General features: G+C 51.4%; 49 protein-coding genes (1 of these 49 running past the window's edge). 24 read left to right on the top strand and 25 right to left on the bottom strand.

What is annotated here, in order from left to right; all coding sequences use genetic code 11:
- Positions 1-304: the 5' portion of a xylose isomerase gene (xylA, locus tag NNN64_RS02680; RefSeq protein WP_271440378.1), read on the bottom strand. Its footprint begins 1,019 nt before the window's first position; only the first 304 of its 1,323 coding nucleotides appear in the window; its start codon is at positions 302-304; its stop codon lies beyond the left edge, outside the window.
- A 359-nt stretch (positions 305-663) separates the two neighbouring features.
- Between xylA and xylR the strand changes: the two genes are divergently transcribed.
- Positions 664-1,842 (top strand): D-xylose utilization transcriptional activator XylR, encoded by a 1,179-nt coding sequence (gene xylR, locus NNN64_RS02675; RefSeq protein ID WP_048213671.1) that lies wholly within the window; start codon positions 664-666, stop codon positions 1,840-1,842.
- 90 nt (positions 1,843-1,932) lie between these two features.
- Here xylR and NNN64_RS02670 read toward each other — a convergent pair whose 3' ends face one another.
- Complete coding sequence (locus tag NNN64_RS02670) at positions 1,933-2,757, bottom strand: protein bax (protein WP_061066797.1); 825 nt, start codon at positions 2,755-2,757, stop codon at positions 1,933-1,935.
- Positions 2,758-3,073: 316 nt separating this feature from the next.
- Here NNN64_RS02670 and malS point away from each other — a divergent pair, with 316 nt between their 5' ends.
- A complete protein-coding gene (gene malS, locus NNN64_RS02665) occupies positions 3,074-5,104 on the top strand; it encodes an alpha-amylase (protein ID WP_271440377.1) in 2,031 nt (676 codons plus the stop codon).
- 176 nt (positions 5,105-5,280) lie between these two features.
- A complete protein-coding gene (gene avtA / locus NNN64_RS02660; protein ID WP_271440376.1) occupies positions 5,281-6,531 on the top strand; it encodes a valine--pyruvate transaminase in 1,251 nt (416 codons plus the stop codon).
- 36 nt (positions 6,532-6,567) lie between these two features.
- Here the strand turns inward: avtA and NNN64_RS02655 are convergent, their stop codons facing one another.
- Both NNN64_RS02655 and NNN64_RS02650 read right to left on the bottom strand, forming a co-directional pair.
- Positions 6,568-7,041, bottom strand: a complete 474-nt coding sequence (locus NNN64_RS02655; RefSeq protein WP_271440375.1) for a 4Fe-4S dicluster domain-containing protein — start codon at positions 7,039-7,041, stop codon at positions 6,568-6,570.
- 98 nt (positions 7,042-7,139) lie between these two features.
- Entirely contained in the window at positions 7,140-7,955 is an 816-nt protein-coding gene (locus NNN64_RS02650) for a helix-turn-helix domain-containing protein (RefSeq protein ID WP_271440374.1), read from the bottom strand.
- A 252-nt stretch (positions 7,956-8,207) separates the two neighbouring features.
- On the opposite strand from NNN64_RS02650, the gene NNN64_RS02645 reads away from it, so the two are divergent.
- On the top strand, positions 8,208-9,608 hold the full coding sequence (locus NNN64_RS02645) for an MFS transporter (protein ID WP_271440373.1): 1,401 nt from the start codon (positions 8,208-8,210) through the stop codon (positions 9,606-9,608).
- Between the two features lie 10 nt (positions 9,609-9,618).
- Positions 9,619-11,574, top strand: a complete 1,956-nt coding sequence (locus tag NNN64_RS02640) for a glycoside hydrolase family 127 protein (RefSeq protein WP_271440372.1) — start codon at positions 9,619-9,621, stop codon at positions 11,572-11,574.
- 100 nt (positions 11,575-11,674) lie between these two features.
- Here NNN64_RS02640 and NNN64_RS02635 read toward each other — a convergent pair whose 3' ends face one another.
- Positions 11,675-12,415: a MipA/OmpV family protein gene (locus NNN64_RS02635; RefSeq protein ID WP_271440371.1), complete on the bottom strand. Its 741-nt coding sequence runs from the start codon at positions 12,413-12,415 to the stop codon at positions 11,675-11,677.
- Between the two features lie 121 nt (positions 12,416-12,536).
- Between NNN64_RS02635 and NNN64_RS02630 the strand changes: the two genes are divergently transcribed.
- Entirely contained in the window at positions 12,537-13,487 is a 951-nt protein-coding gene (locus NNN64_RS02630) for a LysR family transcriptional regulator (protein ID WP_271440370.1), read from the top strand.
- Positions 13,488-13,503: 16 nt separating this feature from the next.
- Here NNN64_RS02630 and NNN64_RS02625 read toward each other — a convergent pair whose 3' ends face one another.
- The 9 genes from NNN64_RS02625 to NNN64_RS02585 all read right to left on the bottom strand — a co-directional run bounded on the left by NNN64_RS02625 (position 13,504) and on the right by NNN64_RS02585 (position 23,690).
- A complete protein-coding gene (locus NNN64_RS02625) occupies positions 13,504-14,640 on the bottom strand; it encodes an HlyD family secretion protein (RefSeq protein WP_271440369.1) in 1,137 nt (378 codons plus the stop codon).
- A gap of 5 nt (positions 14,641-14,645) precedes the next feature.
- Complete coding sequence (locus NNN64_RS02620) at positions 14,646-14,969, bottom strand: DUF3302 domain-containing protein (protein WP_103769449.1); 324 nt, start codon at positions 14,967-14,969, stop codon at positions 14,646-14,648.
- Between the two features lie 210 nt (positions 14,970-15,179).
- A complete protein-coding gene (gene aldB / locus NNN64_RS02615) occupies positions 15,180-16,718 on the bottom strand; it encodes an aldehyde dehydrogenase AldB (protein ID WP_271440368.1) in 1,539 nt (512 codons plus the stop codon).
- 92 nt (positions 16,719-16,810) lie between these two features.
- On the bottom strand, positions 16,811-17,962 hold the full coding sequence (gene yiaY / locus NNN64_RS02610; RefSeq protein WP_271440367.1) for an L-threonine dehydrogenase: 1,152 nt from the start codon (positions 17,960-17,962) through the stop codon (positions 16,811-16,813).
- Between the two features lie 185 nt (positions 17,963-18,147).
- Positions 18,148-19,995, bottom strand: a complete 1,848-nt coding sequence (gene selB / locus NNN64_RS02605; protein ID WP_271440366.1) for a selenocysteine-specific translation elongation factor — start codon at positions 19,993-19,995, stop codon at positions 18,148-18,150.
- Positions 19,992-21,383: an L-seryl-tRNA(Sec) selenium transferase gene (gene selA, locus NNN64_RS02600; protein WP_271440365.1), complete on the bottom strand. Its 1,392-nt coding sequence runs from the start codon at positions 21,381-21,383 to the stop codon at positions 19,992-19,994. The genes selB and selA overlap by 4 nt, the downstream gene beginning before the upstream one ends.
- A 98-nt stretch (positions 21,384-21,481) precedes the next feature.
- A complete protein-coding gene (locus tag NNN64_RS02595) occupies positions 21,482-22,090 on the bottom strand; it encodes a glutathione S-transferase (protein WP_271440364.1) in 609 nt (202 codons plus the stop codon).
- Positions 22,091-22,188: 98 nt separating this feature from the next.
- Positions 22,189-23,325: an HlyD family secretion protein gene (locus NNN64_RS02590; protein ID WP_137382079.1), complete on the bottom strand. Its 1,137-nt coding sequence runs from the start codon at positions 23,323-23,325 to the stop codon at positions 22,189-22,191.
- Between the two features lie 2 nt (positions 23,326-23,327).
- Entirely contained in the window at positions 23,328-23,690 is a 363-nt protein-coding gene (locus NNN64_RS02585; protein ID WP_271440363.1) for a DUF3302 domain-containing protein, read from the bottom strand.
- Between the two features lie 530 nt (positions 23,691-24,220).
- Here NNN64_RS02585 and mtlA point away from each other — a divergent pair.
- From mtlA to mtlR, 3 genes are all read left to right on the top strand, one after another.
- A complete protein-coding gene (gene mtlA / locus NNN64_RS02580) occupies positions 24,221-26,134 on the top strand; it encodes a PTS mannitol transporter subunit IICBA (protein WP_202037423.1) in 1,914 nt (637 codons plus the stop codon).
- A 138-nt stretch (positions 26,135-26,272) separates the two neighbouring features.
- On the top strand, positions 26,273-27,421 hold the full coding sequence (gene mtlD / locus NNN64_RS02575; protein WP_271440362.1) for a mannitol-1-phosphate 5-dehydrogenase: 1,149 nt from the start codon (positions 26,273-26,275) through the stop codon (positions 27,419-27,421).
- Positions 27,418-28,008, top strand: a complete 591-nt coding sequence (gene mtlR, locus NNN64_RS02570) for a mannitol operon repressor MtlR (RefSeq protein WP_271440361.1) — start codon at positions 27,418-27,420, stop codon at positions 28,006-28,008. Before mtlD ends, mtlR begins: the two co-directional genes overlap by 4 nt.
- Positions 28,009-28,019: 11 nt before the next feature.
- Here the strand turns inward: mtlR and NNN64_RS02565 are convergent, their stop codons facing one another.
- Positions 28,020-28,226, bottom strand: a complete 207-nt coding sequence (locus tag NNN64_RS02565) for a hypothetical protein (protein ID WP_271440360.1) — start codon at positions 28,224-28,226, stop codon at positions 28,020-28,022.
- 292 nt (positions 28,227-28,518) lie between these two features.
- Between NNN64_RS02565 and NNN64_RS02560 the strand changes: the two genes are divergently transcribed.
- The 8 genes from NNN64_RS02560 to trmL all read left to right on the top strand — a co-directional run bounded on the left by NNN64_RS02560 (position 28,519) and on the right by trmL (position 40,415).
- Positions 28,519-28,881, top strand: a complete 363-nt coding sequence (locus NNN64_RS02560; protein ID WP_271440359.1) for a YibL family ribosome-associated protein — start codon at positions 28,519-28,521, stop codon at positions 28,879-28,881.
- 484 nt (positions 28,882-29,365) lie between these two features.
- Positions 29,366-30,007, top strand: a complete 642-nt coding sequence (locus tag NNN64_RS02555; RefSeq protein WP_271440358.1) for a DUF3251 domain-containing protein — start codon at positions 29,366-29,368, stop codon at positions 30,005-30,007.
- Between the two features lie 43 nt (positions 30,008-30,050).
- A complete protein-coding gene (locus tag NNN64_RS02550) occupies positions 30,051-34,451 on the top strand; it encodes a YadA-like family protein (RefSeq protein ID WP_271440357.1) in 4,401 nt (1,466 codons plus the stop codon).
- Between the two features lie 289 nt (positions 34,452-34,740).
- Positions 34,741-36,396: an L-lactate permease gene (gene lldP / locus NNN64_RS02545; RefSeq protein WP_271440356.1), complete on the top strand. Its 1,656-nt coding sequence runs from the start codon at positions 34,741-34,743 to the stop codon at positions 36,394-36,396.
- Positions 36,393-37,169 (top strand): transcriptional regulator LldR, encoded by a 777-nt coding sequence (gene lldR, locus NNN64_RS02540; protein ID WP_271440355.1) that lies wholly within the window; start codon positions 36,393-36,395, stop codon positions 37,167-37,169. Before lldP ends, lldR begins: the two co-directional genes overlap by 4 nt.
- On the top strand, positions 37,166-38,356 hold the full coding sequence (lldD, locus tag NNN64_RS02535; protein ID WP_271440354.1) for an FMN-dependent L-lactate dehydrogenase LldD: 1,191 nt from the start codon (positions 37,166-37,168) through the stop codon (positions 38,354-38,356). The genes lldR and lldD overlap by 4 nt, the downstream gene beginning before the upstream one ends.
- A 198-nt stretch (positions 38,357-38,554) precedes the next feature.
- Positions 38,555-39,895 carry an MFS transporter gene (locus NNN64_RS02530; protein WP_271440353.1) on the top strand — a complete coding sequence of 447 codons (1,341 nt, stop codon included), beginning with the start codon at positions 38,555-38,557 and terminating at the stop codon, positions 39,893-39,895.
- A gap of 46 nt (positions 39,896-39,941) precedes the next feature.
- The gene (gene trmL / locus NNN64_RS02525) at positions 39,942-40,415 is read left to right on the top strand and encodes a tRNA (uridine(34)/cytosine(34)/5-carboxymethylaminomethyluridine(34)-2'-O)-methyltransferase TrmL (protein WP_003827329.1); all 474 of its coding nucleotides are present in this window, start codon (positions 39,942-39,944) and stop codon (positions 40,413-40,415) included.
- Positions 40,416-40,500: 85 nt separating this feature from the next.
- Here the strand turns inward: trmL and cysE are convergent, their stop codons facing one another.
- The 5 genes from cysE to NNN64_RS02500 form a co-directional block, all read right to left on the bottom strand.
- Positions 40,501-41,322 carry a serine O-acetyltransferase gene (gene cysE / locus NNN64_RS02520; RefSeq protein ID WP_003024160.1) on the bottom strand — a complete coding sequence of 274 codons (822 nt, stop codon included), beginning with the start codon at positions 41,320-41,322 and terminating at the stop codon, positions 40,501-40,503.
- 78 nt (positions 41,323-41,400) lie between these two features.
- Entirely contained in the window at positions 41,401-42,420 is a 1,020-nt protein-coding gene (gene gpsA, locus NNN64_RS02515) for an NAD(P)H-dependent glycerol-3-phosphate dehydrogenase (protein ID WP_271440352.1), read from the bottom strand.
- Entirely contained in the window at positions 42,420-42,887 is a 468-nt protein-coding gene (gene secB, locus NNN64_RS02510) for a protein-export chaperone SecB (RefSeq protein ID WP_003024155.1), read from the bottom strand. Before secB ends, gpsA begins: the two co-directional genes overlap by 1 nt.
- 45 nt (positions 42,888-42,932) lie before the next feature.
- Positions 42,933-43,184: a glutaredoxin 3 gene (grxC, locus tag NNN64_RS02505; RefSeq protein ID WP_003024152.1), complete on the bottom strand. Its 252-nt coding sequence runs from the start codon at positions 43,182-43,184 to the stop codon at positions 42,933-42,935.
- A 52-nt stretch (positions 43,185-43,236) separates the two neighbouring features.
- Entirely contained in the window at positions 43,237-43,668 is a 432-nt protein-coding gene (locus NNN64_RS02500; protein WP_005120473.1) for a rhodanese-like domain-containing protein, read from the bottom strand.
- A gap of 249 nt (positions 43,669-43,917) precedes the next feature.
- Here NNN64_RS02500 and gpmM point away from each other — a divergent pair, with 249 nt between their 5' ends.
- From gpmM to NNN64_RS02485, 3 genes are read left to right on the top strand one after another with little or no spacing between them, the layout of a single operon-like run.
- Positions 43,918-45,462, top strand: a complete 1,545-nt coding sequence (gpmM, locus tag NNN64_RS02495; protein WP_137382093.1) for a 2,3-bisphosphoglycerate-independent phosphoglycerate mutase — start codon at positions 43,918-43,920, stop codon at positions 45,460-45,462.
- 33 nt (positions 45,463-45,495) lie between these two features.
- Positions 45,496-46,755: a murein hydrolase activator EnvC gene (envC, locus tag NNN64_RS02490; protein ID WP_271440444.1), complete on the top strand. Its 1,260-nt coding sequence runs from the start codon at positions 45,496-45,498 to the stop codon at positions 46,753-46,755.
- 3 nt (positions 46,756-46,758) lie between these two features.
- Positions 46,759-47,730 carry a divergent polysaccharide deacetylase family protein gene (locus NNN64_RS02485; RefSeq protein ID WP_271440351.1) on the top strand — a complete coding sequence of 324 codons (972 nt, stop codon included), beginning with the start codon at positions 46,759-46,761 and terminating at the stop codon, positions 47,728-47,730.
- Here NNN64_RS02485 and NNN64_RS02480 read toward each other — a convergent pair.
- The gene (locus NNN64_RS02480; RefSeq protein WP_271440350.1) at positions 47,717-48,751 is read right to left on the bottom strand and encodes a glycosyltransferase; all 1,035 of its coding nucleotides are present in this window, start codon (positions 48,749-48,751) and stop codon (positions 47,717-47,719) included. The genes NNN64_RS02485 and NNN64_RS02480 overlap by 14 nt on opposite strands.
- 247 nt (positions 48,752-48,998) lie before the next feature.
- Here NNN64_RS02480 and rfaY point away from each other — a divergent pair, with 247 nt between their 5' ends.
- On the top strand, positions 48,999-49,685 hold the full coding sequence (gene rfaY / locus NNN64_RS02475; protein ID WP_271440349.1) for a lipopolysaccharide core heptose(II) kinase RfaY: 687 nt from the start codon (positions 48,999-49,001) through the stop codon (positions 49,683-49,685).
- A 67-nt stretch (positions 49,686-49,752) separates the two neighbouring features.
- Here the strand turns inward: rfaY and tdh are convergent, their stop codons facing one another.
- From tdh to NNN64_RS02460, 3 genes are all read right to left on the bottom strand, one after another.
- Positions 49,753-50,778, bottom strand: coding sequence for an L-threonine 3-dehydrogenase (tdh, locus tag NNN64_RS02470; RefSeq protein ID WP_005120462.1), 1,026 nt, complete (start codon positions 50,776-50,778; stop codon positions 49,753-49,755).
- Between the two features lie 9 nt (positions 50,779-50,787).
- A complete protein-coding gene (kbl, locus tag NNN64_RS02465; RefSeq protein ID WP_271440348.1) occupies positions 50,788-51,984 on the bottom strand; it encodes a glycine C-acetyltransferase in 1,197 nt (398 codons plus the stop codon).
- A gap of 153 nt (positions 51,985-52,137) precedes the next feature.
- The gene (locus NNN64_RS02460) at positions 52,138-53,289 is read right to left on the bottom strand and encodes a glycosyltransferase (protein WP_271440347.1); all 1,152 of its coding nucleotides are present in this window, start codon (positions 53,287-53,289) and stop codon (positions 52,138-52,140) included.
- A 303-nt stretch (positions 53,290-53,592) separates the two neighbouring features.
- Between NNN64_RS02460 and rfaD the strand changes: the two genes are divergently transcribed.
- From rfaD to rfaC, 3 genes are all read left to right on the top strand, one after another.
- Positions 53,593-54,573, top strand: coding sequence for an ADP-glyceromanno-heptose 6-epimerase (rfaD, locus tag NNN64_RS02455; RefSeq protein WP_048227317.1), 981 nt, complete (start codon positions 53,593-53,595; stop codon positions 54,571-54,573).
- Positions 54,574-54,652: 79 nt separating this feature from the next.
- Positions 54,653-55,699, top strand: coding sequence for an ADP-heptose--LPS heptosyltransferase RfaF (gene rfaF, locus NNN64_RS02450; protein WP_271440346.1), 1,047 nt, complete (start codon positions 54,653-54,655; stop codon positions 55,697-55,699).
- 3 nt (positions 55,700-55,702) lie between these two features.
- Positions 55,703-56,662 carry a lipopolysaccharide heptosyltransferase RfaC gene (gene rfaC, locus NNN64_RS02445; protein WP_271440345.1) on the top strand — a complete coding sequence of 320 codons (960 nt, stop codon included), beginning with the start codon at positions 55,703-55,705 and terminating at the stop codon, positions 56,660-56,662.
- A gap of 128 nt (positions 56,663-56,790) precedes the next feature.
- Here the strand turns inward: rfaC and NNN64_RS02440 are convergent, their stop codons facing one another.
- Entirely contained in the window at positions 56,791-57,561 is a 771-nt protein-coding gene (locus NNN64_RS02440; RefSeq protein ID WP_271440344.1) for a glycosyltransferase family 25 protein, read from the bottom strand.
- Between the last annotated feature and the right edge of the window lie 110 nt (positions 57,562-57,671).

Genomic DNA, 57,671 nt, shown 5'->3' with positions numbered 1-57,671 from the left:
CATGGAAGCAGTAATAAGGCACATTCAGCTTATGGAAAAACTCAAAGGCCACATCCGCTTTACGTTTTGCCAGCGCCAATGCTTCACCCGGCTGTTGCCACGGACGGTCGAAGGCCCCCATACCGAACATATCCGCGCCGTTCCAGCAGAAAGTGTGCCAGTAGCAGGCGGCAAAGCGCAGATGATCTTCCATGCGCTTGCCCAGCACGATTTCATTAGGGTTGTAATGGCGAAATGCGAGTGGGTTAGTGGATTTTGTACCTTCAAAACGAACGCGATCGAGTTGGTCAAAATAAGCCTGCATAATAAGCTCCATAATCAGGTAATACGGCAAGTAAACTGCGATACAGTCATACTGGAATTTCCTGATTTATTGCTCAATTACGTTATTTCACACCGCCATTAAGAGAATACCCAAATGTGCGCTGGCTCCCAAAAATTCACACTGAATAAGCAATTAAAAAAGCGATCGCGATCGGCTCTTCATCAATAAACAAAAAACCATAATACGCAGATAAGAAATGACAATTGTCTTCCTGGTCGGGGTGTGTGAATTTTGCGTAGCGTTACGCAAATAAGAAATTTGTCACGCTTCATCAAGTAGTCGCACCTGCGGTTTTGGTAGTATCGACAGGCCACGTTAACCTTTCAGGATAGGCTCTTATGTTTGATAAACGACACCGCATCACCCTATTATTTAATGCTAATAAAGCCTATGACCGCCAGGTGGTAGAGGGCGTAGGTGAATATTTACAGGCATCGCAATCTGAGTGGGATATATTCATTGAGGAAGATTTCCGTGCCCGTATTGATAATATCAAAGACTGGTTAGGCGACGGTGTTATTGCTGATTATGACGATGATGACATTGCGCAATTACTTGCCGATGTCGATGTTCCCATCATCGGTGTCGGTGGTTCCTACCATCTTGAAAGCGATTATCCACCCGTCCATTACATTGCGACTGATAACCATGCACTGGTGGAAAGCGCTTTTTTGCATCTAAAAGAAAAAGGGGTCAACCGATTCGCATTTTATGGTCTGCCCTCTTCCAGCGGCAAGCGCTGGGCTGCCGAGCGTGAATATGCCTTTTGCCAGTTGGTCGCCAAAGAGAAGTACCGTGGCGTTGTTTATCAGGGGCTGGAAACCGCACCAGAAAACTGGCAACACGCGCAAAATCGACTGGCGGACTGGCTGCAAACTTTACCCCCGCAAACCGGTATTATCGCCGTGACCGACGCGCGTGCGCGGCATGTTCTGCAGGCCTGCGAGCATTTGCATATCCCGGTGCCGGAAAAACTGTGTGTTATTGGGATCGATAACGAAGAACTCACCCGTTACCTGTCCCGGGTCGCACTGTCCTCCGTTGCTCAGGGCGCACGACAGATGGGCTATCAGGCGGCAAAACTTCTGCACCGCTTACTGGCGAATGAAGAACTGCCGCTGCAACGCATTCTGGTGCCTCCGGTACGCGTCGTGAATCGTCGTTCAACCGACTATCGCTCATTGACCGATCCCGCCGTCATTCAGGCAATGCACTTTATCCGCAACCATGCCTGTAAAGGCATCAAAGTCGAACAAGTGCTGGATGCAGTTGGGATTTCACGTTCGAATCTCGAGAAGCGCTTTAAAGACGAGGTCGGGGAGACCATCCACGCCGTGATTCATGCCGAAAAACTGGAAAAAGCGCGTAGCCTGTTGATCTCCACGACGCTCGCGATAAACGAAATTTCACAAATGTGCGGCTACCCGTCGTTGCAGTATTTCTATTCCGTTTTCAAGAAAGAGTATGACACGACGCCAAAAGAGTACCGTGACATGAACAGTGAGGTGTTGCTGTAAGGGGAATTGTGCCGGATGGCGGCTTCGCCTTATCCGGCCCACAGAGCGACTCACAGGCCTGATAAGCGTCGCGCCATCAGGCCTGTGGAATTACATATGCGCGGCGATTAAACGCTGGTTATCTTGGTACATCGCGAACAGATAGTTATTGTAACTCTGTCCTTTGGTGGAGTACCCCTTCAGCTTATGGATCATCGCGGTCGCTGTCACTTCCTGATCGGCTTTACGCAACTGCGCGCGCGATTTACGGAAGGAAGAGTATGCCGGGTGCGTGTTCAGGTTAATGACATATGCATTCACCGACTCTTTTACCGATTCAAACTGTGAATAGCCTTTCACCTTACCGGGTGCATTGTTGCAGCGGCCTTTGACACATTTCATGCCAAACAGGTTGTTATTGCTACGCGCCAGTTTCGATGTGCCCCAACCGCTTTCAGCCGCAGCCATAGTCGCCACCATACTGGTAGGAATGATGTCTACGCGCTCAAGCAACGTATTCCATGGAATTTTACGCGTGTTACCAGACCAGCTCACCTTGTAGCGTTTCGCGATGTCTTTCATACGCGTACGCTCAGTCGGTGACCAGCGATTCTGGTACTGCTTTGAGATCAGCCAGTTACGGTCCGCCGTAATGGCAGCATTTTGACTGGTAATATAAGGCATAACCGTCCGGAGAAACGCTTTTTTCCTTGGTGTTCCGGAAGGGTATTTTCGCAAATCAGGAAGTGAACTACTCTTTGCACTATTGCGAGAATACTCTTGTTTACTGCTTACCTGTGTATTACTTGCCTTGATTACCTGGGGCTTATGACTCGTTGTCGCCGTGTGTGTCTTTGCCAGCACCTCACCCGAAAATGCAATGGTGAGTAACATAAGAATCATTGCCCCATATCGTCGAATGGGAGTCAATATCATTAGGTCTCCTGGTCGGATTTAAACATTCCAACACCTTATATTTTTCACAAAAATGAGAGATGAATCTCAAATCATATCAAAAATAGCCGTCAAGAGCACCCAAAGGAATAGTCCAATTCTGAAACTATGTCACGTACAAACCGTTTCGGGTGCGGTTAATTCGAAGAAAATGTGGAGGTTATCGCAAAATTAGGTCGTTTTTTGCGCGCGATCGCTCACCCTCGTCTCTCATCCGGGCAAAATCGACGCTAAGGATGAGTTTCCGCTCTGATTTCACTGGCAAACTGGCGTAAATCGCAGCATCAAGGACAGCATTATGAAACTTGCCGCCGTTGCGCTGGTATTACTGCCCGGCATTGCCATCGCCTCATCATGGACTTCTCAGGGATTCCCGACTTTCGAAGCGGAAGGTACGGGTAAATTTGTCAGCCATGCAGCGTTGACGAAGGGTACTCGCCCTTTGACCCTGAATTTTGACCAACAGTGCTGGCAGCCTACAGATGCCATTAAACTCAATCAGATGCTGTCGCTAAAACCCTGTGAAGGCACACCGCCACAGTGGCGTTTATTTAAAGACGGCGATTACACATTGGAAGTCGATACCCGCTCCGGTACACCGACGCTAATGCTGTCAGTAAAAAATGAGGCGGACCCCATCACCGCCCAGATCCGCCAGTGTCCAAAATGGGATGGCTCGCCACTGACGCTGGATGTGAGCCAGACCTTCCCGGAAGGCACCGTGGTACGTGATTACTATAGCCAGCAAACGGCAACGGTGAAAAACGGAACCATTACCCTACAACCCGACGCGGCCGGTAATGGACTTTTACTGTTAGAACGGGCGGAAACAGATGCACCTGCCGCTTTCGACTGGCACAACGCCACGGTGTACTTCGTACTGACAGACCGCTTTGAAAACGGTGATCCAACTAATGATCACAGCTATGGACGTCGCAATGACGGTATGCAGGAAATTGGTACCTTTCACGGGGGAGATTTACGCGGGCTGACCAACAAACTCGACTACCTGCAACATCTGGGCATCAACGCCTTGTGGATCAGCGCACCGTTTGAACAAATCCACGGCTGGGTTGGCGGTGGTACTAAAGGCGATTTTCCCCACTACGCCTATCACGGTTACTACACCCAGGACTGGACCACGCTCGACGCCAATATGGGTAACGAGGCCGACCTGCGCGCGCTGGTTGACGGCGCGCATCAACGCGGCATCCGCATTCTGTTCGATATTGTCATGAACCATACCGGTTACGCCACGCTGGCTGATATGCAGGAGTACCAGTTTGGGGCGTTGTACTTGTCAGGTGAGGAACTGAAAAAAACGCTCGGTGAACGTTGGACGGACTGGAAACCCGTGTCCGGGCAGAGCTGGCACAGCTTTAATGATTACATCAACTTCAGTGATAAAGCCGCGTGGGAAAAATGGTGGGGGGAAAAGTGGATCCGCACTGACATTGGCGACTACGACAATCCAGGTTTTGACGACCTGACCATGTCGCTGGCTTTCCTGCCCGATCTGAAAACGGAGTCCACTACGCCTTCGGGTTTGCCGAATTTTTATCAACACAAGCCGGATACCCACGCCAAAGCCATCCCTGGTTATACGCCACGAGATTATCTGACTCACTGGCTCAGCCAGTGGGTGCGTGACTACGGCATTGACGGTTTTCGGGTCGATACCGCTAAACATGTCGAGCTTCCGGCCTGGCAACAGCTAAAAGCGCAGGCCAGCTCAGCGTTGGCCGAATGGAAGAAAGCTAATCCAGACAAAGCGCTGGATGATAACCCCTTCTGGATGACCGGTGAGGCCTGGGGACATGGCGTCATGCAAAGCGATTATTACCGCCACGGTTTCGATGCGATGATCAATTTTGACTATCAGGAGCAGGCGGCCAGGGCCGTCGATTGTCTGGCGAATATCGATCTCACCTGGCAACAGATGGCCGATAAATTGCAGAATTTCAACGTGCTAAGCTATCTCTCATCACACGACACCCGGCTGTTCCGTGAAGGTGGAGACAAAGCCGCCGAGTTGTTATTGCTGGCACCTGGCGCGGTACAACTTTTTTACGGTGACGAGTCGGCACGCCCCTTCGGCCCAACCGGCTCAGACCCGTTACAAGGTACGCGCTCGCAGATGAACTGGCAGGACGTTAGCGGGAAATCGGCCGCCAGCGTCGCACACTGGCAGCGAATTAGCCAGTTCAGGGCCCGGCATCCCGCAATCGGAGCGGGTAAACAAACCACGCTTTCATTAAAGCAAGGATACGGATTTATCCGCGAACACGGCGACGATAAGGTCATGGTCGTGTGGGCCGGACAACGCTGATCCCAACAGGCTTCTCGTGCTCAACGGCGCGGGAAGCCAGATTCAATATAAAAAACTATCCAGAAAAAAATCTGCAGCACAAAACATCAATTCGGCTCTGTAGGCCTGATTTGCACCCCGCCATAGGTAGCGCTATGGTTAGCCACTTTAATACTGAGTTCGACAGACCACCTGCTATGACATTCTCACTTTTTGGCGACAAATTTACCCGCCATTCAGGCATCACACGCCTGATGGAGGACCTCAACGACGGCTTACGCACCCCAGGCGCTATCATGCTCGGTGGCGGTAATCCGGCACAAATCCCAGAGATGCAAAATTACTTCCAGTCTCTGCTGGCAGAGATGCTGGAAAACGGCAAAGCCACTGATGCGCTTTGTAATTATGACGGTCCACAAGGTAAAACCGAGCTACTGTCTGAGCTGGCGAAACTACTACGTGAGAAGCTGGGTTGGGATATCGAACCACAAAATATTGCACTGACAAATGGCAGTCAGAGCGCGTTTTTCTACTTATTCAACCTCTTCGCCGGACGTCGCGCCGATGGAACCACCCGAAAAGTGTTGTTCCCATTAGCACCGGAATACATTGGTTATGCCGATTCAGGGCTCGAAGAAGACCTTTTCGTTTCAGCACGCCCAAACATCGAACTGTTACCGGAAGGCCAGTTTAAGTATCACGTTGACTTTGAACACCTGCATATCGGCGAAGAGACAGGCATGATTTGCGTGTCACGTCCGACGAACCCGACCGGCAATGTGATCACCGATGAAGAGCTGATGAAGCTGGACCGGCTGGCCAATCAGCATGGAATTCCGCTGGTTATCGATAACGCCTATGGTGTCCCATTCCCAGGCATCATTTTTAGCGAAGCGCGTCCGCTGTGGAACCCAAACATTGTACTGTGCATGAGCCTTTCCAAGCTGGGGCTACCGGGCTCTCGCTGCGGCATCATTATTGCTAATGAAAAAATCATCACCGCCATCACCAATATGAACGGCATTATCAGCCTTGCGCCTGGCGGAATGGGTCCGGCAATCATGTGCGAAATGATCAAGCGCAACGACCTTCTGCGTCTGTCTGAGACGGTTATCAAACCGTTTTATTACCAGCGCGTTCAGGAAACAATTGCGATTCTTCGCCGCTATTTATCTGAAGATCGCTGCCTGATTCATAAACCCGAAGGGGCGATTTTCCTGTGGTTATGGTTCAAGGATTTACCGATTTCCACCGAGCTGTTATATCAGCGTCTGAAAGCGCGCGGTGTCCTGATGGTGCCTGGCGACTATTTCTTCCCAGGGCTGGATAAACCCTGGCCGCATACGCATCAGTGCATGCGGATGAATTACGTACCGGACCCGGAAAAAATCGAGGCTGGCGTGAAGATTCTGGCTGAAGAGATAGAACGCGCCTGGCTTGAAGGCTGACGAAAACCCCGATCTCTGTGCAGGTCGGGACTCGCTTTACAGCGGTTGTGACCGCAGACGCTGCCGCTGAATACTAACAGCATCAATGCACTGCAACGCGCTGGTCGGGCAGGCTTCTACACACGCCGGCCCCGTCTCGCGATGCCAGCACAGATCGCATTTAATCGCCTGCACCCGTGACGTGTGCGCGACGACATTCATCGCCCCAAACGGGCAGGCCAGCATACAGCTTTTACAACCAATGCAACGCGCCTGTTCAACGAAGATATGTCCATGTTCACGGCGAATAGCGTACGTGGGACAGACGTTAGCGCAGGGCGCATCCTCGCATTGATGGCAGGCAACTGCAGTGGTAAACGCATCATCTTTGATAACCCGGATCCGCGGGGCAAATGCTCCAGAGGAGACGGCCGCACAATCCTGGTTTTCCTGATGCGCGACGACACAGGCAACTTCACAGGTACGACACCCAATACACTTCGCCGCATCCGCCATAATAAACGCGTTCATTGCCCCCTCCATCTGCATGAAAATCACAGAGTGCCAGAGAGCCCGGTTATGCTGCCTTGATCGGACAAGGGAAACGGTTAAATTTTGTCAGGCTTCGGTTACGCCGAATTAATATGCTCCTTACAATAGCGGCGCTTCCACGCCGCCGGTGTCAGGCTGGTGTGCTTACGAAAGATTTTGCGAAAATAACCGACGTCATTAAATCCGCATTTCATCGCCACTTCAGTTAACGACAGTGAATCGCTAATGAGCAGCTTTTCTGCTGCTCTCACCCGTTGACGATGCAGCGCCTCGGTTAATGTCAGTTGAAAAGCACCACGAAATACACGCCCCAGATAGTCCGCATTACAATGTAGCTCTTTTGCCAGCGCTGAAGCCGAAATCGGCAGATGAAACTGAGTATGTATAATTTGCTGGGCCTTCCATGCCAGCGCATTACCAGGGCTATCAGCGGGCTGTTCGCTGGCAGCGGCGGATATTTGCTGCAGAATCAACAGCAAGAGCAGCTCTAATGCGATACTGCGATGTATATTTTCTTGCTCACGTAAGAACTGGCGAAACAGCGAAATAATATACTGCGGCTCACTCACCCGGGTATGCTGAGGAATTGTGAGTAGCGGTTCAGGTATGGCTGCGTCGGTTTCTGCCGCCACCTCAAAGTGCAGCCAGTAAAACTTCAGGTCGGCTGGAAATTGCCCCACGCCGATATGTAATCGTTGCGGCCATAACAGCAAACTTTCACCGGCATTCACGCGAAAAAGATCATTACCCTCGCGAATCGTTAATGTCCCTTTTTCAACAAAAATTATTTCCCAGGATTGCAATTGCCGTGCCGGATGACTACCGACACCACGGGAAATAAATAAGCCACCATTTTGCACTTTAATCGGAAGAGACATGGATAATTCGAGCATAACTATTCAAACCTCTGCTTATTACATTATCTAACGTGCTCTTTACCTTTGATTATTCACGATAAAATCATGTTCTGCCGGATCAAAATCACATTTTCATAATGAAGTCGGAATTGTCATCTTTTTATACTTTTCCCTTCCCTTGTTGCGCTAAACATTTCGTGCAGAATAAATAACGTACTTTGCAAATTACCACTAAAAAACCCGCAATGTAGCGGGATACTTTCTGAACATCATCTCCAGGAGTTATTTATGACTTCGGCTCCGATTACGACAAGCGATTTAGCGCAACGTGCGCAAGACGACAAATTATCTCTGCGTGAAAAGATAGGTTATGGATTAGGCGATGCGGGTGGAACGGTAATTACCTGCCTGATCATGAACTTCCTCACCTTTTTCTACACCGACGTGTTCGGTTTAACGCCCGCACTGGTCGGTACACTGTTTATCGCTTTGCGTGTATTTGATGCCATTTCCGACCCCATTATGGGCATACTCGCCGACCGCACACAAAGCCGTTGGGGGCGCTTTCGCCCATGGCAACTGTGGATCGCAGTTCCCATTGGCATCATTGGTGTACTGACCTTTACCGTCCCGGACGCCAGTATGGGCGTAAAAATCGCGTGGGCGTTTGGCACCTATCTGCTGCTTTCCGTCGGCTACACCGCCATCAACGTGCCGTATTGCGCGCTGATCAACACCATGACAACCCGTCACAGTGAGGTCATCGGCTGTCAGTCCTGGCGCTTTGTGCTGTGCGGTGTAGCTGGATTCCTTGTCTCCGTAGGTCTGCCGTGGATGGTCGATGCTCTCGGTCAGGGCAATGCCGCGCAGGGTTATCAGTTCGGCGTTGGCATACTGTGTGCTATCGCGGTGGTAATGTTTCTGTGCTGTTTCTTCTGGGTGCGCGAGCGTGTGCCGCTGGCGATGATGGGGAAATTTACCCTGCGCGAACATATCGGCGGGCTACGTAAAAATGACCAGCTATTGCTGATGCTGGTGATGTCATTCCTGCTGATCAACGTTTTCAATATTCGCGGCGGCGGGTACATGTACTTCATTACCTACGTGCTGAAAGGCAGTACCGCTTACACGTCGCTGTTTTTCACCATGGTCACCTTCGCGTCCATCCTTGGCTCGGTGATTGTCAGTCCGCTAACCCGTCGCATCGATACCGTCAAACTCTATTACTACACCAACCTGGTACTGGCCGCGCTGGCGGTAATGATGTGGTTCCTGCCAACCGGCCCGGCCTATCAGACATTGTGGCTGGCGGTGATCCTCGGCAACGGCATTATTCTGGGCTTCACACTTCCGTTGCACTTCTCACTGATGGCTTTTGCCGACGATTACGGCGAGTGGAAAACCGGCGTTCGTTCATCAGGCATGAACTTCGCCTTCAACCTGTTTTTCATCAAACTGGCCTGGGCTTCCAGCGCGGGGATCATCAGCTTGTTGTTTATTTTTGTCGCCTACCAGCCAGGTGCCGGCAACCAAACTGTCAGTTCATTGCAAGGTATTACTGCCATGGAGACGCTGCTGCCGGCACTGTTCCACCTTCTGCTGGCACTCTCTGTCCGCATCTGCAAACTCAATAACCCGATGATGTCGCGTATTTCCACCGATCTGCGTCAGCGTCATGTACAGCCTTAAGGAGCACGAAATGAACGTACTGGAAGTCGACCTGCATAAGCTCACGGTCAGCGATCCGTTCCTCGGACAATATCAGCAGCTGGTGCGTGATGTGGTGATCCCCTACCAGTGGGATGCACTCAATGACCGCATCGCCGAAGCCGATCCCAGCCATGCGATAGAAAACTTCCGTATTGCGGCCGGGCAACAAGAGGGCGAATTTTACGGCATGGTTTTCCAGGATAGCGACGTCGCGAAATGGCTGGAGGCTGTCGCCTGGTCACTGTGCCAAAAACCGGATGCCGAGCTGGAAAAGACCGCCGATCAGGTGATTGAACTGGTGGCTGCGGCACAGTGTGAAGATGGCTATCTCAATACTTACTTTACGGTAAAAGCACCGGAATCACGTTGGACAAACCTGGCTGAATGCCATGAGCTGTACTGCGCAGGCCATATGATTGAAGCAGGTGTCGCCTTCTTCCAGGCCACGGGAAAACGTCGCCTGTTAGACGTCGTTTGCCGCCTGGCTGATCATATCGACAGCGTTTTTGGGCCAGGTGAAAACCAGCTTCACGGCTACCCGGGTCATCCGGAAATTGAACTGGCACTCATGCGATTGTACGAAGTTACCCAGCAACCACGCTATATGACGTTGGTAAACTACTTTGTTGAGCAGCGCGGCACACAGCCTCATTTCTACGACGAAGAGTACGAAAAACGCGGAAAAACCTCTTACTGGCACACCTACGGCCCGGCGTGGATGGTGAAAGATAAGCCCTACAGCCAGGCACACCAACCGATTTCAGAACAGCAAACAGCCATCGGCCATGCCGTGCGCTTTGTCTATCTGATGACTGGCGTTGCGCATCTGGCGCGTTTAAGCCAGGACGAGAGCAAACGTCAGGATTGTCTGCGTCTGTGGAACAATATGGCCCAGCGCCAGCTGTATATTACGGGTGGAATCGGCTCTCAGAGCAGCGGTGAAGCATTTAGCAGCGATTACGATCTACCCAACGATTCCGTATATGCAGAAAGCTGCGCCTCAATCGGATTGATGATGTTCGCCCGCCGGATGCTGGAGATGGAGGCCGACAGCCAGTATGCCGATGTCATGGAGCGTGCATTGTACAACACCGTACTCGGTGGCATGGCGCTGGACGGCAAGCATTTTTTCTACGTTAACCCGCTGGAAGTGCATCCTAAATCGTTAAAATTCAATCATATTTATGATCACGTTAAACCTGTTCGTCAGCGCTGGTTCGGTTGCGCCTGCTGTCCACCGAATATCGCCCGCGTCTTAACCTCAATTGGTCATTACCTCTACACACCACGTCAGGACGCGCTGTATATCAATATGTATGTGGGCAATAGCATGGAGGTTCCCGTTGAGAACGGGACGCTCAAATTACGCATTAGTGGCAACTATCCGTGGCATGAGCAGGTAAAAATCACCATTGATTCAGTCCAGCCGGTGTATCACACCCTGGCGTTACGCCTGCCAGACTGGTGCTCCGCACCACAGGTCACACTGAATGGTCTGCCGGTTGAACAGGATATTCGCAAAGGGTATCTGCACATCAGTCGCACCTGGCAGGAGGGCGATACGCTCAGCCTGACGCTTCCTATGCCAGTGCGTCGGGTGTACGGGAACCCACTTGTTCGCCATGTTGCGGGTAAAGTTGCCGTTCAACGTGGACCGCTGGTGTATTGCCTGGAGCAAGCCGACAATGGTGAAGAGTTACATAACCTGTGGCTGCCGAAAGAGAGTGAATTCAGGGTATTTGAGGGTAAGGGATTGTTCAGCCATAAAATGCTGATTCAAGCTGAAGGCGTGAAACACAGCGCGAACGATGCGACGCAACAGTCCTTGTGGCACTACGATGTCTCCCCCTCTTCCCGCAAGGCGCAGACATTAACATTTATTCCGTGGTTTAGCTGGGCAAACCGTGGTGAAGGTGAAATGCGTATCTGGGTAAACGAGCAGTAGCTGAAAGCGTGCCGGATGACGACGCTTCGCGTCTTATCCGGCCTACAACACCCATCCAGGTAGGCCTGATAAGCGAAGCGCCATCAGGCACGTATTTAAATCAGAAACGCCATGTCAGACCGGACATCAAGGTGAAGCTGTCGTCGCGATCAACCATTGGGCTATTCTTAATATCATCCGGTAGCACGCTATAGTTGGCGCTTGCCAGCAACGTCAGATTAGTGGTTAACGCATATTTTGCCGACAGCCCGACATAGGGCGTCCAGCTATCGCCTGGGGAATAACTTGATAACCCGCTACGGCGGGATTCATTGCCAGATATACCGTAGTAATATTCGTTGAAGTTTTCGTCATAGTAGAGCACGCCAATCGCAGGCGTCAGCGTCAGCTTACCCATTGGCATTTGGCGGAACAGCGACAATTCCCCGACCCAACCATTGCTGTTGTCCAGAACATCTGCCGCCGCGGAGACTTTCACGCTGCCCCATTTCTCATGGTGATACCACGCGGCGCCCGCCATAGCGGTCGCATCGCGCTTATCCAGCTTTTTCATCGCATGATCGTCGTTATCACCTGGATCAAACTCAAGCGGCATGTATGAGGCAGTAAGACTAAATTCATTACTTTTACTCTTCGACAAAATATAGCCTAACGTTGTTTGCCTAAAATAAAATGATTCACTTTCATAACTGACAAGCGGTACTGCGTGAACATTATCATTATATCCACGATAAGGAGACTCATTATATACAGCGCCACCGCCAATAGAAAATTCCGCGGCTGTCGCACTCGCCATAAAAGAAAAGGCAAATAGCGCCACAATATTGCGTTTAATTAACATGCCAACATTCCATTTTAAAATAAGCTACAAAGCGCGTGCATAATAATGCTTACAATTTCATCGGTGCAACATCCATATTTATATAGTAATATATAAAAAATTATATATATCGGGCTTGGCGATGAATAAATTACAACTCAAACACCGGGAACTGAAGATTATTTCGGTCATTGCTGCCAGTGAAAACATCAGTCACGCTGCCACAGTTCTCGGCATTGCACAGGCCAATGTCAGCAAATATCTTGCTGATTTTGAATCAAAAGTAGGGCTAAAGGTGTTTGACCGAACCACCCGGCAGCTGACCCTCACGCCGTTTGGTACTGCGCTGCTCCCTTACATCAATGACATGTTAGATCGAAACGATCAGTTGAATAATTTCATTGCTGATTATAAGCATGAAAAACGTGGCAAAGTAACGGTATATGCACCAACCGGAATTATTGCTTACTTATCACAACATGTTATTGCTAAAATCCATGATATTGGTGGTATTAGCCTTTCTCTAAAAACATGTAATCTGGAACGGAACGCATTTTATGAAGGCGTAGAGTTTCCCGATGACTGTGACGTTTTAATCACTTATGCGCATCCCAAAGACGAATCATTGGTCGCCAGTTTTATTACTAAATATGCAGTAACGGCCTTTGCCAGCCCGGAATATATTAGCACTCATCCTATAAGTGGCCCTGAAGATCTTGAACAGCACTCTTGTATTCTGATTGATTCCATGATGATCGACGATGCCAATATTTGGCGATTTACCTCCACCGGTGGCAAAGAGATGCACGACTACCGCGTGACGGGAAATTACGTCTGCGACAACACGCAATCTGCACTGGCGCTGGCTCGAAACCATCTGGGCATTGTTTTTGCGCCGAATACGAGCGTGCAAAAGGATGTTCAGGCCGGGCTGCTGGTTCCGTGTTTCTCTGAACAACATGAATGGTGGCTGGATTTGGTCGCGATCTTCCGCAAGCGTGAATATCAGCCCTGGCGAGTGCAGTTTATTCTTGATGAGATGTTGGCAGAGATACGCCAGCAGCTTACTCAGGCGCTACGACAGCCTGAGTAGGCCAAATAGCCGGCGTCTAGTGGTCGAGATACAGGTAGTGCACCCAGCTGGTCATCCGCAGCAAGACCTTGCGCATGACCGACACATGTTCGAAGTGGTCAGAATAAACGGCGACCTGGGCGTAAATCCCATCAGGTAACGCGCTCACATCCGCATTTTCATTCAATTCGATTGTGGCAATCACCCCTTCTGAACCAGGCGTAGAATTCAACGATTGCAACGCCCCATTCGACTGATACGTTCCTCCCGGAACGGCTGGGCTAATAGCCGCCAGCTTACCGCTAAACACTTTACCCGGTAGTGCATTAAACACCACTTCGGCTTCATCGCCGGGTTCCAGTCGCAGCAACGAATTTTGGCGGAATTGGGCGATAATTTGCCGTTTTTGATCCGGAATAAACACCATTACCGGGCGCATCGGCAGCGCTGCGGCATAGGTTCCCGGCCGCATCAATACCTGCGTAACGTAACCATCACTGGGTGCGCGAACCACGGTCTGATCCAGGTTAAACTCCGCTTCAGCCAGCTGTGCTTTCAGGCTGGCAATTTGCGAATTTTCACCCTGCACCAGGCTGTCTAACTGACTCTGGATTTGCTGTTGTTCTGCAACGGAGGATTTCACCGCGGCTTCCTGCGCCAGATAGTTTTGTCGCGCCGCATCAATATCGCGTTCAGAGAAAGGATTCACCTTCGCCTGACTCCCCTGCGCATAGCGTTGGTAATCTTTCGCCAGCTTGTCACGTGTGGCTTTTGCCCGCTGCGTGTTGGCTTGCATTTCATCCAGCTGCGCAGCAAGAGCCTGCTCTTTATGCTGGGCCGTGACAATGTCGGCTTTCAGGCGGTCAACCCGCGCCTGATAACGCCCCGGATTCAGTTTAAACAGAACGTCGCCTTTTTTGATCAGCGTGTTCTTCTTATCCGTGACTTCCGTTACCACTCCCGTCACTTGCGGCACGACGGGAATAGAAATTACCGCCTTTTGCGCTTTAAATGTATACGGGTGGTTATAATTCATCAGTAATATAAGACCGCACACAATAAATATGCCACCCAATGCTGCGGTGGGTACTGTCCATTTATTTACAGGAATTTTAAAAATTTTAAATATTGACCATGCGCACGCGACATAGGTTAGAACAATCAGTAAATCCATCGATATTACTCCGCCGGAGAGGTCTTCGCCTCACCCAGTTTCTTTTCCAGATCGGCAACCCTTGCCTGAAGCTGGATCAGGGAAGAATCCGCGCTCTGCATGCCCCACCCGCGTTCCGGACGATAAAGCGTTGCCCAGATCCATAAAAAGGGCCAAATAACATGTAAGGTAAACAAACTAACCCAGCCCGCGACGTGTATTGCGTCAGCATGTGGATGGTTACGTTTCTTTGCAATGAGATAGGGAATATCATGCAGAATAATAATCCCGTAAAAAATGACCAGGAATACAAAAATAAGCACTCCTAATGCAAAATAATCAAGGAACATATTTGCCTCAGGGATTTAAATTAAATAATCGGCTGCTGTTTGATTTAAACAATAGCGTTGATAATAGTAGTGGAATGACCAGATTAGATGCAATGGTGTTATTTATATAACGATATATGGGTTTCTATATATACCCGTCGTCTTTCGAGCGGCAGGACATAACTTGATGCCCGGTACGCTAAACGCGCCCGGGCAGTAAGTGGCGGGATATTAGAACAGTCCTAGCGGTTTATCCGAGTAGCTCACCAACAGGCACTTGGTTTGCTGATAATGCTCGAGCATCATTTTGTGTGTCTCGCGCCCGATGCCCGACTGCTTATAGCCGCCGAACGCGGCGTGGGCCGGGTAAGCGTGGTAACAGTTGGTCCAGACACGGCCTGCCTGAATACCGCGTCCCATCTTGTATGCCAGATTACCGTTGCGACTCCAGACACCGGCGCCTAGCCCATATTGCGTGTCATTGGCGATTTCCAGCGCCTCATCCATGGTTTTAAAGGTGGTGACCGCCAGTACCGGGCCAAAGATCTCCTCCTGGAAAACACGCATGTTGTTCTTACCGAACAGAATGGTCGGTTCGAGGTAGTAGCCTTCTTTTAGCTCACCCTCCAGCTGCTTACGCCGTCCGCCGGTCAGCACATCCGCCCCTTCTTTCTTACCAATATCGATGTAATTCAGAATGGTTTCCAGTTGACCATGGGAAACCTGCGCCCCCATTTGTGTGACGCTGTCCAGCGGGTTGCCGCTGCGGATACTCTCTACGCGACGAATCGCTCTTTCCATGAAACGTTCGTAAATGGATTCCTGTACCAATGCGCGGCTTGGGCAGGTACATACCTCACCCTGGTTAAATGCAAATAGCGCAAAGCCTTCCAGCGCCTTGTCGAAGAACGCATCTTCTTCATCCATCACATCAGCGAAGAAGATATTTGGCGACTTACCGCCCAGTTCCAGCGTCACCGGGATGATGTTTTGCGTTGCGTACTGCATGATCTGCTGCCCGACTTCCGTCGAACCGGTAAATGCCACTTTCGCAATGCGTTTTGACGTCGCCAGATACTCCCCGATTTCCCCACCCGCGCCGTTCACCACATTCACCACGCCAGGCGGTAGCAGGTCACCCACCACTTCCATCAGCAGCAGCACAGAAAGCGGTGTCAGACGCGCAGGTTTGAGCACTACGCAGTTCCCCGCCGCCAGCGCAGGCGCCATCTTCCAGCTCGCCATCAGCAGTGGGAAGTTCCACGGAATAATTTGTCCTACCACGCCAAGAGGTTCGTGGAAGTGATACGCCACAGTGTCGCTATCAACTTCACTAATTCCCCCTTCCTGTGCGCGGATACAGGAGGCGAAGTAGCGGAAATGGTCAATGGCCAGCGGCACGTCAGCGGCGCTGGTTTCGCGAATAGGTTTGCCGTTATCCCAGGTTTCTGCGGTGGCCAACAGCTCCAGGTTTTGCTCCATACGGTCGGCAATTTTGAACAGAATCGCCGCCCTGTCCTGCACCGAGGTATGCGCCCACTGCTCTTTAACTTTGTGCGCAGCATCCAGTGCCAGGTCGATATCCTTTTTGCCGGAAGAGGCCACTTCGCACAGTAATTGCCCGGTGACTGGCGTCAGATTTTGGTAATACTCACCGTCCACCGGTGCGACCCAGTTGCCGCCGATAAAGTTATCGTATCGGGCCTTTAACTTCAGAGGGTAACCATACTCGCCGGGATAAATACGCGTTGAAGGGGGGTTATTGGTCATGACCGTCTCCTTGCTGTAGGGGTACTACAAGGGTAGACGGGGCTGGCGAATAATTCGCCAGCCTTTTACTGCTTTACGACAGGTATCACGAATTACATCGCAGCGCGATAAATCGCCATGATTTCGTCATGGGTCGCCTGGATCGGGTTAGTAAAGCCACAGGCATCTTTCAGGGCATTGGTAGCCAGAACAGCAAAGTCTTCTTCCTTAACGTTCAGCTCACGCAAACCTGCCGGAATATTCACTTTCTGCGCCAGTTCACGGATTGCCGCGATGCAGGCTTCGGCTCCTTGCGCTTCGTTCAATCCAGCCACGTCGACGCCCATTGCCGCAGCGCAATCGCGCAGACGAGCCGCGGCAACCTTGCTATTGAACACCTGAACGTGCGGCAGCAGTACTGCGTTGCAGACACCGTGTGGCAGGTCGTAGAAACCACCTAACTGATGCGCCATCGCGTGAACGTAACCAAGAGAGGCGTTGTTGAATGCCATACCCGCGAGGAACTGCGCATAAGCCATCGCTTCACGCGCCTGAGCATTGGCACCATCATCCACGGCGATCGTCAGGTTCTCTGCAATCATCGTCACAGCTTTAAGCGCACATGCATCGGTGATCGGTGTTGCCGCAATGGAGACATACGCTTCAATCGCGTGAGTCAGCGCATCCATACCGGTTGCCGCAGTCAGGGACTTCGGCATACCGACCATCAGCGAGGAATCATTGACGGACAGCAGCGGCGTAACGTGCTTATCCACAATCGCCATTTTGATATGGCGTACTTCGTCGGTAATGATGCAAAAACGGGTCATTTCAGATGCCGTTCCTGCCGTCGTGTTAATGGCAATCATCGGCAACTGTGGTTTTGCAGAACGGTCAACGCCTTCGTAATCACTAATATCGCCGCCGTTAGCCGCCACCAGCGCAATCCCCTTCGCACAATCGTGTGGGGAACCGCCGCCGAGGGAAATGACGCTATCACAGGCATTTTCTTTCAGCATTTGCAGACCAGCGGCAACGTTGCTGGTTGTCGGATTAGGATGCGTACCATCATAAATTACGCTGAAAATATCACGTTCCTGCAGCGCTTTTTGAATTTCACTCGCCATGCCTAATTTCGCCAGCATGGCATCCGTGACAATTAACGTACGACGAAATCCATATTCCGCCATTGTATTCATTGCATCTTTTAATGAACCAGCGCCAATTACATTCACGGAAGGAATAAAAAATGTTGAAGCAGCCATTGTACGATCCTTAATTACTCAAAAGAGGCAGGAAGCATACGAGTGATAATCCCAACAAAATATGATCGTGATTGTTATTTTAATAACATCAGAGATTAAAAAGCACATTAGGTTCATAATCCAATGTGCTTATTTAAATCAATATTTATTTTGTATTAATTCATTCTATTCCTGAATTAATTGTTTCATTCCTTTTCAGGAAACAGTAATGCATCGCGTAATAAATGATCATTTCCCCGACGACGAGTAAAGCCGATACGGTCAAAATATTCCAGAATCTGGATAGCCAGTTTGCGTCCGACATTGAGCCTGTCGCGGAAATCGGCAGCGCAGGTCGACCCTCTCTCCTGATCCAGTTCGCGGATCAGATTCGCGAAGGCCACAATCCGATCGTTACGGTAATAACGATCTTTGACGATCGCCGTAATAATGCCCTGTTGCGCCGCCTGCCGTAGCGCCAGACGCATCGCCTGCTCGTCCGTAGCCGTGGTTTTCGCCAGATCGCGCACCCACCACGGCTCATCACCAAACAGAGGCTCTACTTTTTGCCAGATAGCCAACTGCTCATCGCTGAAACCGGCCTTATGATCCGGCAAATGCAGCCAGCCATGATGGCTATGAATAGCACCGCTATCGCGCATCTTTTCAATCAGCAGCAGGACCAGCGCTTCATCTTCCATCGGCAGGGCCATACGACGCAGACGTTCACGTCCGGGTCCTGGCTCATCACGATGTTGCTCATGGTAGGTCGCCAGCGTATCCAGAATCTTACGTTGCCAGCGTGCAGCAACGGGCGCATTCAACAGACTATACCCGGCGCGAATAAATCCATGTTGCTCAATCAACGGACGCATGCCGTCGCCATTGAGCTGGCGTGCCCACGCGAAATCGGGAATGTTCACCGCGCCGCGCGTCAGATGCAATGCCAGCGCTTCACCGTCATTCTGCGCACTTTCCAGCGCCGACAGCCACTGTAAATACTCCGGCTTACGCTTCCCACGACGCGGCGGATTCAGCGTCACGACACGTGCGCCTGCCAGCGTCGTACGGGCAGAAATATCACGCAGCACCAGCCTGTCGTTATCGGCCAGCCACAGCGGTGTATCAAACACCAGTTCCGCCAGCGTCCCTTCGAGCAGTGAGATGCGCCCGGTCACATGGCTGGCTGCGTGGTGGATATGTAGCGGCTGCCACTGCATCAGGGGGGCCGAGTGTTCTAAAGAGACAATGACGCGTGAGAAGGCCTCCGGCGGCGCATCAGCAAGCAGCCAGTCGCCACGGTTAATCTCTTCTTTTTGCGCATCACCGGCAATGTTCAGCGCAATTCGCTGCCCGGCATGAGCGTGTTCGGTCGGCTGGTTTTGCGCATGCAGGCTACGTACGCGCATCGGTTTGTTAACCCCGGTCAGCCACAACGCATCCCCGACGTTCACTTCTCCGCTGTGCGCTGTTCCCGTTACGACCAGACCTGCGCCTTTTACCGTGAAAGCGCGGTCAATTGCCAGGCGGAAGGTGTGATCGCGGGCCAGCTCACGCGGCGTCAACTGCAGCAAGTGGTCACGCAGCGCTTCGATACCACGGCCTTCATTGGCGGCAGTCACGAACAGTATCGCATCGGCAAAACCATAGTTACCCAGCGTGGTTTGCACCTCGGCACGTACTTCGTCAATGCGTGCTTCATCGACGCGATCGGCTTTTGTGAGCGCCACGGTAAGTTGTGGGCTGCCTGTCAGTTGCAGGATTTGCAAGTGTTCACGCGTTTGCGCCATCACGCCATCATCACAGGCCACCACCAGCAGCGCGTGGTCGATACCACCGACACCCGCCAGCATGTTGGACAGAAACTTTTCGTGGCCAGGGACATCGATAAATCCCAGTACCTGCCCATCCGGCTGCGGCCAGTAGGCATAGCCGAGGTCGATAGTCATGCCGCGCTTTTTTTCTTCCGGCAGTCGATCGGCATTCACGCCGGTAATCGCCTGTAATAACGTTGTTTTTCCGTGGTCAACGTGTCCGGCGGTTGCAATAATCATTTCAGCATCATCTCCATAAACCGGGTCTCGTCTTCAAGGCAGCGCAGATCCAGCCACAAGCGACCATCATAAATTCGCCCAATGACCGGCACGGGCAGCAGACGCCAGCGGGCGGCCAGCGCTTCGAGGCGGCTTCCACGCCCGTCATGCGGGGTAAAGGTTAGTGCCGCGCTCGGCAGCCTATCTACCGGTAATGAGCCGCTGCCAATCTGCGACAGGCAAGGCATGACATTCAACGCAAACTCGGCACCATAATGTTCTGTCAGTTGTGCCTGTAATCGTAGCGCCTGCTCGTGGATCGCCTCTTTCGTGCGGGTGAGCTGGCGTAGCGTTGGCAATTTCTCCGCCAGCGCTTCTGGGTGCAGATAGAGCCGCAGCGTTGCTTCCAGCGCTGCCAGCGTCATTTTATCAGCCCGTAACGCACGTTTCAGTGGGTGTCGTTGTAAGCGGGCGATCATCTCTTTTTTACCCACAATAATGCCAGCCTGCGGCCCGCCCAACAGCTTGTCACCAGAGAAACTCACCAGGCTCACACCTGCGGCAATGAGCTGCTGCGGCATCGGTTCCTGCGGCAAACCATACTGACTGAGATCGACCAGCGAGCCGCTACCCAGATCCGCCACGACCGGCACATCCAGCTCCTGACCAATGGCGGCTAGCTCAGCTTCATCCACCGCTTTTGTAAAGCCTTCAATGCTGTAATTACTGGTATGCACCTTCATCAGCAGGCCCGTATTTTCATTAACCGCCTGACGATAATCACTGGCATGGGTACGGTTGGTGGTGCCAACCTCGCGCAGGATACATCCAGCCTGAGACATCACATCGGGAATACGAAACGCGCCGCCAATTTCTACCAGCTCGCCGCGTGATACCACCACGTCTTTGCCCGCTGCGGTGGCCGCCAGCATCAGCAGAACCGCAGCGGCATTATTATTGACGATACAGGCATCTTCCGCGCCGGTCAGACGGCAGAGTAAATCCGCCAACGCACGGTCGCGATGCCCACGCCCGGCGTCATCCAGGCTGTATTCCAACGTCACCGGCGTACGCATCGCCTGCACCACCGCAGCAATCGCTTCTTCGGCCTGCGACGCGCGACCAAGGTTGGTGTGCAGCACAGTCCCCGTCAGATTCATCACCGGGCGCAGCGCGCTTTGCGACTCTCGTTCCAGCCGGGCGCTGGCCTCTTGCGCCCAGTCTTCGCTCCATGCTGGAAGCGCCTGCGTGTCGCGAATCGCCTCTCTGGCTTCATCGAGCATATGACGCAGCAGGTCCACCACGCGGGTATGACCGTGGGACTCACGTAAGACCTGGAAGGCGCTATCGCGCAGTAAACGATCGATAGCAGGAAGCTGGCTGTAGAGTGAACGCATGTCGGTTGTCATGAAAGGGCCTGGCTGTTGGTGGCCCTCTCCACCGTGGAGAGGGATATCGATATGCAGAGGATTGTACCGTGACTTTACTCAGGCGGACATAATACGCATCAAGCCTTTGGCGGTTCTGTGCGGGCGAAGCTTTCTCGTTGAAAGAGTGTTTCCACCAGTTTGACCAGACGTGGTCGGTCAACACACCAGCCAGGTGCAACCCGACGAAAATTGAGATAGCCCACGGCACAGGCAATCGCAATCGTTGCCAGATTAACCGTATCCGTTTTCAGCGTACCGTCCGCCAGATAACCTTCCAGCACATCCAGGCTGCGGGTAATTTTTTCGCGCTGGCGTAGCAATTCAGTTTCTGACTGCTGCGCAGCGGGGCGCGCCTGCTCACGTACCGACACCAACCCGGCATCCATGATACCGTCCGCCAGTGCTTCCAGTTGACGTACTTTCAGTGCCGCCAACGGCTCACGCGGAAGCATCGCGGGTGCAATATCCAACAGCTCTATATATTCAGCAATGATCGGTGAATTAAACCAGTACTCTCCCTCATCGGTGACCAGTGCGGGCACTTTGCCTAACGGGTTATATCGCGCCACGCCGTTTTCCGCGTTATAGGGGAGTTCATTAACGAATTCGAAGGTGATGCCCTTTTCCAGCAACAGAATAGAAATTTTACGCACAAAAGGGCTGGTATAGCTGCCAATGAGTTTCATGCCGTGTCCTTTTTGCCAACAAAAAAGCGATGTCCAACGACTATCTGGACACCGCTTAGTATGGCTCAGGCCACGACAAATGGCAGGTGATGCTGGTCTCAATGATCTAAATAAAGATAATGCATCCAACTGGTCATACGCAGCAGCACTTTACGCATCACCGAGACATGGGCGAAATGGTCGGAATAGACCGCCACCTGTGCGTAGATCCCATCAGGTAAAGCATCTACATCAGCATTTGGTTCCAGTTCAATCGTCGCCAGTACACCATCCGTTCCCGGAACAACGGTTAAGGACTGCAATGCCCCCTGCGCTTGATAAGACCCTCCCGGCACAACCGGCAGGATGCTGGTCAGCTTACCGGTGAATACCTGACCCGGCAGCGCGTTAAACACCACCTCCGCTTCATCACCCGGCTCCAGACGGAGCAGAGAGTTCTGGCGGAACTGCGCCACAATCTGCCGTTTCTGTTCAGGTATAAATACCATTACGGGTCGCAGCGGTAGCGCAGCAGCATAGGTCCCTGGACGGATGAGTAACTGCGTCACGTAACCGTTGCTGGGCGCCCGCACCACGGTCTGATCCAGATTGTATTTCGCCTCTGTCAGTTGCGCGCGCAGGCTAACAACCTGTGATTGCTCACCGTTGACCATGCTGTCTAACTGGCTTTGAATTTGCGATTGTTCAGCGACCGACGCTTTGACCAACGCATCCTGTGCCAGGTAGTTCTGGCGTGCATTATCGATATCGCTTTCAGAGAATGGATTGACTCGCGCCTGGCTGCCTTTCAGGTAGCGCTGATAATCTTTGTACAGACGGTCACGTTCGGCTGATACACGCGTGGTATTGGCCTGCGCCTCTGACAATTGCGCTTTTAAGGTCTCAATATTATGCGTTGCCGTCACCAGATCGGCCTGTAGCCTGTCGACCCGCGCCTGGTAACGTACCGGATCGAGCTTAAAAAGCACTTCGCCTTTTTTAATCAGTTGGTTATTTTTATCGGTTACCTCACTCACAATCCCCGTGACCTGCGGGGTAATAGGAATTGAAATAACGGCTTTTTGCGCGGTAAACGTATAGGGGTGGTTATAATTCATTAATAAGATGAGCCCCGCCACAATAAACACCCCGCCTAATGCGGCAGTCGCCAGTGTCCATTGGTTTACCGGAATACGGAATATCTTGAAGATGGCCCAGGCAAACGCCACGTAGGTCAGAACAATCAACAAATCCATGATTAAATCTCCGGGAAAGTGGAGTCATCAGTTTTTTTCTCCCCAGCCAGCCTTTGTTCCAACTGGGTAATGCGCGCTGCCAGCGCGGCAATTTCAGAGTCTTGTTCCTTTCCGGTCGGCGCGACATGTGACTGCATCCCCCAGCCCTTTTCAGGCTGGTAGAGCGTGGCCCAGATCCACAGAAACGGCCAGATAACATGCAGCGTAAACAGACTTACCCACCCAGCGGTATGAATGGCTTCCGCATGCGGGTGGTTACGCTTTTTAGCCATGTTGTAGGGAATGTCATGGATGGCAATGATTCCGTAAAACAGAACCAGAAAAACGAAGATCAGCACGCCTAATGCGAAATAATTTAGAAACATACCTGCCTCGAATTCACGCTAATTAGAGTTTTTTTGTGCCGGCAGCCGTATGCTTCCTGGCTGATATTTTGAACATAACTGGAGATCGGGGTTTTCGCCATACCACAAAATAAATATTTTTTCTGGTGAGAAATTGCTCTCTTGTGCGAAAAAAAGTGCCAGGGTAGAAGCTGTTGAAGATCACATCCAGGGAATCTGCAATGAAAATACTTTGCGATCTACTTCACAAAAATCCAACAAACAGTGAATTACAAAACGTGAACCAATTCACATTTAATCGCCATTTTTAGCAAATTACTGGGTGCCGATGTTTTTTTGTACCGACATTTTGTGATTGAAATCACATTAACTAGCGCCACACACCCTATATTTACGTGACGCAAGTCACACAAAAGGCCATCGACTGGACAGTTGAACGATTCAGTGCCAGATTTCGCAGTATCTACAGGGTCCGGCTACCTCCTGCCGCTACATTAACAAACCTCGGGCTTTCAGCCTGCGCGATAGCAAACATAAGAAGGGGTGTTTTTATGTCATCCGATATTAAGATCAAGGTGCAAAGCTTTGGTCGATTCCTCAGCAACATGGTGATGCCAAATATCGGCGCGTTTATCGCGTGGGGTATTATCACCGCATTATTCATTCCGACAGGGTGGTTGCCGAACGAAACGCTGGCGAAGCTGGTCGGCCCGATGATCACCTATCTGCTGCCACTGCTGATCGGTTATACCGGTGGTAAGCTGGTAGGCGGCGAACGCGGCGGCGTAGTGGGTGCGATTACCACCATGGGCGTGATCGTCGGTGCTGATATGCCGATGTTCCTCGGTGCGATGATTGCAGGCCCGCTGGGCGGTTGGGCAATCAAACATTTCGACGGCTGGGTAGACGGTAAGATCAAATCCGGTTTTGAGATGCTGGTGAATAACTTCTCCGCTGGCATCATCGGTATGATCCTCGCCATTCTGGCCTTCCTCGGTATTGGCCCATTGGTTGAAGCCCTGTCCAAAATTCTGGCGGCCGGCGTTAACTTTATGGTTGTCCATGACATGCTGCCGCTGGCGTCTATCTTCGTTGAACCGGCGAAAATCCTGTTCCTCAACAACGCCATCAACCACGGTATTTTCTCACCGCTGGGCATTCAGCAGTCCCATGAGATGGGTAAATCCATCTTCTTCCTGATTGAAGCAAACCCAGGCCCGGGTATGGGTGTTCTGCTGGCGTACATGTTCTTCGGTCGCGGTAGCGCTAAACAGTCTGCGGGCGGTGCGGCTATCATCCACTTCCTGGGTGGTATTCACGAAATTTACTTCCCATACGTGCTGATGAACCCACGCCTGATCCTGGCCGTTATCCTCGGCGGTATGACTGGTGTATTCACCCTGACAATCCTGAACGGTGGTCTGGTGTCTCCGGCTTCTCCGGGTTCAATCCTGGCCGTGCTGGCAATGACGCCGAAAGGGGCTTACTTCGCTAACATCGCGGCAATCTGTGCGGCAATGGCGGTCTCTTTTGTGGTCTCGGCGATTCTGCTGAAAACCAGCAAAGTGAAAGAAGAAGATGATATTGATGCGGCAACCCGTCGTATGCAGGACATGAAAGCAGAATCTAAAGGCGCTTCTCCGCTGTCTGCTGGCGATGTCACCAACGACCTGAGCCACGTGCGTAAAATCATCGTCGCCTGTGACGCTGGTATGGGTTCCAGTGCCATGGGTGCAGGCGTACTGCGTAAGAAAGTACAGGATGCTGGTCTGTCGCAGATTTCCGTTACCAACAGCGCAATTAACAATCTGCCGCCGGATGTGGATCTGGTTATTACTCACCGTGATCTGACCGAACGTGCGATGCGCCAGGTTCCGCAGGCTCAGCACATTTCGCTGACCAACTTCCTCGACAGCGGCCTTTACACCAGCCTGACTGAGCGTCTGGTTGCGGCGCAACGCCACAACGTCAACGAAGAAAAAGTACGCGATCACCTGAAAGACAGCTTTGATGAAGGTGATAACAACCTGTTCAAACTGGGTGCGGAGAATATCTTCCTTGGCCGTAAAGCCACCAACAAAGAAGAAGCCATTCTGTTTGCTGGTGAGCAACTGGTGAAAGGCGGCTACGTTGAGCCGGAATACGTCCAGGCAATGCTGGACCGCGAAAAACTGACCTCTACCTACCTGGGTGAGTCCATTGCGGTACCGCACGGCACCATCGAAGCGAAAGATCGCGTGCTGAAAACGGGTATCGTATTCTGCCAGTACCCGGAAGGTGTGCGCTTCGGTGAAGAAGAAGATGATATTGCCCGCCTGGTCATTGGTATCGCTGCGCGTAACAATGAGCATATCCAGGTGATCACCAGCCTGACCAACGCGCTGGATGATGAATCTGTCATCGAACGGCTGGCACATACCACCAGCGTGGATGAAGTTCTGGAACTGCTGGCAGGTCGTAAGTAAGCGTTATTGCCCGGTGGCGCTCACGCTTACCGGGCCTACAAAATCCTCTCCGCAAAGGAGAGGGTTAGGTTGAGGGGAAATCTATGCGGTCCCTCACCCCAGCCCTCTTGGGTAAAAACATTAATGAAGGTTAATACTATGAAAGCATTACATTTTGGCGCAGGTAATATCGGTCGTGGCTTTATCGGCAAACTGCTGGCTGACGCGGGGATACAACTCACCTTTGCGGATGTAAATCAGGTAGTCCTTGATGCCCTGAATGCCCGTCATAGCTATCAGGTTCATGTAGTAGGTGAAAACGAGCAGGTCGATACTGTTTCAGGCGTCAACGCCGTTAGCAGCATCGGTGATGATGTCGTCGACCTGATTGCCCACGTTGATTTAATCACCACGGCTGTGGGTCCGGTTGTGCTTGAGCGTATCGCACCGGCCATCGCCAAAGGGCTGGGCAAACGCAAAGCTCAGGGCATCACCACTCCGCTGAATATCATCGCCTGTGAAAACATGGTGCGCGGAACCACACAGTTGAAAGGCCACGTGATGAACGCACTGGCAGATGAAGACAAAGCCTGGGTTGAAGAACATGTTGGCTTTGTCGATTCCGCCGTGGATCGCATCGTGCCGCCATCTGCTTCTGCGACCCACGATCCGCTGGAAGTGACCGTGGAAACCTTCAGTGAGTGGATTGTCGACAAAACGCAGTTCAAAGGCGTGCTGCCGAACATCCCAGGAATGGAATTAACTGATAACCTGATGGCATTTGTCGAACGTAAACTCTTCACGCTGAACACCGGGCATGCTATAACCGCGTACCTCGGAAAATTGACCGGTCATCAGACCATCCGTGACGCGATTCTCGACGAGAAAATCCGCGCAGTGGTAAAAGGTGCAATGGAAGAGAGCGGCGCGGTACTGATCAAACGCTATGGCTTTGATGCAGCAAAACATGCGGCATACATTCAGAAAATCCTCGGTCGTTTTGAAAACCCGTACCTGAAAGATGACGTTGAGCGCGTGGGCCGTCAGCCGCTGCGTAAACTGAGCGCAGGCGACCGTCTGATTAAACCCCTGCTGGGCACGCTGGAGTATGGTCTGCCGCACGTTAATCTGGTGCAGGGTATTGCCGCTGCGATGCATTACCGCAGTGCAGAAGATCCGCAGGCGCAGGAACTGGCTGCACTGATTGACGAAAAAGGCCCACAGGCCGCTCTGGCGCAAGTGTCCGGACTGGATGCCAACAGTGATGTGGTTGCGGAGGCGGTTAACGCATATAACGCAACCAAATGATACAGAATACGGCGCAGGTCATCCTGCGCCGACATGACAGATTGTCAGATATGCAGGCAATAATGGAACAAACACAGGCCTTTGAAAATCGTGTGCTTGAGCGTCTGAATGCTGGCAAAACCGTACGCAGCTTCCTCATCACCGCCGTAGAATTACTCACCGAGGCGGTGAATATCCTGGTGCTTCAGGTATTTCGCAAAGACGACTATGCGGTGAAATATGCCGTAGAACCGTTACTCGACGGCGATGGCCCGCTGGGCGATCTTTCAGTGCGTCTGAAGCTCATCTACGGCCTGGGCGTACTCAGTCGTCCGGAATATGAAGATGCGGAACTGTTGATGGCACTGCGTGAAGAGTTAAATCACGACGGCAATGAATATGCGTTCACCGATGACGAAATTCTTGGGCCATTTGGTGAGCTGCACTGCGTGACGGCGCTCCCGCCACCCCCGCAGTTTGATACCTCAGACTCGGGTCTGCACGCCATGCAAATCCAGCGTTACCAGCAAATGGTACGCTCCACGATGGTGCTTTCCCTGACCGAGCTGATTTCTAAAATCAGCTTAAAAAAAGCCTTTCAAAAATAAAGCGGAGCGCTTTACTTCCCTTCCTGCTGTGGCCGGTACAGCTGTCGATAGTACGCCAGGCGTTGCAGATACAGCTCGGCATTCTCTTGCGGCACTTCAGAAGGGACAACGTTGCGCGGCGGTGTTTTATTCAAATACTCGCGGAAAGCCTGGCTTGAAGCCATAAAATCGATAGTTTTATCAATAAGAATAGAAACGTTCTCACCTATTTTCGCCATGATGACCAATCCTCCATGTATTCTCCGCGTACGGCCTACGCGGTCGATGATTTAAGTTTAGGATCAGGTGGGCGATTATATTGAGGAAAACGTGCTTCACTATAAACCCGCAAATAAAAAGCACCGCCACCGATCTTATCGCTTAAAATTCCATATTAATCAAAACACTAGCATTATCATTAGCGGAGTAATACTTGCGGTATTTGATTATTTATCTTCGATTAGTTGTGAATAATCCCGCTCTGCGCGCATACTATAGGATATTCATCCTATTTTTATCAGAAGCTATCCTATGAAAGAAGTCGAAAAAAACGAAATTAAACGTCTCAGCGATCGTCTGGACGCTATCCGCCACCAGCAGGCTGACCTGTCTCTGGTTGAAGCCGCCGACAAATATGCCGAGCTGGAAAAAGAGAAAGAAACGCTGGAAGCAGAGATTGCGCGTCTGCGTGAAGTGCATGGTAAGAAGCTGAGCAAAGAAGCACAAAAGCTCTCTAAGCTCCCCTTCCGTCGCGCCATCACCAAAAAAGAACAAGCAGACATGGGTAAGCTGAAGAAAAGCGTGCGCGGCCTGATTGTTGTCCACCCGATGACCGAACTAGGCCGTGAAATGGGCCTGAAAGAGATGACGGGCTTCGCGAAGAGCGAGTTCTAATCGCTCACGCAACGTTGGATTTTCCGTACCCCTACGCAACAAGTGGGGGTACGGCATGCTCGGGCTAAAATCCGAATTTTTCCTAAAATATAATCACACCTTCCATATATAAATTTATTTCAATCGTGTTGCTCTACGTTATAGACCAACAGAACGAGCCGCAATATTCAGTTACATTCATACAATGAATTTTTTCCTCTCTGTCTCTTCCCTCTTCCGCAGAACATAATTGACCAACAAAATTAAATAATATTATCATCCGCAAACACCCGCACCCGACATATACGTATTGTGATTAGTTCTCAGTAAAATATCACCGTTTAAAATTCATTATTAGCATCAGCGACCAGTTGATTACATAACGGTGATGAATATTTTTATTGTTCTCATCACCTATATATCGGCCAGAGGTAAACATATATTTTCGCCATATGAATAGATGAGCAAGTCGTTATTTTTACATCATATAAATAAGGATTTTTATATGCACAAATATGGAAGGTTTATTCCCCCCGTCATCTTAGGATTTTCATTTTTGCTCTCGGCCTGCGATTACACGGCCGATAAAGGCCTTATCGAAACGCTGAAGAAACAGCAGCAAGAGCAAGAAGCAAAGATAAACCTACTGGAAAAACAGCAAACTAGCGTTATCTCGGCGACGACAAAACTCGCTCATGTCGTTGGCCGTATCGAACGTAAACAACGCTTGTTCGAATACACGGAATTGGACCCATCACAAACCCGCTACTTTGTCATTAATAACGGCAATGTCGGGTTAGCGGGACGCATTCTATCTATTGAACCCATTGATAATGGCAGCGTTATACATATTTCGCTGGTTAATTTATTAAGCGTACCTGTTTCTAACGTTGGTTTTCATGCCACCTGGGGCGGTGAAAAGCCTATTGATCTAAAAGAATATGCCAAATGGCAACAGTTGCTATTTAGCACCGCCATGAACTCCACGCTGAAATTATTACCAGGTCAATGGCAAGACATTAACTTAACGTTAAAAGGGGTGTCGCCCAATAACCTGAAATACCTCAAGTTGGCGATTAATATGCAGAATATCAACTTCGACAATCTTCCCCCTGCTGATACCAGGCAGAAAAAAAGCAAAAAATAAATGCAGTTATTGCACTTATAACAAGGAATAGAGAGCACCAACAATGAACAAAATTTTTAAAGTTATCTGGAACCCTGCAACTGGCAACTTCACTGTCGCCAGTGAAACAGCGAAAGGTCGTGGCAAGAAATCTGGGCGCAGGAAGCTGTTAGTATCTGCATTAGTCGCCGGTGGGCTGATGTCGTCGTTTGGGGCAAGTGCTTCTGTCAGTCTCGATGGTGGTACATATTCTGATGGCACCGAAATAACAGACAGATGGATTGCTATTGGTCAAGGTGCGCAGGCTTCCTCTGCATCCGGTGGCTCAGCAAGTATTGCTATTGGGGTAAATGCATTATCTGCTGCGGGGGCTACTGCAGTGGGTTTTCAGAGTAGTGCTACTGGACAAAGTTCAGTAGCAATGGGGCAGCTATCGAAAGCCACAGGGAGCAGGGGGGTTGCTATCGGAAGTGGCGCTAGTGCCGCTGGCGACTATAGCCTGGCATTCGGTAGATCGGCCTTGGGCAATGGCACAGGCTCCATTGCAATGGGTGACGAAAGCGAAGCCAACGGATTATATAGTTTGGCATTCGGCGCAAACAGCATAGCTAAAGCGGACAATACCGTTGCGTTTGGATATGGTGCCAGTGCAACCAAAACTGGAGCAATGGCTTTCGGTCAGGCTGGAAAAGCAGACGGTTTAAATTCTATTGCGTTAGGTAATAAAAGTCAGGCAAGCAGCGAAAACAGTATTGCGATTGGACAAGAAAGCTATTCTAGTAGTGAAAAAAGTATTGCGATTGGTAGCCTGTCCAATGTAACTGGTGTCAACTCCGTTGCTCTGGGCACAGAGTCTACTGCCGCAGAAGATAATACTGTTTCAGTGGGTAACGATACGCAGCAGCGTAAAATTGTCCATATGGCAAAAGGCGATATCAGCAGTACCAGTACTGATGCCATCAATGGTTCACAGCTTTATGATATCAGTAAGTCAGTTGCAGACCGTCTGGGCGGTGGTGCCTCAGTGAGTACTGCCGGAGTTGTTAACGCCCCTAGCTACAAACTGCAAAGTGGTAACTTTAATAATGTTGGCGACGCGTTAAAGGGAATTGACGATAATACATTACAATGGGACTCGCTTAAAAACGTCTACAGTGCAGCACACGGCTCCGATGCCACCAGCACAATTACTAATGTAAAAGCGGGTGCATTGAGCGCATCTAGCACCGATGCGGTTAACGGTTCTCAGCTATTTGAAACCAATCAGAACGTGGCGCAAAACACCACCGACATCGCAACAAACACGACAAATATCGCGACCAATACCACGGACATTGCAACAAACACCGGCAATATCGCGACCAACACCACGGACATTGCGACCAATACCAGCAATATCGCAACCAACACAACCAACATCACCAATCTGAATACCTCGGTTTCCGACCTCAGCACCACCGTGACGGATCTCACCAATGATGCTCTGCTGTGGGATGCTACCGCTGGCGCGTTTAGCGCCGGTCATGGTGCCAACACCACCAGTAAGATCACCAACGTGGCGGCCGGTACTCTGTCCGCAGACAGTACCGATGCGGTTAACGGTTCTCAGCTATTTGAAACCAATCAGAACGTGACGCAAAACACCACTGACATCGCGACCAATGCGACCAATATCGCGACCAACACAACCGATATCGCAACAAACACGACAAATATCGCGACCAATACCACGGATATTGCGACCAATACCAGCAATATCGCAACCAACACCACGGATATTGCGACCAATACCAGCAATATCGCAACCAACACAACCAACATCACCAATCTGAATACCTCGGTTTCCGACCTCAGCACCACCGTGACGGATCTCACCAATGATGCCCTGCTGTGGGATTCGACCGCTGGCGCGTTTAGTGCCGGTCATGGCACCAACACCACCAGTAAGATCACCAACGTGGCGGCCGGTACTCTGTCCGCAGACAGCACCGATGCGGTTAACGGTTCTCAGCTATTTGAAACCAATCAGAACGTGGCGCAAAACACCACTGACATCGCGACCAATACGACGAATATCGCGACCAACACAACCGATATCGCTAACCTTAATACCTCGGTTTCCGACATCAACACCACCGTAACGGATCTCACCAATGATGCTCTGCTGTGGGATGCGGCCGCAGGCGCGTTTAGCGCCAGTCACGGTACTAACACCACCAACAAAATTACCAATGTCGCCGCAGGCACCCTGTCCGCAGACAGCACCGATGCGGTTAACGGTTCTCAGCTGTATGAAACCAACCAGAATGTGGCGCAGAACACCACCAATATCACGACGAACACCACCGATATTGCCGAACTGAACACGTCTATTTCCGACATGAGCACCACCATCACCGGCCTCTCGGACGATGCCCTGCTGTGGGATGCAACATCAGGCGCGTTTAGCGCCAGCCACGGTGCCAACGCCACCAGCAAGATAATTAACGTAGCGGCCGGCACCCTGTCCGCAGACAGCACCGATGCGGTTAACGGTGCTCAACTGTATGAAACCAATCAAAACGTAGCGCAAAACACCACGGATATTGAGGAGATCAACACCTCAATCACCAACCTTAGCGGCGACGCGTTGAAATGGGATGACACAGCAGAGGCATTTAGCGCCAGTCACGGTACTAACGCCACCAACAAAATTACCAATGTCGCCGCAGGCACCCTGTCCGCAGACAGCACTGATGCCGTCAACGGCGCTCAACTGTATGAGACAAATCAGCTAATCGCCCTGAATAGCGAAGTTATTAACAACTTAGCCGGCGATACCAGCGACACCTACATCACCAACAACGGGACGGGTATGAAATACGTCCGCACTAACGACACCGGGCTCACCGAAGATGACGCGCACGCCTCTGGCATTGGCGCGACGGCCGTCGGTTATAACGCTGTCGCATCAGGTGCCAGCAGCCTGGCTTTAGGTCAAAATAGCCAAAGCATCGTCGATACGGGGATTGCGCTGGGCAGCGGGTCAGTATCAAACCGCACCATCTCCTCAAACAAACAGGCGACCAGCGTGACGAGCGATGGCGTCGTTATCGGCTATGACACCACGGACAGAACTCTGCTTGGCGCATTGTCCCTGGGTACCGATGGTGAAAGCTATCGTCAAATCACCAACGTTGCGGATGGTTCTGAAGCACAAGACGCCGTCACGGTACGCCAGCTGCAAAACGCGATTTCCGCCGTATCGACCACGCCAACACAATATTTCCATGCGAATTCGGACGAAGAAGACGCGCTGGCGGTTGGCGCTAACTCCATTGCCGTCGGCCCGAAAACCGTCGTCAATGGCGATACGGGCGTAGGCATTGGCTATGGCGCGACGGTTGCGCAAACGGCCAGCAATGGCATAGCTTTTGGAACAAACGCACAGGCAAACCATGCTGATAGCGTTGCGCTTGGGAGCAATTCACAAACCACCGTAGGCGCGCAAAGCAGCTATACCGCTTACAATTTGGATACCGCGCAAAGCTCAAGCGGAGAAGTGTCTGTAGGCAGCGCATCCGGCCAGAGGCAAATCACCAACGTTGCTGCGGGTACGCAAGATACCGATGCCGTTAACGTTGCGCAGTTGAAAGCCACCGATAGCCGCGTTGCCGCCAATACCGAAAGTATCACCAATCTGAATACGCAGGTGAGCAGCCTTGATACCCGGGTCACGAATATTGAAAACTCTGTTGGCGATATTGTGACAACGGGTAATACCAAGTACTTCAAGACCAGCTCAACGGGTGACGATGCCAATGCTCAGGGCGCGGACAGCGTCGCGATTGGCTCTGGATCTATCGCTTCTGCTGATAATAGCGTCGCCCTGGGGACTAACTCCGTGGCCGATGAAGCCAATACCGTTTCTGTGGGTTCATCCACACAGCAACGCCGTATTACCAACGTCGCCGCTGGGGTCAATAACACCGACGCGGTTAACGTGGCACAGTTGAAAGCCTCCGAAGCAGGTTCCGTCCGTTATGAAACCAATTCTGATGGGTCGATAAACTACAGTACGCTCAACCTCGGAGACGGCAGCGGCGGCACGACACGCATCGGCAATGTTTCTGCCGCGGTGAATGACACAGATGCGGTTAACTATGCGCAATTGAAAAAGAGCGTAGAAGAAGCAAATACCTACACCGACCAGAAAATGGGTGAGATGAATAGTAAAATCAAAGGTGTAGAGAACAAGATGAGCGGCGGTATCGCTTCTGCCATGGCGATGGCAGGTCTTCCACAGGCCTACGCGCCTGGCGCCAACATGACCTCGATTGCGGGAGGTACATTTAATGGCGAGAGCGCAATCGCGCTTGGTGTCTCCATGGTGAGCGAAAGTGGTGGCTGGGTCTATAAATTACAAGGAACCAGCAACAGCCAGGGTGATTACTCGGCGGCCATTGGTATGGGTTTCCAGTGGTAATCCGTTAACGACATCACCGATGCTAAAGGCAATGGCCACGCCGCCATTGCCTTTTTATTTTCTTCACACTCCTGTTATTGGCCCTACCAATTATCACCAGATCCGAATACCCCCTCACATTTCGTTAAAATTAGCCTACAATACCGTTGCCAATAAATAACATCTGGTTAACCATTCGTTGTCATTATCCCTACACAACAATATTGGCAGGGCCACTTTTACACATAATGTGACGAAGAGATGAGCAAAGACTCATTCCATTATGTTGAAGGCCCTCAGGAGACCTGCAATGAATCTCTGGCAACAAAACTACGACCCGGCGGGTAACATTTGGCTTTCCAGCCTGATAGCATCGCTACCTATCCTGTTCTTTTTCTTCGCGCTGATTAAGCTCAAGCTAAAAGGCTATGTTGCGGCGTCCTGGACGGTGGTGATCGCTCTGGCGGTCGCCCTGTTGTTCTACAAAATGCCGGTCGATCACGCTTTGGCCTCGGTGGTGTACGGCTTCTTTTATGGTCTGTGGCCGATTGCCTGGATCATCATCGCAGCGGTGTTTGTCTATAAAATCTCGGTTAAAACCGGGCAGTTCGACATCATCCGGTCATCAATACTCTCCATTACCCCCGACCAGCGTCTGCAAATGCTGATCGTCGGTTTCTCCTTTGGGGCATTCCTCGAAGGGGCGGCAGGCTTTGGCGCGCCGGTTGCCATTACCGCCGCGCTGCTGGTTGGTCTGGGCTTTAACCCGCTGTACGCAGCCGGGCTGTGCCTGATCGTAAATACCGCGCCGGTCGCCTTTGGCGCGATGGGTATTCCGATTCTGGTTGCCGGTCAGGTTACCGGACTGGACAGCTTCGAGATTGGCCAGATGGTCGGTCGTCAGTTGCCATTCCTGACGATTATCGTACTGTTCTGGATTATGGCGATTATGGATGGCTGGCGCGGCGTGAAAGAAACCTGGCCTGCGGTAATGGTCGCTGGCGGCTCGTTTGCTATCGCCCAGTACCTCAGTTCTAACTTTATCGGACCAGAATTGCCGGACATCATCTCTTCTCTGGTTTCGCTGGTGTGTCTGACGCTGTTCCTGAAGCGCTGGCAGCCGGTACGCATCTTCCGTTTTGGCGATATGGGCGCTTCGCAGGTCGATATGGACCTGTCGCGCACCCGCTACACCGCCGGGCAAATTATCCGCGCCTGGTCTCCGTTCCTGTTCCTGACCGCCACCGTCACACTGTGGAGCGTACCGCCGTTTAAAGCGCTGTTTGCACCTGGCGGGGCGATGTACCACTGGGTCGTCAACATTCCGGTTCCGTTCCTCGATAAGCTGGTTGCCCGTATGCCACCGGTGGTACACGAAGCCACAGCGTATGCCGCAGTGTACAAATTTGACTGGTTCTCAGCGACCGGCACCGCCATCCTGTTTGCCGCCCTGCTGTCTATCGTTTGGCTGAAGATGAAACCCTCTGCCGCTCTGCAGACCTTTGGCAGCACACTGAAAGATCTGGCGCTGCCTATTTACTCCATCGGGATGGTACTGGCATTCGCATTTATCTCTAACTACTCCGGGCTTTCATCAACGCTGGCGTTAGCACTGGCTCACACGGGCAGCGCGTTCACTTTCTTCTCGCCGTTCCTCGGCTGGTTGGGGGTATTCCTGACGGGCTCTGATACCTCGTCAAACGCCTTGTTCGCAGCGCTACAGGCAACGGCGGCGCAGCAAATCGGTGTTTCTGACGTACTGATGGTAGCGGCAAATACCACTGGCGGCGTAACCGGCAAGATGATCTCTCCGCAGTCTATCGCCATCGCCTGTGCGGCAGTGGGACTGGTTGGCAAAGAATCTGATCTGTTCCGCTTCACCGTCAAACACAGCCTGATTTTCACCTGCATGGTGGGTGTGATCACCACACTGCAGGCCTATGTCTTAACCTGGATGATTCCATGATAGTGATGCCCAGACGCCTGTCAGACGAGGTTGCATCTCGTGTGCGGGCGCTGATTGAAGAACAACAGCTGGAGGCGGGCATGAAGTTGCCCGCTGAACGCCAACTGGCCGTACAGCTGGGCGTATCACGTAACTCGCTACGTGAGGCGTTAGCTAAGCTGGTGAGCGAAGGCGTGTTGATCAGCCGCCGTGGCGGTGGGACGTTTGTCCGCTGGCAGCATGAGGCCTGGTCTGAACAGAACATCGTTCAGCCGCTGAAAACGCTGATGGCAGACGATCCCGATTACAGTTTCGATATTCTGGAAGCCCGTCACGCCATCGAAGCCAGCACCGCCTGGCATGCCGCCATGCGTGCCACTGCCACCGACAAAGAGAAAATCCGGCTCTGTTTCGACGCCACGCAAAGCGAAGACCCCGATCTCGCCTCGCAGGCAGACGTGCGCTTTCACCTCGCCATTGCTGAAGCGTCGCACAACGTGGTGCTGCTACAAACTATGCGCGGTTTCTTCGACGTCCTGCAGTCTTCGGTAAAACAGAGCCGCCAACGTATGTATCTGGTACCGCCCGTCTTTTCACAGTTGACGGAGCAACATCAGGCCGTACTGGATGCCATCGTTGCCGGGGATGCCGACGGCGCACGGAAGGCCATGATGGCGCACCTTAGTTTCGTCCACACCACGATTAAACGATTTGATGAAGATCAGGCCCGCCAGGCGCGTATCACCCGCCTGCCCGGTGACCCTGGTGAGAATAGCAGGGAGAACAACACATGATTATTTCAGCCGCCAGCGACTATCGCGCCGCAGCCCAGCGCATCCTACCCCCTTTCTTGTTCCACTATATTGACGGTGGAGCGTACGCAGAACACACCTTGCGCCGTAACGTGGCAGACCTGTCGGAAGTGGCGCTGCGCCAGCGCGTGCTGAAGAACATGTCCGACCTGAGTCTGGAAACCACCCTGTTCAACGAAAAATTGTCGATGCCGGTGGCATTAGCCCCGGTCGGTTTGTGTGGCATGTATGCGCGTAGGGGTGAAGTTCAGGCCGCCGCCGCCGCTGATGCCAAAGGTATTCCATTTACGCTTTCTACGGTTTCCGTCTGCCCGATTGAAGAAGTCGCCCCGACCATCAAACGCCCAATGTGGTTCCAGCTGTACGTCCTTCGCGATCGCGGCTTTATGCGTAATGCACTGGAGCGCGCCAAAGCGGCAGGCTGCTCCACGCTGGTCTTTACTGTCGATATGCCCACGCCTGGCGCCCGCTATCGTGATGCCCATTCCGGTATGAGCGGCCCGAATGCGGCGCTGCGCCGTTACTGGCAAGCGGTCACCCATCCACAGTGGGCATGGGACGTTGGTCTGAATGGTCGTCCGCATGATTTAGGCAATATCTCGACTTATCTTGGAAAACCTACCGGTCTTGAGGATTACATCGGCTGGCTGGCAAATAACTTCGATCCGTCTATTTCCTGGAAAGACCTCGAGTGGATCCGCGAATTCTGGGAGGGTCCGATGGTGATCAAAGGGATCCTCGATCCGGAAGATGCTCGTGATGCCGTCCGTTTCGGCGCTGATGGCATTGTCGTTTCTAACCATGGTGGCCGCCAGTTGGATGGTGTGCTGTCTTCTGCTCGCGCGCTGCCCGCCATTGCCGATGCGGTAAAAGGCGATATCACCATTCTGGCAGACAGCGGGATCCGTAACGGTCTGGACGTCGTGCGTATGATTGCGCTGGGTGCTGATAGCGTCCTTTTGGGTCGCGCTTACCTGTACGCATTGGCGACACACGGACAGGCTGGTGTGGCGAATCTGCTGAACCTGATCGAAAAAGAGATGAAGGTGGCAATGACGCTGACTGGCGCGAAATCGATTAGCGAAATCAGCCGCGATTCTCTGGTGCAGGAGCTGGGTAAGAGCTTGCCTGCTGCATTGGCTCCTCTGGCTCAGGGTAGCGCTGCGTAACACTCTCTCCCGTAAATTGCGTTTTCTGCATGGTCGGCCTGTTTTCAGCCCGACCATTTTTTATTCAAAAAAATAACGACCAGTTAACATTTACAACCAATATATTTGACAACTTTTTATCCACCTGCCAAATGTATATACAAGCTAATACAAGGGTAATTTATACCGATAACAACCATCATAACGGGCGAGGGTGACATGGCTTATTCCGGTAAAGTGAATATCCAGCAGGCGATAGATGACAGTCGTTTTTCACGGTTTCACTGGGTCATTATTGTCCTGGGCTTTCTGGTTTTAGCCATTGACGGCTTCGATACGGCGGCAATGGGTTACATTGCCCCCACGCTCTCTGCCGACTGGGGTATCAAGAAACAAGATCTTGGGCCAGTATTGAGTGCCGCGCTATTGGGACTCTCATTTGGCGCATTATTAGCCGGACCGATTTCCGATCGTATGGGCCGTAAGCGCGTACTGGTGTTTTCCTGCCTGTTCTTTGGGCTCGCCAGTCTGGGCACCGCCTATGCACAGACGCTGAATATGCTCACATTTTGGCGCTTTCTCACCGGTCTTGGACTCGGTGCAGCAATGCCAAACGCCATCACACTGGTCTCAGAATTTGCCCCTAAACGCTGCCGTTCAATGGCCATTAATACCATGTACTGCGGCTTCCCTCTTGGTGCTGCGGGTGGCGGAGTTATCTCCTCCTGGCTCATTCCCAGCTACGGCTGGCACAGCGTACTGCTGGCTGGTGCAATCGCCCCGCTGGCACTCACCGTGTTATTGGTACTGTTCCTGCCAGAATCGGTGAAGTATTTGGTTCACCGTGGCAAAGAGATCGCGCAAATCAAACGCATAGCCCAACGCTTTATGTCGGGGAGCCTGGAGCAGGTCACCCAGTTTTACCTGGAAGAAGATCGGGTGGCGGTGAAAAAAGGCAGCGTAGCGCAGCTATTCAGTATGCCCTGGCTACCGGGCACGCTGATGCTGTGGATGACCTACTTTATGGGGCTGGTGATCTATTACGTCCTGCTCAGTTGGATGCCAACGCTGATGCTGGGAATGGGCTACCCGCTGGCAGAGTCCGCCTGGCTGACATCACTATTCACCTTCGGTGGCACGGCAGGGATCCTGCTGGCCGGCTGGTTGATGGATCGCTGGGAAGCACACAAAGTGGTTTCACTTGGCTTTATGCTGACGATGCTGTTTGCCCTCGCGCTCGGCTTTGAGCATAACCATATCGTCCTGTTCGGCGCACTGATCTTCCTGATGGGGATTACCATGAACGGCGCACAGTCCGGGCTACAGACGCTGGCTGCAACGTTTTATCCCACTCATTGCCGCGCAACCGGCATTGCCTGGATGCAAGGTGTGGGCCGCTTTGGTGGCGTAGCCGGCACCATGATGAGCGCCCAACTGCTCTCCCTGCAATGGCAGGCCGACAGCATCTTGATGTTCCTCAGCCTTCCAGCGCTGGTCGCGGCTGCCGCAACGATTTACAAGCTGCAACGCTATAAACCGCAGTCTCTGACCGTCGCATAGTACCCGCTCTTTCTGCTATTCTGCCCCCCGTTATCAAGGGGGCAGTATGCTTAACATCGTTTTATTCGAACCAGAAATCCCGCCAAATACCGGCAATATTATCCGTCTTTGCGCCAATACCGGCTTTCGTCTGCATATTATTGAGCCAATGGGCTTTACCTGGGACGACAAGCGCCTGCGTCGCGCGGGGCTGGATTACCATGAGTTTACCGCCGTGCTGCGCCACCCTGATTATGCCGCCTTCGTCGCCGCAGAAAACCCGCAGCGTCTGTTTGCCCTGACCACCAAAGGTACGCCTGCACACAGTGCGGTAAGCTATCAGGATGGGGATTACCTGATGTTTGGCCCGGAAACGCGCGGTCTTCCAGCCAGCATTCTTGATGCCTTGCCTGCCGAACAAAAAATTCGTATTCCGATGATGCCGGACAGCCGCAGCATGAACCTGTCAAATGCAGTGTCGGTGGTGGTGTATGAGGCCTGGCGCCAGTTGGGGTATCCTGGCGCGGTATTACGTAGTTGATTTTAGTCGGATGCGGCTAGCGCCTTATCCGACCTACGAGGTTTGTCGGCCCGGTAAGCACTGCACCTCCGGGCATAGCTCGAAATCAGATGCCATCGCCGTATTCGAACGTATGGTGTATCCCATTGAAATGCTGATCCATATCCATGGACGGTTTATCGCTGTCGGGCTTGCCGACAATACGCGCCGGAACGCCTGCGGCGGTAGTGTGCGGCGGTACAGGCTGGAGAACGACAGAGCCTGCGCCAATCTTCGCGCCGCGTCCAACCTCGATATTACCAAGGATTTTCGCGCCAGCGCCAATCATCACGCCTTCACGAATTTTCGGATGACGGTCGCCGCCTGCTTTACCGGTCCCGCCAAGCGTGACGGATTGCAGAATAGATACGTCGTTTTCAATTACCGCAGTTTCACCCACGACAATGCCTGTAGCGTGGTCGAGCATAATACCGCGACCAATTTTTGCCGCCGGGTGGATGTCCACCTGGAAGGTAACAGAGACCTGATTTTGCAGGAAGATCGCCAGCGCCTGACGCCCCTGATGCCATAGCCAGTGCCCGATGCGGTAGGCCTGCAGCGCATGGAAGCCTTTCAGGTACAGAAGTGGGGTGGAATATTTATCGACTGCCGGGTCACGCGTGCGCACAGCCTGGATATCGCAGGCCGCCGAGGCAATCATTTCAGGATCGGCCGCATAAGCCTCTTCCACAACTTCGCGAATCGCAATGGCGGGCATGATCGGAGAAGCAAGTTTGTTCGCCAGCATATAGCTCAGCGCACTGCCGAGATTCTCATGCTTGAGCAGCGTCGCGTGGTAAAAACTGGCCAGCATTGGCTCACATTCCGCCAGTGCCCGGGCTTCCGCTTTAATATTTTTCCAGACAATATCCAGTTCTTCACACGGCATTGCGTACTCCAGAAGGTAGCAAAACGACCGACCCGTTCTTCGCGGGTCGGGTCGTTATATTCAACAGTTTCCTTGCAGCTAGTGGCGACTCAGCTCGTCCTTGCGTGCACGACCTAATAACGTCAATGCTGCCTCGCGCGCGTTTTTTCCGCAATACAATACTTGATAAATTTCCTCGGTTATTGGCATTTCGACACCAAAACGGTGCGCCAATTCACGAACTTCTTTTGTATTACGGTAGCCTTCAACTACCTGACCAATCTTGTCCTGCGCGCCCTGCACATCCATACCCTGACCGAGCATCATGCCAAAACGACGGTTACGCGACTGGTTGTCGGTACAGGTCAGCACCAGATCGCCTAAACCTGCCATCCCCATAAAGGTGGCAGGATCAGCGCCCAGCGCCGCACCAAGCCGCGACATTTCGGTAAGCCCACGGGTGATCAATGCTGTTCGTGCGTTTGCACCAAAGCCGATACCGTCAGACATCCCCGCGCCAATCGCAATCACGTTTTTCACCGCGCCACCAAGCTGCACGCCAATGAAATCCGGGTTGCTGTAGACACGGAAGCTTTTGCCACAGTGCAGTAACTGCTGAAGATCATCAGCAAAGGTATCATCCGTTGAGGCCAGGGAGATGGCTGTGGGCATGCCCGCCGCCAGTTCTTTGGCAAATGTAGGACCGGAGATAACGGCCAGCGGAATTTCATCCCCCAGCGCTTCACGCGCGACATCCTGTAACAGGCGTCCCGTCTCTGCTTCCAGTCCTTTTGTCGCCCAAACCAGTCGCGCGTCAGCACGCATCAACGGTTTAATTTTGCGCAGCACTTCACCAAAGACATGGCTCGGCACCACCACCAGAATGTTACGGCTGGCGGCCAGCGCAGTAGCTAAATCACTTTCCAGGCGCAGCGTTTCGGGAAAAGGCACATCAGGGAGGAACGCGACGTTGCAGCGATCGTGCTCAAGGGTCGCAATATGTTTTGGATCGTGGCCCCACAGGACAACCTGGTGGCCGTTTCTTGCCAGGGTAATGGCAAGAGCGGTGCCGTACGAGCCGGCACCAATCACAGTCATTGAAGCATTACTTTGGTTCATCAGGCATCCTGATGTTCTTCAGTACCTTCGCCAGCCTGCTGCTGTAAATAGTTCATGAACAGCGCATCAAAGTTGACCGGCGCAAGGTTCAGTTGCGGGAACGTACCGCGTGAAACCAGGCTAGTGATGCATTCGCGGGCATACGGGAACAGGATGTTCGGGCAGTATGCACCCAGGCAATGCGCCATCTGAGTCCCTTCAATACCACTGATGGAGAAAATACCGCCCTGCTGAACTTCGCACAGGAACGCAGTTTCTTCGCCCAGAGAAGCCGTAACGGTGACACGCAGCACTACTTCATACACATCATCTGCCAGTTGGGTAGATGCGGTATCAAGATCCAGTTTAACCTCTGGCTGCCAATCTTTCTGGAAAACATGCGGTGCATTTGGCGCTTCGAAAGACACATCCTTGGTATAAATACGTTGGATCTGGAAAGCCATTTCAGTGTTATTTTGTTCTGACATGTTTAGAAAACCCTTAGTGTTGTCCTTTAAATACTTCGGTACGCCTTAACGCAGCAGGGGATCCAGTCCACCACGCGCATCCAACGCATACAAGTCGTCACAACCGCCAATGTGCTGTGCATCAATAAAAATCTGCGGAACCGTCGTACGGCCACTGCGCTTGATCATCTCTTCACGCTTCACGGCATCGCCGTCAATCGGAAGTTCCTGGAAACTCACACCCTTACTGTTCAACAGCGCCTTTGCGCGATGGCAAAACGGGCAGGTTGCTTTGGTATAGATCTCAATATTGGCCATGACTTATCTCCAGTGTTCTTTTTACCCTGCGGTATGAAAGAAGACGGGTAAATTACTTGCCGCGAACCAGTGGCAAATTCTCGCCACTCCAGCCCGCTACGCCGTCTTTCAGTACAGATACCTGCTCAAAACCGGCTTTAATCAGCGCAGTTGCGGAATCCTGGCACTGCATGCCTGAGCCATCAACCACAATAACAGGTTTGTTTTTGTGTTTTTCCAGCTCGCCAAAATTATTGGCTTTGATTTCGCTCGGCAGCAGGTTCGTGGAACCTGCGATATGACCTTTGCGGAAGTCGTCGCGCTGACGTAAATCCACAATCACCGCATCTTCTTTATTGATTAGACGTGTCGCTTCGCCGCGTGTAATTACCTTCACTTTTGAGGTCAGGCTCTTAAACGTGGTAAACAATACCGCCGCCAGTAACGCAATCCAGGCGATACTCAAGACAGGGTGGCGGCTAACAAATTGCATAATTTCTTGCATGGGGGGTAACAACTCCCGACTCAGTGATTAAAAAAACCAGGAAAGGAGTATACCTGCGCGTTGGCGCAAATACAGCCAGAGCATGCATTGGATTGCATTTTTGCGGGGCGCTACGGAAAAAAAAACACAAATCGCCCCCCTACCCGAACCGCTCTGGTCGATTATTTGATCTTCTGGGGCTACTTTATCGATTCAGCTGTAGTAAAATTACGCAATTATTTTTTATCTATTAAGTGTGAGGTTGTCGCAATGTCGGTTTCTAAAAAGCCTATGGTACTGGTGATTCTGGATGGCTACGGCTATCGTGAAGACAGCCAGGATAACGCTATTTTTAATGCCAAAACCCCGGTAATGGATGCCCTGTGGGCAAAACGTCCGCATACCCTGATTGATGCGTCTGGCCTGGAAGTCGGCCTGCCCGATCGCCAGATGGGTAACTCTGAAGTGGGTCACGTTAACCTGGGCGCGGGCCGCATCGTGTATCAGGATCTGACCCGTCTGGATGTGGAAATTAAAGAACGTACTTTCTTCGCTAACCCGGTGCTGACCAACGCGGTCGACCAGGCAAAAAATAGCGGCAAAGCGGTACACATCATGGGCCTGCTGTCTGCCGGTGGCGTACACAGCCACGAAGATCACATCATGGCGATGGTTGAACTGGCCGCTGAGCGCGGCGCAGAAAAAATCTATCTGCACGCTTTCCTTGATGGCCGTGATACCCCGCCGCGCAGCGCTGAACATTCACTGCAAAAATTCGAAGAGAAATTTGCCGCGCTGGGCAAAGGTCGCGTAGCGTCCATCATCGGTCGTTACTACGCGATGGACCGCGACAACCGCTGGGATCGCGTTGAGCAGGCTTATGACCTGATGACGCTGGCACAAGGTGAATTCCAGGCCGATACCGCGGTAGCGGGTCTGCAGGCTGCCTATGCTCGCGACGAGAACGACGAATTCGTAAAAGCGACCGTGATCCGCGCTGAAGGCCAGGCTGATGCCGCAATGGAAGATGGCGATACGCTGATTTTCATGAACTTCCGTGCTGACCGTGCGCGTGAAATTACCCGTGCGTTTGTAAACGCTGATTTTGATGGCTTCGCACGTAAAAAAGTCGTTAACCTCAACTTTGTGATGCTGACTGAATACGCTGCCGACATCAAAACCGCGGTGGCTTACCCACCAGCGTCTCTGGCCAACACCCTTGGTGAGTGGATGGCGAAGAATGACAAAACCCAGCTGCGTATTTCTGAAACAGAAAAATACGCGCACGTGACCTTCTTCTTTAACGGCGGTGTAGAAGAACCGTTCAAAGGCGAAGACCGCATCCTGATCAACTCGCCAAAAGTCGCTACCTACGACCTGCAGCCAGAAATGAGCTCTGCAGAACTGACTGAGAAGCTGGTTGCTGCGATTGAGAGCGGTAAATACGATACCATCATCTGTAACTACCCGAACGGCGACATGGTTGGCCATACTGGGGTGATGGAAGCGGCGGTTAAAGCGGTTGAAGCGCTGGATCACTGCGTGGAGCAAGTGACTAAAGCTGTTGAATCCGTTGGCGGCCAACTGCTGATCACCGCAGACCACGGTAACGCTGAGCAGATGCGCGATCCGTCTACTGGTCAGGCGCATACCGCGCATACCAACCTGCCGGTTCCGCTGATTTATGTTGGTGGCAAAAACGTCAAAGCAGTTGAAGGCGGTAAACTTTCTGATATCGCCCCAACTATGCTGACGCTGATGGGTATGGAAATCCCGCAAGAGATGACTGGTAAGCCGCTGTTCATCGTGGAATAATCCCTCCCCATGAGGGGAAAGGCGATTAATACCATCACATGGGCCGTGAAACTACCGAAGTTTTCAGTCAGGCCCTTGTTCTACGCCAGCGCGCTTAGCGCTGGCGTATTGCTGTGCGCCTTTTCCGCCCACGCGGACGAACGCGATCAGCTCAAATCAATTCAGGCCGATATCGCGGCAAAAGAACGCGCGGTACGCCAACAGCAACAACAACGCGCCACCCTCCTTGCTCAGCTTAAAGCTCAGGAACAGGCTATCGCCGTCGCCGCAAGGCAACTGCGCGAAACGCAAAACTCCCTGGCACAGCTGAATGCACAAATCGCCGAGATGAACGCTTCTATTGCGAAGCTGGAAAAGCAGCGGGCAGCGCAAGAGCGCAGTCTGGCAGCCCAATTAGATGCTGCATTTCGCCAGGGTGAACATACTGGTATTCAGTTGATCCTCAGCGGTGAAGAGACTCAGCGCGGACAACGCCTGCAGGCTTATTTCGGCTATCTGAACCAGGCGCGCCAGGAGACTATCGCACAGCTGAAGCAAACCCGCGAAGAGGTCGATTCGCAAAAAGCCGAGCTGGAAGATAAGCAAAGCGAACAGCAGACGCTGCTGTACGAACAGCGTGCTCAGCAGGCAAAACTAGAGCAGGCACGTAATGAACGCCAAAAAACGCTCGCGGGCCTGGAATCATCCATTCAGCAGGGCCAGCAGCAGTTAGGCGAGATGCGAGCCAACGAATCCCGTCTGCGCAACAGTATTGCGCGAGCAGAAGCCGCCGCGAAAGCCCGCGCAGAGCGTGAAGCACGTGAGGCGCAAGCTGTGCGTGATAAGCAGCAGGAAGCATCACGCAAAGGCTCGACCTATAAGCCAACCGAAAGCGAGAAATCACTGATGTCTCGTACCGGCGGGTTGGGCTCACCACGTGGCCAGGCGTTCTGGCCCGTTCGTGGTCCAACACTACATCGCTATGGCGAACAGCTGCAAGGTGAGCTACGTTGGAAAGGGATGGTTATTGGTGCCTCCGAAGGTACCGAAGTCAAAGCCATCGCCGATGGTCGCGTCATTCTGGCAGACTGGTTGCAGGGCTATGGACTGGTCGTCGTGGTTGAACACGGTAAAGGCGATATGAGCCTGTACGGTTACAACCAAAGCGCATTGGTCAGCGTGGGTACGCAGGTTCGCGCCGGGCAGCCTATTGCACTTGTGGGTAGCAGCGGTGGTCAGGGCAGGCCAGCACTCTATTTCGAAATTCGTCGCCAGGGTCAGGCGGTCAATCCACAGCCGTGGTTGGGAAGATAAGTTTTGCCTCAGTTTCGTCGTACTTTGCTCTCACTCGCCAGCCTGCTGGCACTCGCAACACCTGTTTTCGCCGGCAAACTTGCTATCGTCATTGATGATTTCGGTTATCGTCCGCAAACGGAAAACCAGGTGCTGGCAATGCCTTCCACTGTCTCCGTTGCCGTTCTGCCAAACGCGCCACATGCGCGTGAAATGGCGACTAAAGCGCATAACAGTGGACATGAAGTGTTGATCCATCTGCCGATGGCTCCACTGAGCAAGCAACCGCTGGAGAAAGACACGTTACGCCCGGAGATGAGCAGCGAAGAAATTGAACGGATTATTCGCGACGCGGTAAGCAAAGTGCCGTATGCAGTGGGACTGAACAACCACATGGGGAGTGCGATGACGTCCAGCCTGTTCGGCATGCAGAAAGTGATGCAAGCTCTGGAACGCTACGACCTCTACTTCCTCGACAGTATGACCATCGGCAACAGCCAGGCCATGCGCGCAGCGGCAGGAACCGGGGTGAAGGTCATCAAACGTAAAGTCTTCCTCGACGATACACAAAACGAAGCGGATATTCGCCGTCAGTTTAATCGTGCAGTCGATCTTGCTCGCCGTAACGGGTCAGCGATTGCCATCGGGCACCCTCACCCTTCTACGGTACGCGTATTGCAGCAGATGCTGTATAGCCTGCCAGCCGATATTACGCTGGTTCGTCCGAGCAGTCTGCTCAATGAGCCGCAAGTCGATACCTCCAGGCCTAATCTCACTCCACCGAGAAACGGTACACCAGATGCGCCTCGTAATCCTTTCCGTGGGGTGAAACTGTGCAAACCGAAGCAACCTCTGGAGCCGGTTTACGCCAACCGATTCTTTAGCGTGCTAGAGGAAAGCATCACACAAAGCACACTCGTGCAGTATATGAGGCTGCAGTGGCAAGGCTGGGGGAACACATCTTCACCCAGCACCATGAATGCTAACGTAGATTAAGCGCTTTTCGGGCAATACGCGAAGGCGTTGATGTTTTATCACGCCATTTCCATAGACGGAATGACCATAGCAGTGCCTGGTACAATACTTTGGCGCTGCGTACGTTAGTTATCATGCGCTTATACATACCAGAGACAAAAATCTCTGCGATCATACGCTGACGAATATGCACATCCTGTTCTTTACGGACTGCATGGCATACGCGTAATGCTTCATAGGTAACTTGCTGATGAAATTCCGGATAAATAGTAATCCGATCGGCATATTCACGATTCAGCCTATCCAATAACCGCGTAATTTTAATATAGTGCCGCTGGTAGTTGAGATTTTTTAAACCTTGTCGTTTAAGGCGACTGACTGATTGATCATGTAAGAAGTATTTATATAAAGATTGTTCGGTATATCGCACGCGTACAGCATTAAACATAAACTCCGTCGTCCAGACAATATCCTGGTGATGTAACCCCGGAATAAATGCTATTTTATTTTTCTCAATAACATCCCGGCGATAAATTCCCATCCAGACCACATGTGTCCAGCGGCGTGAAGCCAACGCCATACGTAACCAGTCAGGGCCGGTCAACACTCCCGTAGACCGAAGACGATCCGTCGGTATTGATTGCCAGGTGTGTCCCGTTTCGAGAATGCACCAGTCGGAATTACACTGTGCTAAATCCAGATCATCCTGAATTGCCATGGTCATCAGGGTTTCGTACATATTGGGATAAACCAGGTCATCAGCATCGACAAATGCAACATATTCCCCTTTGGCCGCTTCCAGGCCGCGGTTACGCGCTACGGATGCCCCTGCGTTAGCCTGATGCAACAACCGTACATGGGGATAGTTATCCGCATAATGTTTCGCAATATCAACAGAGTTATCCGTTGAACCATCATTCACAATGATGATCTCTAGCGCAGTCCATGTCTGTGCGATCAACGATTCCATGCAATCCCGAAAACTATCACCCACGTTATACAACGGAATAATAACACTCAACATACTTGTGCGGTTTCTCATCAGCTAACCCAGGTTTGTCATTACGCTGATGACTTTTACTACAGTTTCATTAAGGAATTATTAAGGTTAGAACGTATTTATGGGCAGAAACGCTGCAGCGAAAGCGTCCGATTTGAGAAAGATACCCTGCCACGCCTGCGTTTAGCAGGTTGATGATAGCTCAGATCGTCTACATATCGGGGTGCACAACCTGTATACTCTATCCCTATGAATTAACGTACTCTATAGGCTGATATTGAGGGAAAAGATGGCCATCAGTAAGACACACGAAAAAGGTTATACGGTCTATTGCAAAGAGACCAGAAAAGACCTTAAGTCACTGATGAATAAATACATCAAAAAAGAAATCAGTGGCAAACCGCTGAGCAGTGGTAACGCATTGCGCAGCGTGGAGTTGGTCGAGTACAACTCACAAAAATTTATCATCAAAAATGACCGTGAAGTTGATCCTCGATTTGAGAAAAAATTACAGAACTTTACCTCCGGCCCTTTCTATTCCCGGCTGATCAGGAAGCTGGACAGGCTCCCGCCGGAAATGCGCATCTGTACTGCCGATCTCTATTATGCTGCTGAGAAAACACGTTTTCGCCAGTGCCATGATGTTTATACTATTCATGAATATATTGAAGGGGTTCCTTTAAGGGAAATTAACCAGCAGAATGCTGACGAGGTAAAGCAATGCGTGCTGCGTCTTCACAAGGCAGGACTGGCATCAAATGATATTCACCCAGGGAATTTCATTCGCACGCCAACGGGTGAGTTAAGGATTATTGACCTGTCCTGTAAGGGAAATATGAAGGTTTGTCAGGCTAATGACATTCTGGCATTACAACGAAAATATAATATTAACGTTAAAGGCAGAGGGTTAATTTATAAACTCATCCTGCTTAAAGAAAATATAAGATCGTTATCCAGAAAGATCCGCGGAAAATAAAATCTATGGTTTATACGGCCAGATAGCGATATCTGGCCGTAATTAACATTGAATGCACGCTGCGCACTCAATCCCAGCTCAGAATCACTTTCCCGGACTGGCCTGAACGCATGGCATCAAAGCCCTGCTGGAACTCATCAATCGAGAATCGATGGGTGATGATCGGCGACAGATCAAGACCGGACTGGATCAGTGCCGCCATCTTGTACCAGGTTTCAAACATTTCGCGACCATAGATACCTTTAATAAACAGACCTTTAAAGATAACTTTCGTCCAGTCTATCGACATGTCTGAGGGCGGGATCCCCAGCATGGCAATACGGCCACCGTGGTTCATGGTGTCCAGCATGGTGCGGAACGCTGGCGGTGCCCCAGACATTTCCAGACCCACATCGAACCCTTCGGTCATCCCCAGTTCGGCCATCACGTCGGTCAAGTTCTCTTTCGAGACGTTGACTGCGCGGGTAATGCCCATTTTACGCGCCAGCTCCAGACGGTACTCATTAACATCGGTAATCACTACGTGGCGTGCACCAACGTGCTTCGCTACCGCGGCAGCCATAATACCAATCGGACCCGCACCGGAAACCAGCACATCTTCGCCAACCAAATCAAATGACAGCGCCGTGTGTACCGCGTTACCGAATGGATCGAATATGGAAGCTAAATCATCGGAGATATTGTCCGGGATTTTAAAGGCGTTAAACGCCGGGATCACCAGGTATTGAGCAAAACAGCCTGGACGGTTTACGCCGACACCGGTCGTATTGCGGCACAGGTGAGTACGGCCACCGCGGCAGTTACGGCAATGTCCGCAAGTAATATGGCCTTCACCAGAAACGCGATCGCCGATTTTGAAGCCTTTAACTTCCTGGCCGATGCCAACAACTTCACCGACATATTCATGCCCTACAACCATTGGAACCGGGATGGTTTTTTGCGACCACTCATCCCAGTTATAAATGTGAACGTCAGTCCCGCAGATGGCTGTTTTACGGATTTTAATCAGCAAATCGTTATGGCCGACTTCCGGTTCAGGAACGTCGGTCATCCAAATGCCTTCTTCCGCTTTCAGTTTGGATAACGCTTTCATTTCACATCCTCAGGCAATTACGCCCAGTTGTTTACCAATGCGTGTGAACGCGTCGACAGCACGCGTAATCTGCTCAGGGGTATGTGCCGCAGACATCTGGGTACGAATACGCGCCTGGCCTTTTGGAACCACTGGATAAAAGAATCCAGTAACGTAAATCCCCTCTTTTTGCAGTTCGCGGGCAAACGCCTGTGCAACAACCGCATCACCCAGCATTACCGGAATAATCGCGTGATCGGCCCCTGCCAGCGTGAAGCCTGCTGCGGACATTTGCTCACGGAATTGACGCGCATTCGCCCACAGACGATCGCGCAGGTCACTACCCGCCTCAACCATCTCCAGCACCTTAATGGAAGCAGCAACAATTGCCGGAGCCAGTGAGTTAGAGAACAGATACGGACGAGAACGTTGACGCAGCCACTCAACAACTTCTTTACGTGCCGCAGTGTAACCACCCGATGCGCCACCGAGTGCTTTGCCCAGCGTGCCGGTGATGATGTCCACACGACCCATCACGTCGCAATACTCATGAGAGCCACGGCCGTTCTCACCCACAAAGCCTACCGCGTGGGAATCATCTACCATCACCAGCGCATCATATTTGTCTGCCAGATCGCATACGCCTTTCAGGTTAGCGATAACGCCATCCATAGAGAACACACCATCGGTGGCGATCAATACGTGGCGGGCACCTGCTTCACGCGCTTCTTTCAGGCGCGCTTCCAGTTCCTGCATATCGTTGTTGGCATAGCGGAAACGCTTCGCTTTGCACAGGCGCACACCATCGATAATAGAGGCGTGGTTCAGGGCATCAGAGATAATGGCATCTTCTGCTCCCAGCAGCGTTTCGAACAGGCCGCCGTTGGCGTCAAAGCAGGAAGAGTAAAGAATGGCATCTTCCATACCCAGGAACGCAGCCAGTTTTTGCTCCAGGTGCTTATGGGTGTCCTGAGTGCCACAAATAAAGCGCACCGAGGCCATACCAAATCCGTGAGAATCCATACCCGCTTTTGCCGCTGCAATCAGTTCCGGGTGGTTAGCCAGCCCTAAGTAGTTGTTCGCACAAAAGTTAATAACATGGCTTCCGTCAGCCACGGTGATATCAGCCTGCTGAGCAGACGTAATAATGCGCTCTTCTTTAAACAACCCTTCCGCGCGTGCGGTTTCCAGATCGTTCGTTAACTGCTTATAAAAATTCCCACGCATTGCAATTCTCCAGACTGGGCAAATTTCAGCACATATTACCCAATGCTATTGGTTTGTACGAGATGACTCATCATGACTTGTCTAAAATGCAGCATAAATCACGTGTACCCACATAACCTTTCAGGAATGGCAGACCTGGCATCACAACCAGGCTTACGTTGTCGCGTCATCAATGACCTGAGACGCTGATGACGGTGCCAGAGTAAATCCTGCCATAGCAAAGGCCTTATTAACCTTAATGATATAGTTGTCTTCGTAGAATTCCTCAATCGCCTGCTGAATCTGCTCGCCGGCAGGTAACACTTTTCCATCAACGATTTCCTGCAGCAAGGAAACAAATTTTTCTGGTTCATCAGTCGGGTATAAATTACCGTTTATCCCTTCTTTGATAATGTCTGCAGGCCCCGTTTCACAATCAGAGCTAATGGCATAAACACCGTGAGCGCTGGCTTCAACCAGAACCATAACGAAACCTTCAAAATGGGAAGTTAGCAGCAGGCAGGTGATATTTTTCAGCGTATTTTGAATATATTCCCACGGTGATTTCTGCCAACCATGCCAGTGAATTTTTTCGCTAATCCCCAACGTTTCAGCTAATGCCGTTAAGGTATCAACATCCGGGCCGGTGCCGACAATATCTAAGGACCACTTCCCTTTTAGTTTAGCCAACCCGTTGAAAAGACTACGTACATTTTTCTGTCCATCTGCTACAACCCTGCCTACATACACAAACCGGGCATGCTTCTCTGGGGTAGGGATACGGATATCGCATCGCGCAACGGGATTGTAAATCGTTGCAATAGTGCTTTTTTCTATTCCCATCTCAATGAGTTGCTGAGTTATCCCAGAGCTAATTGAAAGATGATAGTCAGCTTTACTAATGTACTTGATTTTTTTCTTGTAATTATTTTTGTAGAAGTTAAAAATAGAGAAGTGAAACCATGAAAATATTTTAACCTGCTTGCTTGTATATTTTCTTGCAACGTGACTGATATAACATGAAAGCGTATCCAGGGATATAATTACATCAGGACTTTCCTGATGTATAATTTTTCGCAAACCATAAGCAAAACTTAGTCTTCTTAATTTAGTTATTTTTATATTAGAAGAAAGATGACAATAGCGCTGCCCCGTAAGCCAGCCAATATTGACATTGCTATTATTATTTTTCTTAAAGAAAACAAAAGAGACATCAATATCAGGGTCTTGCATCCGCAGCAGCTTCACCAGATTAATACATACCGTCTCCATACCGCCGAGGCCACTGGTTTCATAACCTGTAATAACTATCTTCTTAAGTTGCATATATTATTTTCATTCCAATGACTATTGTCAGCCCCAACACCGTGCTCTGCCTTGCTTATTCATTCGTTGATGGCTCCGAAAAAGCCGGCACCGCGCGCCTGAACACCCATTCACAACGGGAATCATACACCACTCTGCCTAGACCATTTCAATCAAGAATATAAACAGCGAAAGCAATACCCAACACAAATGCCGCACGCCACATGACGCGACGTACTGCTGAAGCCGACGCCATGTAGTGATATGATTAGAAGTATTCGTGTCTGAGATTGTCTCTGACTCCATAATTCGAAGGTTACATTTATGATCATCGTTACCGGCGGCGCGGGCTTTATCGGCAGCAACATCGTTAAGTCCCTGAATGACAAAGGCATCACCGATATTCTGGTGGTGGACAACCTAAAAGACGGCACCAAGTTTGTGAATCTGGTGGATCTGAATATTGCTGACTATATGGATAAGGAAGACTTCCTGATCCAGATTATGGCTGGAGAAGATTTCGGCGATATCGAAGCAATTTTCCACGAAGGCGCATGCTCTTCCACTACCGAGTGGGATGGCAAGTATATGATGGACAACAACTATCAGTACTCCAAAGAGCTGCTGCACTACTGTCTGGAGCGTGAAATTCCGTTCCTGTATGCCTCTTCTGCAGCAACGTACGGCGGTCGTACCTCTGACTTTATCGAATCTCGTGAATATGAGAAGCCGCTGAACGTCTATGGCTACTCAAAATTCCTGTTCGACGAATATGTACGCCAGATCCTGCCAGAAGCAAATTCTCAAATCGTTGGCTTCCGTTATTTCAACGTCTACGGGCCACGTGAAGGTCACAAAGGCAGCATGGCGAGCGTAGCTTTCCATCTCAATACTCAGCTCAACAACGGCGAAACACCCAAGCTGTTTGAAGGCAGTGAAAACTTCAAACGTGATTTCGTCTATGTCGGCGATGTTGCAGCAGTAAACCTGTGGTTCCTGGAAAACGGCGTTTCCGGCATCTTTAACCTCGGTACTGGTCGCGCAGAGTCTTTCCAGGCCGTCGCGGATGCCACGCTGGCATACCACAAAAAAGGCAGCATTGAGTACATTCCGTTCCCGGAAAAACTGAAAGGACGCTATCAGGCATTTACTCAGGCGGATCTGACTAACCTGCGCGCTGCGGGCTATGACAAACCGTTCAAGACCGTTGCCGAAGGCGTGACGGAATATATGGCCTGGCTGAACCGCGACAACGCTACAAATTCACAAAATCATTCGAGCGGTATCAAGGCGGCAACTAAGTGAATCTCCGGGAGCTTACAAGAGTAAGTGACCGGAGTGAACGCAGGCAGCCAACGCAGAGACAGCTTGAAGGATGAAGTGAATGAAGATTTTGGTGGTAGGCCCGTCATGGGTGGGCGACATGATGATGTCGCAAAGTCTCTATCGCACGCTCAAGGCGCGCTATCCCCAGGCAATAATCGACGTGATGGCACCTGCATGGTGCCGTCCGTTATTATCGCGCATGCCTGAAGTCAACGATGCTATCGCCATGCCGCTTGGACACGGCGCACTGGAGATTGGCGAGCGCCGCAAACTGGGCCACAGTTTGCGTGATAAACGCTACGATCGCGCGTACGTCCTGCCGAACTCATTTAAATCCGCACTGGTACCCTTCTTCGCGGGTATTCCTCATCGTACCGGCTGGCGTGGCGAGATGCGCTATGGTCTGCTGAACGATGCACGTGTACTGGATAAGGAAGCCTGGCCGCTGATGGTCGAGCGCTATGTCGCGTTAGCGTACGATAAAGGCGTGATGCTCACAGCCAAAGATTTACCACAGCCGCTGCTGTGGCCACAATTGCAGGTCAGTGAAGGCGAAAAGTCACTTACCTGTAGCCAATTTTCCCTCTCGGCTGAACGTCCAGTCATCGGCTTCTGCCCTGGCGCAGAATTTGGTCCAGCGAAACGTTGGCCACATTACCACTATGCTGAACTGGCAAAGCAGTTGATCGACGAAGGTCATCAGATTGTCCTGTTTGGCTCGGCTAAGGATCATGAAGCTGGCAATGAGATTCTGGCTGCGCTGAGCGTTGAACAGCAGGCATGGTGTCGGAACCTGGCTGGTGAAACGCAACTGGAGCAGGCCGTTATTCTTCTCGCCGCCTGCAAAGCCGTGGTCACCAATGACTCCGGTTTGATGCACGTGGCTGCCGCACTAAATCGTCCGCTGGTCGCTCTGTATGGCCCCAGCAGCCCGGATTTCACTCCACCACTCTCCCACAAAGCTCGCGTGATTCGCCTGATTACGGGGTATCACAAGGTACGTAAGGGGGATGCTGCACAAGGGTATCACCAGAGCCTGATTGACATCACGCCTCAGCGCGTACTGGAAGAACTGAATGACCTGTTGTTACAAGAGGAAATCTGACGGATGCGGGTTCTGATCGTTAAAACATCGTCAATGGGCGATGTGCTGCATACGTTGCCCGCATTAACAGATGCGCAGCAGGCCATTGCGGATATTCAGTTTGATTGGGTCGTGGAAGAAGGGTTTGCTCAAATCCCCTCCTGGCATCCGGCCGTTAACCGTGTGATATCGGTGGCTATTCGCCGCTGGCGTAAAGCCTGGTTTTCCGCCCCCATTAAAGCAGAGCGCAAAGCCTTTCGCGATGCGGTGCGTTTACAGAACTATGACGTGGTTATCGATGCGCAGGGGCTGGTAAAAAGCGCCGCGCTGGTCACACGTCTGGCGCATGGCATTAAGCATGGTATGGACTGGAGTACCGCGCGCGAACCGCTGGCGAGTCTGTTTTATAACCGTAAGCATCATATCGCCAAACAACAGCATGCTGTTGAACGTACTCGTGAGCTGTTCGCGAAAAGTCTGGGATATGCCAAACCCCAGTCGCAGGGTGATTACGCGATTGCGCAGCATTTTCTGAGCGAACGCGATGCCGATGCAGGGCAGTATGCCGTCTTCCTGCACGCCACCACTCGTGATGACAAGCACTGGCCGGAAGCGAAGTGGCGGGAGCTCATTGGCTTATTAAATCACTCAGAAATACGTATTAAGCTCCCCTGGGGGGCTCCGCATGAAGAAGCGCGAGCCAGACGACTGGCAGAAGGATTTGATTACGTAGATGTTTTACCGCGAATGAGCCTTGGGGATGTCGCCCGGATATTAGCCGGCGCTAAGTTTGTGGTATCCGTTGACACCGGATTAAGCCACTTGACCGCCGCACTGGATCGGCCGAATGTTACGCTATATGGCCCTACGGACCCGGGGTTGATTGGGGGATACGGGAAGAATCAGGTCACATGTCGTGCCCCGGAAGGAAAGCTTGCTTTGCTTGAACCCACTCAGGTTTATTCTCACATAGCGCTGCTGTAATTATTCAGGTATCGGAGATATGTTAAATTCGTTCTTATACAATCGCTTTGCTATTTAACATATCTGCGGCTGACTAAAACTATGCTCTATATCGTATTTCATCCACGATTAAGCATTGCTGCATTCATCTACTTCCACCAACATAACCCAAGAATAATTCGTCGGGCATGCCAATATGAAGAGGAAATTTTACGTCTGAAAAGTGATTTCTGCTTTTTCTTGTGACTCTTTATCTCTTTACGCTCTTTCTCTAACCAGCTCCCGGACAACTCTTCAGGGTGATGGACAAAGTTTGCCAGGTATATATCAGAAAAATAGCCCTGGCGCATCAGATATGCCCATTCATCTATAATGAAAAAGTTATTTTCAAAACGGGAAACAAGTTTTTGAGCTGTTACAGAATTCATTAAATAACCGCAGGCTCGCAAAACATATCCATGACCAAATATGACTTTGCCGAAGGTCTGGCCACCAATTTTCTTGAGTTTAAGCAAATTTAAGACAACTTTATTCTTATACCTTAAACCATCCTGCCCACCAAGTAGATATAACGCGTCTTTATTGAGAACACTTTCATCGACAGTCGATATAAATTCCTTAAAATTCTGATCGATAATTGCGTCATCTTCAAGAATACAAACCCAATCTTGTCCACTCTGCCCAAACTGTTTAAAAGCCTTCATATGGCTTAGTGAGCAACCCAGTTCACCATCAGTAGGCGTGTGGTTTTCCCTGTGCTGAAAGTCAGTTAACGGTATCTTGCGCTTTTCTTCGGCAGACAAATTTTTCCCATAGATAGCATCAACGAACGAATACTCGATATTTAATTCATTCATTATATCTGATACGCGTTTTCTTCGGGCATCGTCAAAAGGAAGCGAAATGACCAGCACGTGCATGAGTTCAAACCCTCTAATATAATTAAGCCAGCACAGTCATCGTGAAATAAAGATTAACAATTACTGGCCAGCTAAATAAACTTAATTAACTATTCTATGTAGCTATACAA

This window comes from Citrobacter sp. Igbk 14 (assembly GCF_028069825.1).
Taxonomy (GTDB): domain Bacteria; phylum Pseudomonadota; class Gammaproteobacteria; order Enterobacterales; family Enterobacteriaceae; genus Citrobacter.
The sequence above is the reverse complement of the archived record's forward strand: the minus strand, read 5'-3'. Positions and strand labels throughout refer to the sequence as shown.

Bases quoted from the DNA above. Each gene is read 5' to 3' on its own strand.
- xylR (WP_048213671.1), top strand. From the start codon at position 664: ATGTTTGATAAACGACACCGCATCACCCTATTATTTAATGCTAATAAA.
- NNN64_RS02670 (WP_061066797.1), bottom strand. From the start codon at position 2,757: ATGATATTGACTCCCATTCGACGATATGGGGCAATGATTCTTATGTTA.
- malS (WP_271440377.1), top strand. From the start codon at position 3,074: ATGAAACTTGCCGCCGTTGCGCTGGTATTACTGCCCGGCATTGCCATC.
- avtA (WP_271440376.1), top strand. From the start codon at position 5,281: ATGACATTCTCACTTTTTGGCGACAAATTTACCCGCCATTCAGGCATC.
- NNN64_RS02655 (WP_271440375.1), bottom strand. From the start codon at position 7,041: ATGAACGCGTTTATTATGGCGGATGCGGCGAAGTGTATTGGGTGTCGT.
- NNN64_RS02650 (WP_271440374.1), bottom strand. From the start codon at position 7,955: ATGCTCGAATTATCCATGTCTCTTCCGATTAAAGTGCAAAATGGTGGC.
- NNN64_RS02645 (WP_271440373.1), top strand. From the start codon at position 8,208: ATGACTTCGGCTCCGATTACGACAAGCGATTTAGCGCAACGTGCGCAA.
- NNN64_RS02640 (WP_271440372.1), top strand. From the start codon at position 9,619: ATGAACGTACTGGAAGTCGACCTGCATAAGCTCACGGTCAGCGATCCG.
- NNN64_RS02635 (WP_271440371.1), bottom strand. From the start codon at position 12,415: ATGTTAATTAAACGCAATATTGTGGCGCTATTTGCCTTTTCTTTTATG.
- NNN64_RS02630 (WP_271440370.1), top strand. From the start codon at position 12,537: ATGAATAAATTACAACTCAAACACCGGGAACTGAAGATTATTTCGGTC.
- NNN64_RS02625 (WP_271440369.1), bottom strand. From the start codon at position 14,640: ATGGATTTACTGATTGTTCTAACCTATGTCGCGTGCGCATGGTCAATA.
- NNN64_RS02620 (WP_103769449.1), bottom strand. From the start codon at position 14,969: ATGTTCCTTGATTATTTTGCATTAGGAGTGCTTATTTTTGTATTCCTG.
- aldB (WP_271440368.1), bottom strand. From the start codon at position 16,718: ATGACCAATAACCCCCCTTCAACGCGTATTTATCCCGGCGAGTATGGT.
- yiaY (WP_271440367.1), bottom strand. From the start codon at position 17,962: ATGGCTGCTTCAACATTTTTTATTCCTTCCGTGAATGTAATTGGCGCT.
- selB (WP_271440366.1), bottom strand. From the start codon at position 19,995: ATGATTATTGCAACCGCCGGACACGTTGACCACGGAAAAACAACGTTA.
- selA (WP_271440365.1), bottom strand. From the start codon at position 21,383: ATGACAACCGACATGCGTTCACTCTACAGCCAGCTTCCTGCTATCGAT.
- NNN64_RS02595 (WP_271440364.1), bottom strand. From the start codon at position 22,090: ATGAAACTCATTGGCAGCTATACCAGCCCTTTTGTGCGTAAAATTTCT.
- NNN64_RS02590 (WP_137382079.1), bottom strand. From the start codon at position 23,325: ATGGATTTGTTGATTGTTCTGACCTACGTGGCGTTTGCCTGGGCCATC.
- NNN64_RS02585 (WP_271440363.1), bottom strand. From the start codon at position 23,690: ATGTTTCTAAATTATTTCGCATTAGGCGTGCTGATCTTCGTTTTTCTG.
- mtlA (WP_202037423.1), top strand. From the start codon at position 24,221: ATGTCATCCGATATTAAGATCAAGGTGCAAAGCTTTGGTCGATTCCTC.
- mtlD (WP_271440362.1), top strand. From the start codon at position 26,273: ATGAAAGCATTACATTTTGGCGCAGGTAATATCGGTCGTGGCTTTATC.
- mtlR (WP_271440361.1), top strand. From the start codon at position 27,418: ATGATACAGAATACGGCGCAGGTCATCCTGCGCCGACATGACAGATTG.
- NNN64_RS02565 (WP_271440360.1), bottom strand. From the start codon at position 28,226: ATGGCGAAAATAGGTGAGAACGTTTCTATTCTTATTGATAAAACTATC.
- NNN64_RS02560 (WP_271440359.1), top strand. From the start codon at position 28,519: ATGAAAGAAGTCGAAAAAAACGAAATTAAACGTCTCAGCGATCGTCTG.
- NNN64_RS02555 (WP_271440358.1), top strand. From the start codon at position 29,366: ATGCACAAATATGGAAGGTTTATTCCCCCCGTCATCTTAGGATTTTCA.
- NNN64_RS02550 (WP_271440357.1), top strand. From the start codon at position 30,051: ATGAACAAAATTTTTAAAGTTATCTGGAACCCTGCAACTGGCAACTTC.
- lldP (WP_271440356.1), top strand. From the start codon at position 34,741: ATGAATCTCTGGCAACAAAACTACGACCCGGCGGGTAACATTTGGCTT.
- lldR (WP_271440355.1), top strand. From the start codon at position 36,393: ATGATAGTGATGCCCAGACGCCTGTCAGACGAGGTTGCATCTCGTGTG.
- lldD (WP_271440354.1), top strand. From the start codon at position 37,166: ATGATTATTTCAGCCGCCAGCGACTATCGCGCCGCAGCCCAGCGCATC.
- NNN64_RS02530 (WP_271440353.1), top strand. From the start codon at position 38,555: ATGGCTTATTCCGGTAAAGTGAATATCCAGCAGGCGATAGATGACAGT.
- trmL (WP_003827329.1), top strand. From the start codon at position 39,942: ATGCTTAACATCGTTTTATTCGAACCAGAAATCCCGCCAAATACCGGC.
- cysE (WP_003024160.1), bottom strand. From the start codon at position 41,322: ATGCCGTGTGAAGAACTGGATATTGTCTGGAAAAATATTAAAGCGGAA.
- gpsA (WP_271440352.1), bottom strand. From the start codon at position 42,420: ATGAACCAAAGTAATGCTTCAATGACTGTGATTGGTGCCGGCTCGTAC.
- secB (WP_003024155.1), bottom strand. From the start codon at position 42,887: ATGTCAGAACAAAATAACACTGAAATGGCTTTCCAGATCCAACGTATT.
- grxC (WP_003024152.1), bottom strand. From the start codon at position 43,184: ATGGCCAATATTGAGATCTATACCAAAGCAACCTGCCCGTTTTGCCAT.
- NNN64_RS02500 (WP_005120473.1), bottom strand. From the start codon at position 43,668: ATGCAAGAAATTATGCAATTTGTTAGCCGCCACCCTGTCTTGAGTATC.
- gpmM (WP_137382093.1), top strand. From the start codon at position 43,918: ATGTCGGTTTCTAAAAAGCCTATGGTACTGGTGATTCTGGATGGCTAC.
- NNN64_RS02480 (WP_271440350.1), bottom strand. From the start codon at position 48,751: ATGAGAAACCGCACAAGTATGTTGAGTGTTATTATTCCGTTGTATAAC.
- rfaY (WP_271440349.1), top strand. From the start codon at position 48,999: ATGGCCATCAGTAAGACACACGAAAAAGGTTATACGGTCTATTGCAAA.
- tdh (WP_005120462.1), bottom strand. From the start codon at position 50,778: ATGAAAGCGTTATCCAAACTGAAAGCGGAAGAAGGCATTTGGATGACC.
- kbl (WP_271440348.1), bottom strand. From the start codon at position 51,984: ATGCGTGGGAATTTTTATAAGCAGTTAACGAACGATCTGGAAACCGCA.
- NNN64_RS02460 (WP_271440347.1), bottom strand. From the start codon at position 53,289: ATGCAACTTAAGAAGATAGTTATTACAGGTTATGAAACCAGTGGCCTC.
- rfaD (WP_048227317.1), top strand. From the start codon at position 53,593: ATGATCATCGTTACCGGCGGCGCGGGCTTTATCGGCAGCAACATCGTT.
- rfaF (WP_271440346.1), top strand. From the start codon at position 54,653: ATGAAGATTTTGGTGGTAGGCCCGTCATGGGTGGGCGACATGATGATG.
- rfaC (WP_271440345.1), top strand. From the start codon at position 55,703: ATGCGGGTTCTGATCGTTAAAACATCGTCAATGGGCGATGTGCTGCAT.
- NNN64_RS02440 (WP_271440344.1), bottom strand. From the start codon at position 57,561: ATGCACGTGCTGGTCATTTCGCTTCCTTTTGACGATGCCCGAAGAAAA.